This is a genomic window from Brevibacterium sediminis (assembly GCF_013623905.1).
In the GTDB taxonomy this organism is placed as follows: domain Bacteria; phylum Actinomycetota; class Actinomycetes; order Actinomycetales; family Brevibacteriaceae; genus Brevibacterium; species Brevibacterium sediminis.
Window position 1 is genome coordinate 56021 of the sequence record NZ_JABKDD010000009.1, and the last position, 55836, is coordinate 111856.

General features: G+C 64.1%; 56 protein-coding genes, 4 tRNA genes, 1 pseudogene and 1 other annotated feature (1 of these 62 running past the window's edge). Of the genes and pseudogenes, 23 read left to right on the top strand and 38 right to left on the bottom strand.

Annotated features, from left to right (window positions below):
• The first annotated feature begins 47 nt into the window (after nt 1-47).
• Nucleotides 48-848, top strand: coding sequence for an MBL fold metallo-hydrolase (locus HK108_RS12775; protein WP_181271784.1), 801 nt, complete (start codon nt 48-50; stop codon nt 846-848).
• 64 nt (nt 849-912) lie between these two features.
• On the opposite strand, the gene HK108_RS12780 is transcribed toward HK108_RS12775, so the two are convergent.
• The 17 genes from HK108_RS12780 to HK108_RS12860 form a co-directional block, all read right to left on the bottom strand.
• Nucleotides 913-2130: a hypothetical protein gene (locus HK108_RS12780; protein ID WP_181271785.1), complete on the bottom strand. Its 1218-nt coding sequence runs from the start codon at nt 2128-2130 to the stop codon at nt 913-915.
• Nucleotides 2127-2936, bottom strand: a complete 810-nt coding sequence (locus tag HK108_RS12785) for a hypothetical protein (protein ID WP_181271786.1) — start codon at nt 2934-2936, stop codon at nt 2127-2129. The genes HK108_RS12780 and HK108_RS12785 overlap by 4 nt, the downstream gene beginning before the upstream one ends.
• Nucleotides 2936-4162, bottom strand: a complete 1227-nt coding sequence (locus tag HK108_RS12790) for a hypothetical protein (protein WP_181271829.1) — start codon at nt 4160-4162, stop codon at nt 2936-2938. The genes HK108_RS12785 and HK108_RS12790 overlap by 1 nt, the downstream gene beginning before the upstream one ends.
• Before the next feature lie 222 nt (nt 4163-4384).
• Nucleotides 4385-4771, bottom strand: coding sequence for a 50S ribosomal protein L7/L12 (gene rplL, locus HK108_RS12795; protein ID WP_101546927.1), 387 nt, complete (start codon nt 4769-4771; stop codon nt 4385-4387).
• Nucleotides 4772-4830: 59 nt separating this feature from the next.
• Nucleotides 4831-5364, bottom strand: coding sequence for a 50S ribosomal protein L10 (gene rplJ, locus HK108_RS12800; protein WP_062244493.1), 534 nt, complete (start codon nt 5362-5364; stop codon nt 4831-4833).
• A 355-nt stretch (nt 5365-5719) separates the two neighbouring features.
• On the bottom strand, nt 5720-6739 hold the full coding sequence (gene adhP, locus HK108_RS12805; protein ID WP_139468571.1) for an alcohol dehydrogenase AdhP: 1020 nt from the start codon (nt 6737-6739) through the stop codon (nt 5720-5722).
• Nucleotides 6740-6867: 128 nt separating this feature from the next.
• Nucleotides 6868-8391, bottom strand: coding sequence for an acetaldehyde dehydrogenase ExaC (gene exaC / locus HK108_RS12810; RefSeq protein ID WP_181271787.1), 1524 nt, complete (start codon nt 8389-8391; stop codon nt 6868-6870).
• Nucleotides 8392-8536: 145 nt separating this feature from the next.
• The gene (locus HK108_RS12815; RefSeq protein ID WP_181271788.1) at nt 8537-9814 is read right to left on the bottom strand and encodes a helix-turn-helix domain-containing protein; all 1278 of its coding nucleotides are present in this window, start codon (nt 9812-9814) and stop codon (nt 8537-8539) included.
• A gap of 228 nt (nt 9815-10042) precedes the next feature.
• On the bottom strand, nt 10043-10738 hold the full coding sequence (gene rplA, locus HK108_RS12820; protein WP_101555448.1) for a 50S ribosomal protein L1: 696 nt from the start codon (nt 10736-10738) through the stop codon (nt 10043-10045).
• Nucleotides 10739-10802: 64 nt separating this feature from the next.
• Nucleotides 10803-11240 carry a 50S ribosomal protein L11 gene (gene rplK / locus HK108_RS12825; RefSeq protein ID WP_025776636.1) on the bottom strand — a complete coding sequence of 146 codons (438 nt, stop codon included), beginning with the start codon at nt 11238-11240 and terminating at the stop codon, nt 10803-10805.
• A 425-nt stretch (nt 11241-11665) separates the two neighbouring features.
• Entirely contained in the window at nt 11666-12532 is an 867-nt protein-coding gene (gene nusG, locus HK108_RS12830; RefSeq protein ID WP_139468574.1) for a transcription termination/antitermination protein NusG, read from the bottom strand.
• An 82-nt stretch (nt 12533-12614) separates the two neighbouring features.
• Nucleotides 12615-12893: a preprotein translocase subunit SecE gene (secE, locus tag HK108_RS12835; protein ID WP_101547325.1), complete on the bottom strand. Its 279-nt coding sequence runs from the start codon at nt 12891-12893 to the stop codon at nt 12615-12617.
• 95 nt (nt 12894-12988) lie between these two features.
• Nucleotides 12989-13061, bottom strand: a tRNA-Trp gene (locus HK108_RS12840).
• Between the two features lie 122 nt (nt 13062-13183).
• Complete coding sequence (locus HK108_RS12845; RefSeq protein ID WP_229664128.1) at nt 13184-14833, bottom strand: metallophosphoesterase family protein; 1650 nt, start codon at nt 14831-14833, stop codon at nt 13184-13186.
• A gap of 10 nt (nt 14834-14843) precedes the next feature.
• Nucleotides 14844-15953, bottom strand: a complete 1110-nt coding sequence (locus HK108_RS12850) for a UDP-N-acetylmuramate dehydrogenase (protein ID WP_181271789.1) — start codon at nt 15951-15953, stop codon at nt 14844-14846.
• On the bottom strand, nt 15950-16393 hold the full coding sequence (locus tag HK108_RS12855) for a MaoC/PaaZ C-terminal domain-containing protein (RefSeq protein WP_172173636.1): 444 nt from the start codon (nt 16391-16393) through the stop codon (nt 15950-15952). The genes HK108_RS12850 and HK108_RS12855 overlap by 4 nt, the downstream gene beginning before the upstream one ends.
• A complete protein-coding gene (locus HK108_RS12860; RefSeq protein WP_181271790.1) occupies nt 16390-16839 on the bottom strand; it encodes an FAS1-like dehydratase domain-containing protein in 450 nt (149 codons plus the stop codon). The genes HK108_RS12855 and HK108_RS12860 overlap by 4 nt, the downstream gene beginning before the upstream one ends.
• A 184-nt stretch (nt 16840-17023) precedes the next feature.
• Here HK108_RS12860 and HK108_RS12865 point away from each other — a divergent pair, with 184 nt between their 5' ends.
• The 3 genes from HK108_RS12865 (at nt 17024) to HK108_RS12875 (ending at nt 20956) form a co-directional block, all read left to right on the top strand.
• Nucleotides 17024-18748 (top strand): biotin carboxylase, encoded by a 1725-nt coding sequence (locus HK108_RS12865; RefSeq protein ID WP_229664129.1) that lies wholly within the window; start codon nt 17024-17026, stop codon nt 18746-18748.
• A 151-nt stretch (nt 18749-18899) separates the two neighbouring features.
• Nucleotides 18900-20156 carry a serine hydrolase domain-containing protein gene (locus HK108_RS12870; protein ID WP_229664130.1) on the top strand — a complete coding sequence of 419 codons (1257 nt, stop codon included), beginning with the start codon at nt 18900-18902 and terminating at the stop codon, nt 20154-20156.
• 203 nt (nt 20157-20359) lie between these two features.
• Nucleotides 20360-20956: a hypothetical protein gene (locus HK108_RS12875; RefSeq protein ID WP_181271791.1), complete on the top strand. Its 597-nt coding sequence runs from the start codon at nt 20360-20362 to the stop codon at nt 20954-20956.
• Nucleotides 20957-20980: 24 nt separating this feature from the next.
• Here the strand turns inward: HK108_RS12875 and HK108_RS12880 are convergent, their stop codons facing one another.
• From HK108_RS12880 to HK108_RS12910, 7 genes are all read right to left on the bottom strand, one after another.
• Entirely contained in the window at nt 20981-21436 is a 456-nt protein-coding gene (locus tag HK108_RS12880) for a twin-arginine translocase TatA/TatE family subunit (RefSeq protein ID WP_181271792.1), read from the bottom strand.
• The gene (tatC, locus tag HK108_RS12885) at nt 21424-22248 is read right to left on the bottom strand and encodes a twin-arginine translocase subunit TatC (protein ID WP_229664131.1); all 825 of its coding nucleotides are present in this window, start codon (nt 22246-22248) and stop codon (nt 21424-21426) included. Before tatC ends, HK108_RS12880 begins: the two co-directional genes overlap by 13 nt.
• Nucleotides 22245-22418 carry a twin-arginine translocase TatA/TatE family subunit gene (locus HK108_RS12890; RefSeq protein WP_139468580.1) on the bottom strand — a complete coding sequence of 58 codons (174 nt, stop codon included), beginning with the start codon at nt 22416-22418 and terminating at the stop codon, nt 22245-22247. The genes tatC and HK108_RS12890 overlap by 4 nt, the downstream gene beginning before the upstream one ends.
• A gap of 24 nt (nt 22419-22442) precedes the next feature.
• On the bottom strand, nt 22443-23390 hold the full coding sequence (locus HK108_RS12895) for an intradiol ring-cleavage dioxygenase (RefSeq protein ID WP_181271793.1): 948 nt from the start codon (nt 23388-23390) through the stop codon (nt 22443-22445).
• A gap of 94 nt (nt 23391-23484) precedes the next feature.
• Nucleotides 23485-24444: a squalene cyclase gene (locus HK108_RS12900; protein ID WP_181271794.1), complete on the bottom strand. Its 960-nt coding sequence runs from the start codon at nt 24442-24444 to the stop codon at nt 23485-23487.
• A 116-nt stretch (nt 24445-24560) separates the two neighbouring features.
• Complete coding sequence (locus HK108_RS12905; protein WP_181271795.1) at nt 24561-25751, bottom strand: M20 metallopeptidase family protein; 1191 nt, start codon at nt 25749-25751, stop codon at nt 24561-24563.
• A 351-nt stretch (nt 25752-26102) separates the two neighbouring features.
• Nucleotides 26103-26285 (bottom strand): hypothetical protein, encoded by a 183-nt coding sequence (locus tag HK108_RS12910; protein WP_181271796.1) that lies wholly within the window; start codon nt 26283-26285, stop codon nt 26103-26105.
• A 273-nt stretch (nt 26286-26558) separates the two neighbouring features.
• Between HK108_RS12910 and HK108_RS12915 the strand changes: the two genes are divergently transcribed.
• Nucleotides 26559-27674 carry an FUSC family protein gene (locus tag HK108_RS12915; RefSeq protein ID WP_181271797.1) on the top strand — a complete coding sequence of 372 codons (1116 nt, stop codon included), beginning with the start codon at nt 26559-26561 and terminating at the stop codon, nt 27672-27674.
• A 119-nt stretch (nt 27675-27793) separates the two neighbouring features.
• Nucleotides 27794-28063: a GNAT family protein gene (locus HK108_RS12920; protein ID WP_181271798.1), complete on the top strand. Its 270-nt coding sequence runs from the start codon at nt 27794-27796 to the stop codon at nt 28061-28063.
• Here the strand turns inward: HK108_RS12920 and HK108_RS12925 are convergent.
• The gene (locus HK108_RS12925; protein WP_181271799.1) at nt 28029-28334 is read right to left on the bottom strand and encodes a hypothetical protein; all 306 of its coding nucleotides are present in this window, start codon (nt 28332-28334) and stop codon (nt 28029-28031) included. The genes HK108_RS12920 and HK108_RS12925 overlap by 35 nt on opposite strands.
• Nucleotides 28335-28857: 523 nt before the next feature.
• On the opposite strand from HK108_RS12925, the gene HK108_RS12930 reads away from it, so the two are divergent.
• The 5 genes and pseudogenes from HK108_RS12930 (at nt 28858) to HK108_RS12950 (ending at nt 31511) form a co-directional block, all read left to right on the top strand.
• Nucleotides 28858-29346, top strand: a complete 489-nt coding sequence (locus tag HK108_RS12930) for an FBP domain-containing protein (RefSeq protein ID WP_139907991.1) — start codon at nt 28858-28860, stop codon at nt 29344-29346.
• Between the two features lie 222 nt (nt 29347-29568).
• Nucleotides 29569-29784 (top strand): annotated as a pseudogene (locus HK108_RS19205) (transposase); the annotation flags it as partial.
• Nucleotides 29785-29834: 50 nt separating this feature from the next.
• Nucleotides 29835-29965, top strand: a sequence feature (AL1L pseudoknot).
• Nucleotides 29873-30604 (top strand): IS3 family transposase, encoded by a 732-nt coding sequence (locus tag HK108_RS12940; protein ID WP_229664132.1) that lies wholly within the window; start codon nt 29873-29875, stop codon nt 30602-30604. Its footprint overlaps the feature before it by 93 nt.
• Nucleotides 30589-30795, top strand: a complete 207-nt coding sequence (locus HK108_RS12945; RefSeq protein WP_167194571.1) for an integrase core domain-containing protein — start codon at nt 30589-30591, stop codon at nt 30793-30795. Before HK108_RS12940 ends, HK108_RS12945 begins: the two co-directional genes overlap by 16 nt.
• Nucleotides 30796-30875: 80 nt before the next feature.
• On the top strand, nt 30876-31511 hold the full coding sequence (locus HK108_RS12950) for a tyrosine-type recombinase/integrase (RefSeq protein ID WP_181271801.1): 636 nt from the start codon (nt 30876-30878) through the stop codon (nt 31509-31511).
• A gap of 74 nt (nt 31512-31585) precedes the next feature.
• On the opposite strand, the gene HK108_RS12955 is transcribed toward HK108_RS12950, so the two are convergent.
• The 3 genes from HK108_RS12955 to HK108_RS12965 form a co-directional block, all read right to left on the bottom strand.
• Nucleotides 31586-31659 (bottom strand) — tRNA-Met (locus HK108_RS12955).
• Nucleotides 31660-31686: 27 nt separating this feature from the next.
• Nucleotides 31687-31759 (bottom strand) — tRNA-Thr (locus HK108_RS12960).
• Nucleotides 31760-31893: 134 nt separating this feature from the next.
• Nucleotides 31894-32694 carry a glycerophosphodiester phosphodiesterase gene (locus HK108_RS12965; protein WP_181271802.1) on the bottom strand — a complete coding sequence of 267 codons (801 nt, stop codon included), beginning with the start codon at nt 32692-32694 and terminating at the stop codon, nt 31894-31896.
• A gap of 149 nt (nt 32695-32843) precedes the next feature.
• Between HK108_RS12965 and HK108_RS12970 the strand changes: the two genes are divergently transcribed.
• The 3 genes from HK108_RS12970 to HK108_RS12980 all read left to right on the top strand — a co-directional run bounded on the left by HK108_RS12970 (nt 32844) and on the right by HK108_RS12980 (nt 36828).
• Nucleotides 32844-34022: a hypothetical protein gene (locus HK108_RS12970; RefSeq protein ID WP_181271803.1), complete on the top strand. Its 1179-nt coding sequence runs from the start codon at nt 32844-32846 to the stop codon at nt 34020-34022.
• Nucleotides 34023-34093: 71 nt separating this feature from the next.
• Complete coding sequence (locus HK108_RS12975; RefSeq protein ID WP_181271804.1) at nt 34094-35308, top strand: M20 metallopeptidase family protein; 1215 nt, start codon at nt 34094-34096, stop codon at nt 35306-35308.
• A gap of 140 nt (nt 35309-35448) precedes the next feature.
• Nucleotides 35449-36828: an acyltransferase family protein gene (locus HK108_RS12980; protein WP_181271805.1), complete on the top strand. Its 1380-nt coding sequence runs from the start codon at nt 35449-35451 to the stop codon at nt 36826-36828.
• On the opposite strand, the gene HK108_RS12985 is transcribed toward HK108_RS12980, so the two are convergent.
• Together HK108_RS12985 and HK108_RS12990 are read right to left on the bottom strand one after the other, a co-directional pair.
• Nucleotides 36743-37273, bottom strand: coding sequence for a DnaJ family domain-containing protein (locus tag HK108_RS12985; protein ID WP_172173657.1), 531 nt, complete (start codon nt 37271-37273; stop codon nt 36743-36745). The genes HK108_RS12980 and HK108_RS12985 overlap by 86 nt on opposite strands.
• A gap of 135 nt (nt 37274-37408) precedes the next feature.
• Nucleotides 37409-37490, bottom strand: a tRNA-Tyr gene (locus HK108_RS12990).
• A gap of 160 nt (nt 37491-37650) precedes the next feature.
• Here HK108_RS12990 and HK108_RS12995 point away from each other — a divergent pair.
• Nucleotides 37651-38142 carry a YajQ family cyclic di-GMP-binding protein gene (locus HK108_RS12995; protein WP_167194552.1) on the top strand — a complete coding sequence of 164 codons (492 nt, stop codon included), beginning with the start codon at nt 37651-37653 and terminating at the stop codon, nt 38140-38142.
• Nucleotides 38143-38237: 95 nt separating this feature from the next.
• Here HK108_RS12995 and HK108_RS13000 read toward each other — a convergent pair whose 3' ends face one another.
• Entirely contained in the window at nt 38238-39164 is a 927-nt protein-coding gene (locus HK108_RS13000; RefSeq protein WP_139907277.1) for a GTP pyrophosphokinase, read from the bottom strand.
• 231 nt (nt 39165-39395) lie between these two features.
• Nucleotides 39396-40814, bottom strand: coding sequence for an FAD-dependent oxidoreductase (locus HK108_RS13005; protein WP_139468591.1), 1419 nt, complete (start codon nt 40812-40814; stop codon nt 39396-39398).
• A 179-nt stretch (nt 40815-40993) separates the two neighbouring features.
• Between HK108_RS13005 and rarD the strand changes: the two genes are divergently transcribed.
• From rarD to HK108_RS13025, 4 genes are all read left to right on the top strand, one after another.
• A complete protein-coding gene (gene rarD / locus HK108_RS13010) occupies nt 40994-41905 on the top strand; it encodes an EamA family transporter RarD (RefSeq protein ID WP_181271806.1) in 912 nt (303 codons plus the stop codon).
• Nucleotides 41906-42093: 188 nt separating this feature from the next.
• Entirely contained in the window at nt 42094-42495 is a 402-nt protein-coding gene (locus HK108_RS13015) for a GntR family transcriptional regulator (protein WP_172174274.1), read from the top strand.
• A gap of 3 nt (nt 42496-42498) precedes the next feature.
• A complete protein-coding gene (locus HK108_RS13020; protein WP_181271807.1) occupies nt 42499-43416 on the top strand; it encodes an ABC transporter ATP-binding protein in 918 nt (305 codons plus the stop codon).
• Nucleotides 43413-44156, top strand: a complete 744-nt coding sequence (locus HK108_RS13025) for a hypothetical protein (RefSeq protein WP_181271808.1) — start codon at nt 43413-43415, stop codon at nt 44154-44156. The genes HK108_RS13020 and HK108_RS13025 overlap by 4 nt, the downstream gene beginning before the upstream one ends.
• A 41-nt stretch (nt 44157-44197) precedes the next feature.
• Here the strand turns inward: HK108_RS13025 and HK108_RS13030 are convergent, their stop codons facing one another.
• The 4 genes from HK108_RS13030 to HK108_RS13045 all read right to left on the bottom strand — a co-directional run bounded on the left by HK108_RS13030 (nt 44198) and on the right by HK108_RS13045 (nt 48472).
• On the bottom strand, nt 44198-45265 hold the full coding sequence (locus HK108_RS13030; RefSeq protein ID WP_181271809.1) for a permease: 1068 nt from the start codon (nt 45263-45265) through the stop codon (nt 44198-44200).
• Nucleotides 45266-45334: 69 nt separating this feature from the next.
• A complete protein-coding gene (locus HK108_RS13035) occupies nt 45335-46345 on the bottom strand; it encodes a polyprenyl synthetase family protein (RefSeq protein WP_181271834.1) in 1011 nt (336 codons plus the stop codon).
• A 94-nt stretch (nt 46346-46439) separates the two neighbouring features.
• The gene (locus HK108_RS13040) at nt 46440-47741 is read right to left on the bottom strand and encodes a geranylgeranyl reductase family protein (protein ID WP_181271810.1); all 1302 of its coding nucleotides are present in this window, start codon (nt 47739-47741) and stop codon (nt 46440-46442) included.
• A gap of 2 nt (nt 47742-47743) precedes the next feature.
• Nucleotides 47744-48472 carry a demethylmenaquinone methyltransferase gene (locus HK108_RS13045; RefSeq protein ID WP_139468597.1) on the bottom strand — a complete coding sequence of 243 codons (729 nt, stop codon included), beginning with the start codon at nt 48470-48472 and terminating at the stop codon, nt 47744-47746.
• 82 nt (nt 48473-48554) lie between these two features.
• On the opposite strand from HK108_RS13045, the gene HK108_RS13050 reads away from it, so the two are divergent.
• Nucleotides 48555-49925, top strand: a complete 1371-nt coding sequence (locus HK108_RS13050) for an isochorismate synthase (protein WP_181271811.1) — start codon at nt 48555-48557, stop codon at nt 49923-49925.
• Between the two features lie 57 nt (nt 49926-49982).
• Here the strand turns inward: HK108_RS13050 and menD are convergent, their stop codons facing one another.
• The gene (gene menD / locus HK108_RS13055) at nt 49983-51755 is read right to left on the bottom strand and encodes a 2-succinyl-5-enolpyruvyl-6-hydroxy-3-cyclohexene-1-carboxylic-acid synthase (RefSeq protein WP_219922385.1); all 1773 of its coding nucleotides are present in this window, start codon (nt 51753-51755) and stop codon (nt 49983-49985) included.
• A gap of 59 nt (nt 51756-51814) precedes the next feature.
• Here menD and HK108_RS13060 point away from each other — a divergent pair, with 59 nt between their 5' ends.
• A complete protein-coding gene (locus HK108_RS13060; RefSeq protein WP_229664133.1) occupies nt 51815-53386 on the top strand; it encodes an alpha/beta hydrolase in 1572 nt (523 codons plus the stop codon).
• 15 nt (nt 53387-53401) lie between these two features.
• Nucleotides 53402-54112, top strand: coding sequence for a hypothetical protein (locus tag HK108_RS13065; protein ID WP_181271812.1), 711 nt, complete (start codon nt 53402-53404; stop codon nt 54110-54112).
• A 52-nt stretch (nt 54113-54164) separates the two neighbouring features.
• Here the strand turns inward: HK108_RS13065 and HK108_RS13070 are convergent, their stop codons facing one another.
• Complete coding sequence (locus tag HK108_RS13070) at nt 54165-55325, bottom strand: o-succinylbenzoate synthase (protein ID WP_181271813.1); 1161 nt, start codon at nt 55323-55325, stop codon at nt 54165-54167.
• A gap of 112 nt (nt 55326-55437) precedes the next feature.
• Between HK108_RS13070 and HK108_RS13075 the strand changes: the two genes are divergently transcribed.
• Nucleotides 55438-55836: the start of a 1,4-dihydroxy-2-naphthoyl-CoA synthase gene (locus tag HK108_RS13075; protein ID WP_062861280.1), read on the top strand. The gene runs 522 nt beyond the window's last position; 399 of the gene's 921 nt are visible here — the first part of the coding sequence; it begins with the start codon at nt 55438-55440; its stop codon lies off the right edge, out of view.

Consider the following 55836-nt stretch of genomic DNA (forward strand, 5'->3'; position numbering starts at 1 on the left):
CGCATCGTCGCGCTGACAGCCGGTGGGAGACATTCTAGACTGCGACCATGACACGAGTGAGTATCCTCAGCTTCGATCCGGCCGCAGTCAACTGCGGAATCATCGTCGGCACCGATCGCTCTCTGCTCGTCGACGCGGGCCCCGGCCCCGCGGCCGCCGCACATCTGGTGGAGCGGGCGGGCCGCCTCGGCGAGGAGATCGGAGGCAGCCATCCCCGCGCGATCGAGCTCGCGATCACCCATGATCATTGGGATCACTTCTTCGGCGCCGCCGCAGCCGTCTCAGCCGGGGTCACCGCCGTGTACGCATCGTCATCGTTCGCCGCCGATCAAGAGGCCACGGCCTGGATCGCTCTCGACGGAGTCGCGGTCGGTGACTTCCCGGCTGAATATCGGTCGAGCCTACCCACGGATCCCGGTGAGCTCATCGTCGACGTCTCGCCCGTCGATTCGACACCCGGTGATGTGTGGCACCTCGACCTCGGTGGCTGTCCGGTCGAGTTCCATGTGCTCGGAGGACATTCGACGGCCGACCTCGTCGTCCGACTGCCCGAGCTCGGCATCGTCTTCACCGGCGACCTCGTCGAAGAGGCGGATGCACCTCAGGCCGGGGCCGATGCTTCCTTGAGCGAATGGGCATCGAGCCTGCACACCCTGCTGGCGTTTCCTGAGGCGAGGACCTTCGTTCCCGGTCACGGGACCCCGGTCGACCGTGATTTCGTTTCCCGTCAGCTCGCCGATATCGAGGGGATGAGGGTCGATCAGGGAGACGCCGAGGTGGCTCTGCCCGCCCGCTCCATGCCGGGTGACCATGATCGGACGATTCCCCGGGAGCACCGCCTGGTCTGATTCCGGACCCGCCTGAGCAACGGTCGGACGTGCACTGACTGAGTGGACTCAGCCGGCCGGTTCCCTAGGAGCCGTGCCGGTGCAGGGCGGTGACGAGATCGCCGCCGATCGCTCCGAACAGCGTCTGTGCCCAAACGCTGCGGCCCTCGACGTAGGGTCGGTCGCCGTCGAAGATCCACTGCAGTTCGCGGCCGGAGTGCAGATCGGACAGGCAGCTGCTGCAGACGGGGACGCGAACGCTCTTTCCCGCCAAGTGTCCCTTGCGCTCGGTGCTCACCAGCTGATTCGATCGCGCCTCTCCGTGGAGAGGGTTGACCGTGCACAGACTCTGCGGGAGTCCCCGCGTCTTTGCTGACTTCGTCGAGCCAGCAGAACGGGCAGAATCGGATTTTCCGGTCCTCGCCCCGCGCTTGGTCGATCTGTGCAGCTTCACCTCGGCGATCTCGCGTCCGGCCTGACGCAGCAGCACCATGGCCCCGGCGAGGTCGATGCGTTCGGCCTCGGTGTCGTCGACGATGGATCTGGCCATCTGGTAGGCGTCGAGCGCTCTTTCCACTCCCTCGGCATCTGTGGTGCTGAGGTCCTGGGTCTGCAGCTGCGTGATCTCGTCGGCCAGCTCTGTCGTGTCCTCGTTCAGTCCTTCTCGCAGGGTCTTCCGCTGCAGGTCATCGACTCGGTCGAGCAGTCGTGCCGGCAATTCGAAGCGGCGGCGGGTGCGGGCGGCTTTCGCCCGCTCTCGCCGTGACCTGGCGAACCAGATGACGGCGATGACCAGCGCCAGCACCAGAACCGCTCCCCCGAGGAACAGAGTGGCTGTCGAGTTCGAACCGTCGACCGTCTGCACCTCGCTGCCCGAGGCCTCCTGTCCGGTTTCGTACTCGGGTGCCTCCTGCGGATCGGCGTAGAGGTCGAGGAGCATGTTCAGCTTCGTCTGCGACGGAGTGCTGTGGCTCCATTTTTCGCGCCCGACGGACATCTGCTCCATCACCTGCATCTGCAGATCGTGCTGGTCCTCGAAGGTGTAGTCGACGGCGAGGTCGGTGTTCGTATCGATCATGATGAACGCACCCTCATCGCCGTTGAAGACCTTGACCTGCTCGAGCAGATCCCTATCGGCACCCTCGCCTCCGGTGATGATGACGTAGACATCGAAGTCGAGGCTGTCGATCTTCGTCTCCGCCTTCTGCAGCAGCGTTTCGTTGATCTCCCCCTTCGCGGCATTCGTCACGTAGACGGGATCGGTGTTGAGCGCCTCGGCGATCGACTGGGCCTGTTGGGTCACTGCTTCGCTGTCCGTTTCTTCAGTGCGCGGCGGATGAAGTATGTTCCGACGCCGATTCCCGCGCCGACGAGGATGCCGAAGACGGCTCCGGCCACAGCGCCGCCGGTGCTGTACGACAGCGTGTGCGGGTCCTTCGTCGTGTCCTCGGAGGTCACCTCCGGGTTCCCGTCGTCATCATGACGGTGCGAGTAGCGCGATTCGACGTCCTCGGTCTCGGCAGCACTGATCTTACGCACTCCCGCGAGCGCGGCATCGGAGTCGCTGTCGTCTAAGCCCCCCGACAGAGTCAGCAGCGAAGGTCGGATGAGGCCCTTCTCCGCCAGTCCCATGCGCCCGGTGGCATCGACCGTGAGCACTGCAGCCTCGGGGTCATCCATCTCGGTGACGATCCGAGCCGCCAACAGATCGAGGTCTCCATCGGCGTCGTCAAGATCCGAGACGTTGAGGAACGCCACATAGATCGGGCTGTCGGCCTCGGCGATCTCCGCGCGGATGGAGTCGACATCGCCCTCGTCGATCTCGAACTCCGGGTAGCCGTCGAAGTAGACGGGATCTGCTGCGAAGGACGTCGCGATCGCCTGGTAGCGGTCTGTTGCGTAGTTCGGATCATGGGCGCCTTCGATGCGGTCGTCGTAGATCGAGTCGACGACGATCGCGTCACTGTCGGCTGCGGTGATCCTCTCGGCCTTCGCCTGATCGAACAGATATGTGCTCAGCAGAGTGGCGCCGATCGACACTGCAGCGACCGCGACGACGGCGATGAGCCAGTCGAGAGGGGTCTTCGAACGCACGCTTCCGGCGGCCATCATCGGCTCCTTCCGACAGCGGCGGAGCGCTGAGGGCTCATTTCATCCAGCACCGCCTCGTCGAGAGGTTGGAAGCTGCCGAAACCAGAGAGTGCGTAGGCGTCATCGCGTTGGAAGTACGGAACTGCACGGGTGGAGCCGGGACGTTTGGGCACCATCAGTCGTTCCGGGTCGTGGCCGGTCGCCAGCTCCTGACGACAGTCGGCGCACAGCCCTACGGTGAGGCTGCGGCCCGACTGTTTGAGCACATGGTCCTCAATGTCCTTGCGATGATGCGGGAAGAGGAAGCAGAAGCGCGGTTCGTCTTCGACTCGGCTGGAGCGCCTGCGCAGCTGTCGGCGCAGCCAACGGTCGAGGGCGACGAGGACGAACACGCCGTTGCGGTGGGCGAAGTCGACCGATTCTGCCCAATCCGGGTGGGCCGCAGTCAGAGCCGCCAGCGCATCCTGGATTCGTCTGCCTCGGTCATGCAGGGCCCACGTGTCGTCATCGGGATGGTCGGGTTCGGGGATCGGGGCGGCCGCCTCGGTGACGGCCTTCTTCAGCTTGTGCGACGTGACCAGTTCGGGTTTCGTGGTCAGCTCAGACCGCCAGGAATAGCGATGACGGCGATGCAGCAGCCACAGGGTCGCACCGAGGGCTGCGACCGCCGTGGCGCCGAAGACGAGCGTGTCTGGGTCGGAGTTGTCGAGGCCGAAGCGTTCGATGTAGTCCTCATCGCGGTCACCGACATCGCGGGTGTCGAAATCCGGTGCCTGGGGAGGTTCGGTGCCCTTGGCGGCGGCGACGAGGACCTGCAGATAGTAGGGCACGGCGAGTTCGACAGAGATGAAGTCGTCGCTGCTGGACTTCATGAGTTCCGGGGCACCTGTGGGGACGACGGGTCCGTTGTCGGTGACGAGGTAGGCGAACGAGCGGGCGGAGGTCTCGCCTTCACTGAAGAGGACGAGGGTCTGCTTCTCCCCCGATTCCTGATGCATGTCGAAGGCGAAGTCGGAGGTGAACTTCGCCCAATCGCCGTAGCCCATGGTCAGGAGTCCGGGGACGATCGCGAGGTAGTGGGTGAGGCCGGTGTCCTCGGTCTGCTGTGAGGCTTGCCGAATGGCCTTGATCTGATTCTCGGTCAGTCCGGGCCTGATGATCTCGTCGATGTAGAGGGGATGCTGCGCCCAAGTTCCGCGGATGCGTTCGCGCAGCTGCTGTTGTGCGCGGGCGTAGCTCGTCATCTCAGTCACCAGTCAAGAATAGTTCAGCTTCTGCCCGGCCCCTGTCGATCGGTGTTCCGAATCGGTCACATCGACATGGGACGGGCGAACATCCTCGGCGAATGAGGGCATTCCTAGGGCATTCCTGTTGGAGTGGGCATCCCCGGTGGGGATGCAGAGAACCCCCACGGCGGACCGTGGGGGTTCGAAGCCTATGCAGCAGTCAGGCTACTGCGCAGAAGATCACTTGAGGGTGACGGTGGCGCCGGCAGCCTCGAGGGTCTCCTTGGCCTTCTCGGCGTCTTCCTTCGAAGCGCCTTCGAGGACGGCCTTGGGAGCTCCGTCGACGAGATCCTTGGCTTCCTTGAGTCCGAGGGAGGTGAGTCCACGGACTTCCTTGATGACGGGAACCTTCTTCTCGCCGGCCGATTCGAGGATGACGTCGAATTCGGTCTGCTCTTCAGCAGCGGCTTCGCCGGCTCCGCCAGCGGCAGGAGCAGCGGCGACGGCGGCCGGAGCGGCAGCCTCGACGTCGAACTCTTCTTCGAACTTCTTGACGAACTCGGACAGTTCGATGAGGGTGAGCTCCTTGAAAGCCTCGAGGAGCTCGTCGGTGGTGAGCTTAGCCATGGTGGCTAGTCCTTCCTGTTTTGGTCACGATCAGCGACCGGTTCGGTTTGTGGTGATGCTCAGGCGTCGGAGGCAGGAGCGTCGTCCTGCTTCTCGCGGAGGGCATCGACAGTGCGCACGGCCTTGACCAGCGGAGCGGTGAAGAGGTAAGCCGCCTGGTGGAGGCTTGCCTTCATGGCACCGGCTGCCTTTGCAAGCAGCACTTCGCGGGATTCGAGGTCGGCGAGCTGGTTGACCTGTTCGGGGCTGAGCGCGGCTCCATCGAAGTAGCCGCCCTTCACCACGAGCTTGTCGTTCGCCTTGGCAAAGTTACGCAGAGCCTTGGCAGCCTCAGGTGGTTCGCCGTTGACGAACGCGATCGCGGTGGGCCCATTGAGGTGCTCATCGAGACCGGTGACTCCGGCTTCCTTGGCTGCAATCTTGGTCAGCGTGTTCTTTACCACGGCGTAGCTGACGTTCTCACCGAGAGAGACGCGCAGTTCTTTCATCTGCGCGACGGTGAGACCGCGGTACTCGGTCAGCAACACAGCGTCGGAGTTCTCAAACTGCTGTTTGATCTCCTCGACTGCGGCTGCCTTGTCTGGCCTCGCCATGGTGTTCCTTTCATAAGTCGTCCGGTCTGTCCCGACAACAGAAAAAGCGCTCCACGCAGGAAGGCGTGAAACGCTTGGCCGTCGATTCCAGAAGAATCCGACGGAAGGATTTCGGCTCACCTGCGCGGGTCACTCACTAGGAGTCTTCGTCTGCGGGCACCGGGATTCGATGGCGAATTCCGATGATTCCACAGAGACCGACGGTCTTGGGTGGTTCAAGTCTAACGAAGTCCGTCCCGGCAAGTCCAATCCGATCGCCGAGACCCCTCCCACACTACCTGACGGCGGCGCAGCAACCTGGCGCGAGGTTGCTGCGCCGCCGTCAGGTAGTTCTGGGCGCGGGTGTGCAGGTTCGTCAGTATTCGATGACGACACGGCCGTCGATCTTGCCGTGTTCCATCTCGTCGAAGATCGCGTTGATGTCCTCGAGAGGTCGCTTCGTGAACGTCGGGTGGATCTTGCCGGCGGCATAGAATTCCAACGCCTCGACCATGTCCTGTCGGGTGCCGACGATCGAACCTCGGATCGTCAGGCCCTTGAGCACGATGTCGAAGATCGGTGCCGGGAAGTCACCGGGCGGCAGTCCGTTGAAGACGATGGTGCCGCCTCGGCGAGTCATTCCGATCGCCTGACCGAACGCCGCGGGGTGGACGGCGGTGACGAGGACTCCGTGTGAGCCGCCGATCTTGTCCTGGATGATCTCGGCCGGATCCTCGGCGAAGGCGTTGACAGTGATTTCGGCACCGTGCTTCTTCGCCAGCGCCAGCTTGTCGTCGGCGACATCGACGGCGACGACGCGCATGCCCATAGCGACGGCGTACTGGACGGCGATGTGTCCGAGTCCGCCGATTCCGGAGATGACGACCCATTGGCCCGGCTGAACCTCGGTGCGTTTGAGTCCTTTGTACACGGTGACGCCGGCGCAGAGGACCGGGGCGATCTCATAGGGATCAGCACCGTCGGGGATGATGGCGGCGAACTTCGTGTCGACGAGCATGTACTCGCCGAAGGAGCCGTCGACGCCGTAGCCGCCGTTGACCTGGGATTCGCAGAGGGTCTCCCATCCCTGACGGCAGTGCTCACAGGTCCCGCATGCGGTCCACAGCCAAGCGTTGCCGACCATCTGTCCGACCTCGACATCGGTGACGCCCTCGCCGACCTTTTCGACGATGCCGACTCCTTCGTGTCCCGGGATGAGCGGCACCTTCGGTTTGACCGGCCAATCACCATGGGCGGCGTGGAGATCGGTGTGACAGACGCCGGAGGCGACGAGCTTGACCAACGCCTGCCCCGGGCCGGGGTCGGGAATCGCATTGTCCCCGACGACGAGTTCCTGGCCGAAACCCTCGACTACTGCAGCTTTCATTGCGGACATCATTCTCTCCTTTGTGATGATGGTTCACGAAGCGATGCGGGGTTTGAATTTGAGGTGGAAGAACTACCCGACGGCGGCCCAGCTACCTGGCGCGAGGTTGCTGCGCCGCCGTCGGGTAGCAACTCGGGTCAGAAGAAGCCTTGGGCGTTCTCCGAGTAGCTGACCAGCAGGTTCTTCGTCTGCTGGTAGTGGTCGAGCATCATCTTGTGGTTCTCGCGTCCGATGCCCGAAGCCTTGTACCCACCGAAGGCCGCATGGGCCGGGTAGGCGTGGTAGTTGTTCACCCACACACGCCCGGCCTGGATCTCACGACCGGCCCGGTAGGCGGTGTTGCCGTCGCGCGACCAGACTCCGGCACCGAGGCCGTAGAGCGTGTCATTGGCCGTGGCCAACGCGTCGCCGTAGTCGGAGAACGTCGCGACCGAGACGACGGGCCCGAAGATCTCCTCCTGGAAGATGCGCATCTTGTTCGTGCCTTTGAAGATCGTCGGCTGCACGTAGAAACCGCCGGCCAGATCCCCGTCGAGCTCGGCCCTGCCGCCACCGGTGAGCACCTCGGCGCCTTCCTGACGGCCGATGTCGAGGTAGGACATGATCTTCTCGAACTGGTCGTTCGAGGCCTGGGCGCCCATCATCGTGTCCGTGTCGAGGGGGTTGCCCTGGACGATCTTCTTCGTCCTGGCCACGACCTTCTCGAGGAAGGGATCGGCGATCGATTCCTGGATGAGCGCACGCGACGGGCAGGTGCAGACCTCACCCTGGTTGAGGGCGAACATCGTGAAGCCCTCCTGGGCCTTGTCCGCGTACGAGTCGTCCTTGGCCAAAACATCCTCGAAGAAGATGTTCGGCGACTTTCCGCCGAGTTCAAGGGTGACCGGGATGATGTTCTGCGAGGCGTACTGCATGATCAGGCGACCGGTCGTCGTCTCCCCGGTGAACGCGATCTTCGAGATCCGCTTGTTCGACGCCAGCGGCTTGCCGGCTTCGAGACCGAAGCCGTTGACGACGTTGAGCACGCCCTCGGGCAGCAGGTCGGCGATGAGTTCGACGAGGACGAGGATCGACGCCGGAGTCTGCTCGGCGGGCTTGAGCACGATCGCATTGCCCGCGGCCAGCGCCGGAGCGATCTTCCACACGCCCATGAGGATCGGGAAGTTCCAGGGAATGATCTGACCGACCACGCCGAGCGGCTCGTGGAAGTGATACGCCACCGTGTCCTCGTCGATCTGCGAGAGTCCGCCCTCCTGCGCCCTGATCGCTCCGGCGAAGTAGCGGAAGTGGTCGACTGCCAGCGGCAGGTCGGCGTTGAGGGGTTCGCGGATCGCCTTGCCGTTGTCCCAGGTCTCGGCGACGGCGAGCGTCTCGAGGTTCTCCTCGATGCGATCGGCGATCCGATTGAGGATGTTGGCCCGTTCGGCCACCGCCGTTTTGCCCCATGCCGGAGCCGCCTTGTGCGCGGCGTCGAGAGCGAGTTCGATATCCTCGGCGGTGCTGGCCGGGACCTCCGTGAAGGTCTTGCCGGTGACCGGACTGGGATTCTCGAAATAGTTGCCCTTGACCGGCGGCACCCACTGACCGCCGATGAAGTTCTCGTAGCGGGACTTGAACGTGACGAGCGACCCGTTCTGACCAGGCTGTGCGTAGACAGTCATTGCAACTCCTTTGATGCGTCTGATTCCACCGGATTGTCTCCGTGTGACGACGACGCTACCGAGCGCAACGTTGCATGTGGGTTGCATCATATCGCCGAGGCGGTCGAACCGTCCCGCACGCCGAACCGCGATGGGTTCGCCGAGTTCAGAGACCCAACGCCTCCAGACGCACGACCGCGGCGTTGCGTTCGGCAGCCTCGGGCGGGGCCAGACGCAGCACGGTCATAAGGACTTCGACGTCGTCACGGAAGTCCGGGAGATCTGCAAACCGCCACAGCTGCTGCCAGGTTCCGTCCTGCAGTAGGGTCTCGCGCATGAGTGCGTTGACTTCCGCTCCGATCTCCCGCACTCCCGGAGCATCGGAGTCCGGCAGGACGGTTCCGATGAACTGTTCGAGGGCCGAATCCGCGTCACCGTTGGCCAGTGCCTGAACGGTTCGCTCAAGATCCGAATCGACGTCCCCGCGAAGTCGATAGGGGCGCGCGTCGATGCGCAGATCGCCGAGGCTGTCGATCGTTCTGCGCAGACGATTGATCTCCGCCCGGACCGTGACTTCGCTGCCGCCGACCGTCCACAGCCGCTCCACCAGCCCGGCTCCGCTGATGCCGTCGGGATACCGGTGCAGCAGAAGCAGGATCTCGGCGTGCCTGCGGGTCAGCGGAATCCGGGTGCCGTTCGGGCCTTCCAGGGCGGGGCTGGGACCGAGCACGGTGAGTCTGGTTCCGGCCGCCTCGGTGTCGGTGTGCATCTGCTGCGGGGTGAAGAGCTGGGACAGCTGGGCACCTGCGGCTTTGGCTGTCGAGGACAGCAGCGGCAGCACGATGGAGGACACGGCGTCGTCTCCCCCAGTGACATCGATGATGCCGATGACCTGCCCGGTCAGAGGGTGGGTGACGGGGACCGCGCTGCAGCTCCAGGAATGGACGTCGGGGGCGAAATGCTCGGCGCGGCTGACCTGCACCGGACGGCCCGAGTGCAGGGCCAGCGCCGGGGCGGAAGTGCCCATGACCTCTTCGGACCAGTCCGAGCCGGAGACGAATCCCATGGCTTCGGCGCGGTTCCGGACGCCTCGCTCCCCCTCGACCCAGAGCAATCGCCCCTGTTCGTCGCCGAGGGCGGCGAGCAGACCGGCATCCTTGGCGGGTTCGATGAGGTGGGATCGCAGCAGCGGCATGATCGCGTGGAAAGGATGGCGCCGGCGCACCTCGGCGAGGCGATCGGCTTCGAACGGGACTTGGACCTCCACGCTGTCGGGGTCGCGCAACCGGGCAAGAGACCGGTCCCAGGATTCCAACACCGAGGCGCGCACACCAGGCCCCGACGATGGTGCAGGGAGGAGAGGATCCGGTGGCCCGGCCAGACGCTCATGTGCGCGGCGAACGGCACGCTGATAGGTGTCTTCGAGCAGCAGCGTCGAATCCATGGCGGACGGTCCACCTCCATCGGCGGGTGTCGGAAGAGAGCCTCAACTGCTCATAATCTAATCGCGAACCCGTCCGTGGACAAGAGCCCGTCCACTCCCCGAACTACCTGACGGCGGCCCAGCAACCTCGCGCGAGGTTGCTGGGCCGCCGTCAGGTAGTAATTGGGAAAGAGAGAGGGCGGGAAGCGAACGAATCGCTTCCCGCCCTCTGCCGGTGCATCGATCAGATCAGATGCGCAGACCCGAGTGGTCGACCGGAACGGCTGGGCCGTTCGAGGTCGTGATCGTGGCCTTGCTGATGTAGCGGCCCTTCGAGGAGGACGGCTTCAGACGCAGGATCTCTTCGATCGCAGCATCGAAGTTCTCCTGCAGAGCTTCCTCGGAGAAGGAGACCTTTCCGATGATGAAGTGCAGGTTCGAGTGCTTGTCGACGCGGAATTCGATCTTTCCGCCCTTGATGTCGTTGACGGCCTTGGCGACATCCATGGTCACGGTGCCGGTCTTCGGGTTCGGCATCAGGCCACGGGGACCCAGCACCTTACCGAGACGACCGACCTTGCCCATCATGTCGGGGGTCGCAACAGCGGCATCGAAGTCGGTGAACCCTCCGGCCACCTTCTCCAGCAGGTCATCGGAGCCGACGTAGTCAGCACCTGCTTCACGGGCAGCTTCTGCACGGTCGCCGGCAGCGAACACCAGGACCCGAGCGGTCTTACCGGTACCATGCGGAAGGTTGACGGTGCCGCGCACCATCTGATCCGCCTTGCGGGGGTCAACACCCAGGCGGAGAGCGACCTCGACCGTGGCGTCGTACTTCGCCACGTTGGTCTCTTTGGCCAGGGCGATCGCCTGAGCCGGTTCGTAGTTCACATCTGCGGCGATCTTCTCAGCCGCGGCCTGATAGGCCTTCGAACGCTTTGCCATCTGCTTTACTCCTTGCAGTCGTGGTGTGGGCTGCGTGGGCCCTGCCACTGTGTGGGGTGAGGTCTCAGACCTCGATGTCGGTGGTGATGCCCATGGAACGCGCGGTTCCGGCGACGATGCGGTCGGCCTGATCCAGGGTGTTGGCGTTCAGGTCGGGCATCTTCGTGGTGGCGATCTCGCGCACCTGGTCGGCGCTCAGGTGAGCGACCTTGACGGTGTGCGGAGTAGCCGAACCCGACTTCACTCCGGCGGCCTTCTTGATCAGCTCGGCTGCCGGCGGGGTCTTGAGCACGAAGTCGAACGAACGATCTTCGTACACGGTGATCTCGACGGGAACGATGTTTCCGCGCTGGGATTCTGTGGCGGCGTTGTAGGCCTTGCAGAATTCCATGATGTTGACGCCGTGCTGGGCAAGCGCCGGACCGATCGGAGGAGCCGGGTTAGCGGCACCTGCCTGAATCTGGAGCTTGACGAGGCCGGCTACCTTTTTCTTGGGAGGCATGTACGGTCCTTAATCTTGAGGTTTCGATGTGCCAGACATATACAGCACATTGTTCGACAGCGGCCTTCCGATAAGGGCCGCAATCAAACCACACCAGTATTCCATGCGCGCCCGCCTGCGGGCAAATGCTCGTGAGGGGCATCACCCGATCATTCCCTCGCCGAGGCGGGACAGCGTCGCCGGCTGATGTGACCGCCTCGGTGCGACCGCCTCGGCGCCGTCGTTCAAGCGCGGGCCCGGATATCGCCCCGTAGACGGTTCGACAACTGCGCTCAGCCTTGATCGACACAATCCCTTCCCCAACGACACAATCCCCTCGCCGAGGCGGCCGAGCCAGTGAACGCGGGAACGCCGAAGGGGCCCGGAGAATTCCGGGCCCCTTCGGTCACGATCGCGTCGAGGCGATCAGTGAAACTATGCGGCGATCAGAGCTTCGAGACCTGGTCGAAGCCGAGTTCGACGGGAACATCGCGTTCGAAGATCGACAGCAGCACGGTGAGCTTCTGCGATTCCGGACGGATTTCCTGGATCGTCGCGGGGTGGCCCTCGAAGGAGCCCTCCTTGACGAGCACGGACTCGCCGACCTCGAACTCCACCTCGGTGATGGGCGCGGACTTCGCAGCGGCTTCGGCGGCGGGGCCTTCGGCAGCGGCGGCTTCGGCCTGACGCTCTTCGAAGATCGGGGCGAGCATCGAGAAGACCTCGTCGATCGACAGCGGAGTCGGGTCGTATGCGTTGCCCACGAATCCGGTGACACCCGGAGTGTGGCGCACGGCGCCCCACGACTCGTCGGTCAGTTCCATGCGCACGAGCACGTAGCCGGGGATGCGCACACGACGGACCTGCTTGCGCTGTCCGTTCTTGATCTCGACGACGTCTTCCATCGGCACCTGCGACTCGAAGATGAACTCTTCGAGGTTGAGGCTGACGGTGCGGTTCTCGAGGTTCTGCTTCACGCGGTTCTCGTAGCCTGCATAGGAGTGGATGACGTACCAGTCACCCTCCTGCATGCGCAGCTCGGCCTTGAATTCTTCGGCCGGGTCGACCTCGTCGGCGGCGGCGACGTCTTCGGCAGCATCGTCCTGCTCGCCGTCGGCTTCGTCAGCGGAATCGGCTTCGTCAGCGGAGTCGGCAGCTTCTGCGGAGTCAGCGTCAGCGGACTCGACGGGGGCGGTCGCCTCGGCGTCGATGGCCGCCTCTTCGGTTTCGGGCACCACAGCGGCACCCGACTCCTCGGGAGTGACGTCCTGGGTCTCAGGGGTCTCCTGCTCAGGTGAGTTGGTATCCGACACCGATCAATTCCTCGCTTCGCGTTTTGTGATTCCCGGTAGGGAGTGAAGTTTGAGCTTGGGGTGGTTCACGGCTGAGGCCGTATCACCACAGGGGCCACAGCGGAGTTCCGCCGAACACCCAGCCGACGAGCTTGCCGAAGACCAGGTCGAGGCCCGTGACGAGAAGCATCATGAACAGAATGAAGCCCAGCACGACGAGCGTGTAGTTGAGCAGCTGCTTCCGGGTCGGAGTGACGACCTTCTTGAGCTCTGCCACCACTTCGCGGAAGAACTGCAGGATTCGTCCGAAGAATCCGAGCTTCTTTGGACCGGAGGCACTGTTGGGTGCGCTGCCAGTCTGCTTTGCCGGTGTGTCGCTCACACATCCTCACTCGGTCGGTTTCGTTTGGCTTCACAATTGTTCGTGCCGGTCGAGGACGGCGCCTGGCCGATGAGACTTCGGCAGAGTCAACTGCGCAGGGGTGACAGGACTCGAACCTGCAACCTACGGTTTTGGAGACCGTTGCGCTACCAATTGCGCCACACCCCTCTGATCGGACTTGAGCGATCGTGTCGATCCCTGTGGTGTCCGACCACGAGAAACGAGCATACCGTGCTCGACCGTTATTCGTCGAACCGAGTGCCGAAGCAATGTCTCGAACGTGTCGACGCTCACTCACCCACCGACTCATCGACAGGCGGCTGGCCCACGAGGGGCCTGGGTTCGGGGAATCTCACCCAGGGGTCGATCTGCACCTGTCTGTCGGGTGTGACGGTGATGATCTGCACGTCGATGGGGCGCTTCGTCCCATTGTCGACGCGGATGATGCTCAGTTCCGCGTTCATCTTCAGCGGTCCCGGTGTCAGGGCGTTCGCCAGTGCGCCCCCGGTCGTCGAGCTGACGTAGCGGGTTCCCGAACCGAAGTTCTCCGGTCCGACCCGTCGGTGCCAGTGTCCGCTGAGAGCGTAGTCGGCGCAGCCCGAGCGCAGGCTCGGTCCGCCGACGGCGGGATCGTGGATGAGCATGATGTCGAAATCGGCCCGGCAGGCTTCGTCTCGCAGCCGCTGCGCGTACTGGTCGGCGGTGAGGTCGGTCTCCAGCTGCGGACCGGACCCGAACACGGTCCGGCGCGGGTCGGCGGCACCGAAGAAGGTCACCCCTGCCATCTCTGCGCTGGAGTCCTCGAGCACGTTCCACCCGCGCGCCCTCGCGTGCCTCGTCGTTTCCATGGAATCGTGGTTGCCTTTGACGATCATGCGCGGCAGCTTCTCCGGCAGTTCGTCGTCGACGACGTCGAGGCAGTAGTTCTCGGCCGAGGTGCCCGTCATGGAGATGTCTCCGCCGTCGATATAGGCATCGGCCCGACTCATCTCCGCCACCGCACCGACGACGCGGGCCATTCCGATATTGCAGTGGATGTCGGAGCCGTAGACGAACGTGGACACACCCTTCTTCCCTTCGCCCTCACCGCCGTCGGCAGCGGGTGCGCCGACGCCGGCAGGCGGGACGAGTCCCCGATCGGTCCAGTTCCCGGTGATCGGGCGGTCGTTCCATTTTGTCCGCAGGGCTGCGAGAACCTCGTCGTAGAAGGCGTCGTTGTCATCGGCGAAGTCCTGCACTGCACCGAATGCGGTGTCGATGATTCCGCCGAGGCGGCCCGTGACCTGGGATCCGGCCAGCGGCGTGCCCTCGAACGCCGGATCGGCCGCGATCGGCTTCGGACGGTTGAGCACGACGGTGCCCAGTCCGGTGAGGACGAGCACGAGCACCAGTCCGATGCCGAGGAGTTCCTTGCCGACGAAGGCGCGGATGATGGTGTCGACCCGGGCGGGCCCGAGGAAGAGGGCCAGTCCAACGAGTCCCCCGGTGACGATGCACACGGCCAGCGCCCATCGGGTGAGGATCTCCTGGCTGAGTCCGTCGATGACCTGGTCGATCTGCGCCTGCGGGGCCGAGAACAGCGAGGCATAGGAGGCGATGTCGCCGCCGAGGGCGTCGATGGTTCCCCCACCGGGGTCCGCCACTTCCGCGGGATCGGCCGCAGGTCGTTCGTCATCGCCGGAATCACCGGACACGGGGATCTCACCGATATCGACGTGCAGTCCCAGGCCGAGAGGGATGACATCCTCGGTGGGGACGAGCAGTCTGCCCAGGGGGCCGAAGTCGACGGTGAGTCGGGAATCCGCGGTGATCCGGTACTGCGCCTCATGGGGGCCGAAGGTGAGATCGGCGCGCGAGGTGAACAGCGCCCAGGGCAGGGTCACAAGCGCAACCGCAGCCAGGGTGATGACGAGTGCGGTGGTTCTCCGACGTGATGACACGGCCACCAGTCTAAGGACGTTTCCCGTCGTCGATGGAGCAGCCGATGAAGGTCGGTTCGGGTTCGAGGGTGATGCCGAAGGCGTCCTCGACGCCGGCGACGACGGTCGACGCGAGATCGATCACATCGGCTGTGCTCGCGTGTCCCCGATTCGTCAGCGCCAGGGTGTGCTTGGTCGACAGCGACGCCAGTCCCGCACCGAGGCTGAAGCCCTTGGAGAACCCCGCATGCTCGATCAGCCAGGCCGCTGAGGTCTTCGTCTTCCCTTCGATCTTCGCTCCGCTGAGCGGGTCGGTCACCGGGTAGCGAGGAGCTTCGGCGGGCAGGATCTCGGCGTTCTCGACGATGGGGTTGGTGAAGAAGGATCCCGCCGACCAGGAGTCGTGGTCGGCGGCATCGAGGACCATGCCCTTCGATCGGCGCAGCGCGATGACGTTCTCGCGCACTCGTACGGCCGGGACGCGGCTGCCGATCTCGACGTCGAGGGTCGATGCGAGCTGGGCGTAGCGCACGGGCAGCGACTCGTCGCTGCGCTGGAGGTCGAAGGTCACCGAGAGCACGACGTACTGCGGGGTTCCGGCTGCGATCTGGGCGCGCTTGAGCGCCGAGGTGCGGTAGCCGAATTCGAGTTCGACTGCAGTGAGGTGGCGGATCTGACCGGACACCCGGTCGAAGACCTCGACGGAGGAGATGAGCTCGCCGACCTCCGTGCCGTAGGCGCCGACGTTCTGGATCGGGGTCGCACCGACCGACCCGGGGATCCCGGACAGTGCTTCGAGCCCGGACAGCCCCAGGTCGAGGGTGTGGGCGACGAAGGCGTCCCAGTCCTCCCCCGCCTCGGCGGTGACCCGGGTGTCGGTCGTCGTGGTCTGGGTCGTCTCCACTCCGGTGGTTCGGACCACGCAGACGGCACCGTCGAATCCGGCATCGGCGATGAGCAGATTCGATCCGCCGCCGATGAACAAGACGCGGGACCGTTCCTGACCGTTGAGTTCGAGCGGGTGGGCGGCGCAGAAATCGAGCAGTTCGTCTCGGGTGTTCGCAACCGTGACCTGCGGGGCCGGGCCGCCGAGACGGAAGGTGGTGAAGCCGGAGAGTTCCTGCGGGTGGGCTTCGGTCACGCCGAGATCCGAACCTGCGTGCGGCTGAGGACATCGGCCTCGCCGGACTTCACGGAGATGTCGATGCGGGCCGTGCCGACGGCAGGGTCGACGGCACCGACGGTGGCGGTGAGCTTGAGCGAGGTCGTCGGGGTCGTCGGTGATCCGGTATCGGCGTCGGGGACGACGACGGGGGCGGAGAAGCGGGTCCGGTAGTCGACGATCGCACCGGGGTCGCCGAGCCATTCGGCGACCGGAGCGATGACCGCCGCCATCGAGAGCATCCCGTGGGCGATGACATCGTCGAGGCCGACCTCGCGGGCGAAGCGTTCGTTCCAGTGGATCGGATTGTGATCGCCCGAGGCTGCGGCATAGTCGACGAGGGAGGCGCGCGACAGTGGGATCTCGGATTCCACGACGGTGTCTCCGATGGTCAGTGTGGAGAAGTCGATGGCGCTCATTCTCCGTCTCCTCTCACGACGATGGTCGAGGTCACGGTGACGACAGGCTGCTCCGCGACATCGGTGATCTCGGTGCGGGTGGTGATCATGGCGTTGCTGCCGGCGGCCCGGACTCCGTCGACGTGAGTGACGGCGGACAGGGAGTCACCTGCGACGATGGGACGGGTGAACGAGAACTGTTCGGAGCCGTGGACGACCTTCGAGAAGTCGATGCCCGATTCCGGGTCGGAGATATAGGAGGCTTCCGATTTCTGCGCGATGATCACGGCGAAGGTGGTCGGGGCGACGACGTCGCGGTAGCCCAGCGCGGTGGCCGCCTCGGCGTCGAAATGGTAATCGGCCTTCGCTCCGGTGGCGAGCGCGAAATCCGCGATCGCCTCCCTGGAGACCTCATAGGGCTGAGGCAGGGAGAACGTGGCCCCCTGCTTCTCCGTATTCACCGGCATATGCGCTCTCTCTTCCACTGGGGTCGGTATCGACACCAGCCTAAAGCACGGCCTCAGGATGAGGCTCACCGGCGAAGAATTGATCGCGCGTTCGTATCCGGTTCACACAATTCCTGCACCATCGGGCTCATGGCTTCGAAACTGGTATATGTTGTCCACATCACATTTGGTAAGGAGTAGTGCGATGACGAACGAATCCCCCAGCGCTGACCCGAAGAGTCCCGAGGCACAGACGGTGACGCCCGGCGCACGAGTCAAAGACGCAGTCGCGGTCCCCTCACCGCACACACCTGGCCCCGGCGCCCCCGCTGCACCTGCACCAGCAGCCGGCGGTTCTGATCCGGCACCGGCACCCGCCGACGTCGACCCGCCGCAGGTCGAAGTGGCGGTGGCCACCGACGCCGCCTACGCCGGCAAAGAAGCCGACAGAGTTCAGCTGCGTCGACCGCTGCGCAACGTCTCCGAGGTCCGGCACTTCTTCCGCACGAATCAGACCCCGATCTTCTTCGTCGGAGCCACTCCGTTCAACCTGCTCGGTCTCGACCGGTGGGTGCGCAACTTCTCGTACATCACCTACTACGACGGCTGGGACGGCGGTCACCCGCGCGTCTTCTCCCCGCGCTACAAGCCCTATGTCGAGTTCGAATCGGGCGAGGCGATCAACAACTGGCTGCTGCTGAACGCCGAGGTGCGTGCCCATATGACGCGCAACGTCCCCCACGGTGAGCGGGTCAAGGTCGCGATGGTCTTCTTCGACGAGGAGACCGAGCGGATCTGCCGAGAGCTCGGCTACGACCTCATCCTGCCGTCGGCAGCCCTGCGCAATCAGCTCGATTCGAAGATCGAGACGACGAAGCTCGGCAATGAAGCCGGTGCGTTCTCCGTCCCGAACGTGCTGACCACTGCCGACACCTATGAAGAGCTCAATGAGCGGGCCGCCGAGGCGGGGCTGGGCACGGATCTCGTCGTGCAGACCCCCTACGGTGATTCCGGGAAGACGACGTTCTTCATCTCCGATGTCTCGGGCTGGGAGGCGCACAAGGACGACATCATCGGCGAGCAGCTGAAGGTGATGAAGCGGATCAACAACACTCCGGTCGCCGTCGAGGCGGTCATCACCTCCAGCGGTGTCGTCGTCGGTCCGTATCTGACCGAGCTGGCCGGCTTCGCCGAGCTCACCCCGTACAAGGGCGGCTGGTGCGGCAACGAGATGAAACCCGATGTCCTCAACGCAGAGCAGCGGGCGCAGACCCGTGAGCTCGTGCGCAAGATGGGCGAAGGCCTGCGCAAACGCGGCTATCGCGGATTCTTCGAAGTCGATGTCCTCGTCGATCTCGATAACGACGACTGCTACCTCGGTGAGCTCAATCCGCGCATCTCCGGGGCCTCGGCGATCACGAACGTCACGGCAGGCGCCTATGCCGATGTGCCCCTGTTCCTGTTCCACCTGCTCGAATATCTCGACGTCGAATTCGATCTCGATGTCACCGAGATCAATGAGCGGTGGGAGGAACTCTCCGGCGCCGACGAGTGGAGCCAGATGATCATCAAGGAGACGGCTCCGATCACCGAGTACATCACGCATTCCCCGCTGACCGGTCAGTACTATCTCGACCAGTACGGGACGCTGACGTACAAACGTGCGGCACTCGACTGGCACCCCCTGCAGAACGGCAGCGAGGTGTTCTTCCTGCGTATCTTCGGGGCCGGGGACTACCGGTGGAAGGGCGCGGACCTCGGAGTCCTGGTGACGAAGAATCCGCTGCAGACGAACGTCGGCGGACCCGATGCGCTGAGCATCCGGGCCAAGCACTTCATCGATTCGATCAGGGCGATGTACGCCGGAGTTCCGGTCGTCGCCGACGATCCGTCGCCGGCCCTCGGCGGACCCGGAGCCAAAGGCGACTGAGCCCGGCGCCGCTCCCTTGGACGCGAAGGGCAGATATACGCGAAGCGCGGAGCCGCCTCGGTGATAATCTCAACACGACCCGAGGCGGCTCTCAGCTGCCGTCCGCGGAGCCGTTCCGCGGACAGACCGATGCGAGAATCAGAGGTGAAGAGTGATCGAACCGTCACCGGACCAGCCCGCGGCCACTCCCCCGGCGGACCAGCCCGTGGCCCCATCGGCTCCCGTCGATCCGGCGGCCGGAATCGACCGGGACAACTGGCAGGATCCCGACAATGTGCGAAGGTCGTTCCAGAACGTCGCACGGGTCCTTCCCACGACGCCGATCTCCCGCGGCACCGGTCCTGTGGCCGAGCTGCCCGCCGATCCACAGGATCTCGGCGAGGTCGAGGTTCCCGCGACGGAGTACTCGGAGGCCCGCAGCGTCCGCAGCGTCATCGAATCCACCGACACGGATGCCTGGATGCTCATGCACAACGGGACCGTGCTCACCGAGGAGTACTTCGGGGAGATGACCGCGTCGACCGAGCATCTGCTCATGTCGGTGTCCAAATCGCTCGTCGGCACCGTCGCCGGTGTCCTCGCCGGTTCGGGTGACCTCGACCCGAACCGCCTCGTCACCGATTACGTGCCCGAACTCGCCAAGTCCGGCTACGCCGGTGCCACAGTGCGCCATGTCCTCGATATGCGTTCGGGCATCCGCTTCTCCGAGGACTATCTCGACCCGAAGTCCGAGGTCCGGCAGATCGAAGAGTCGATCGGCTGGTCCGAGGCGAAGCGGGAGAACCCGGGCATCGGCATGTACGAGTTCCTCACCACCCTGGAGGCGAAGTCCGAGCACGGCGGGGTCTTCGAATACCGGTCGTGCGAGACCGATGTGCTCGGATGGGTGTGCGAGAAGATCGCCGGCGAGCGCATGCAGTCGCTCATGTCGCGGGTGCTGTGGTCTCGGATCGGCGCCGAACAGGACGCGATCATCGCCACCGACCAGTACGGGGTCAGCATGTTCGATGGCGGAATCAATACGACTCTGCGTGATCTCGCCCGATTCGGCTACGTCTACACCAACCGCGGGCAGTCGCTGACCGGACAGCAGGTGGCGCCGACGACGTGGATCGGCGATACGCTGACCACCTCCGAGGATGTGCGTCAGGCGTTTGCCGATGGGCCCGGGGACAATCGGATGCCGGGCGGGGCGTATCACAACCAGTTCTGGTTCCCGTTCCCCGATTCTCATGCGTTCCTCGCCCTCGGCATCCACGGGCAGATGATCTATATGAACCCGGGTGCCAATGTCCTCGGCGTCAAGCTCTCGAGCTGGGGGCTGCCGCAGGACGCTACGAAGCTGTTCCCGACGATCCGCGCATTCGAGGCTCTCGCGAAGGCCGTCAACTCCCCCGCCGCGGAATAGCCGGAGCCGGTCGCCGTGGAGCGGGCCGGATCCGGCTCCCTCCCGCCACCGGACCCGGGGCCATCTCCCGGTGCGGATGTGCCCGAATCGCCACAGGTGTCGCCGGATCCGCACACCGACCCCGGGTTCGCGGCAACCGGCCGTGGCAGAATCGTGGTGTATCGACAACGCTTGTGATCGCCTGAGTGCGAAGGAGAAACACGATGACCCCGATTCGCCGGTCCACCTGGATGCCCCGCCTGCTGACGGCCACCGCTGGAACCGTTCTCGCCTTGTCCCTGACCGCCTGCGGAGGCTCCGGAGGGGACAAGCCCGCCGAGGATCAGAAGTCCGAGGCCTCGCAGACCGAAGAAGGCGGATTCGGCGGAGGTGCTGTCGAATCGAAAGAGGCCGAGGCCCCGGGATCCGAGCCCGCCGAGGCGGAGCCGACCGACACGAAATCGACCGATCCGTTCGCCGATGCCGCGAAGACGACGAACTGGGCCAGCGACGACGGGATGAAGATCGACAAGAAGGGCAACGGCATCGTGCCCGCTTCGTCGATCGAGGCCGACCTCATCGACCTGTTCGAGAACAAGCTCGATTGGAAGGTCAAAGAAGCCAAGTGCGATTCCGATATGGAGCTCCGCGAGTGGTACGGCTTCAAATCGTGCCAGGTCACCGTCAAGGACAAGGACGCGTACAAAGGCAGGAAGAAGTACTTCGGCACGGTGAAGATCGTCGATCACAAGGATCAGATGATCAAGTACGAACTCATGTTCCCCGGCATCGACAAGGAAGACTTCGACTTCAAGGACTGATCACCGAGACGGCCCCGCCCCTGGTCATCGATCGGTTCCTGAGGTTGCGACTGCACGCTCATCATCGCCCGTACGACCTTCGTCCGTGCGGGCGACGAATCGTCTCCGCGGATGTCCGGACGAACCGGTGATGACAACGCTGCCGGCCGCCTCGGCGGGTGATCGGCTCTCCCCGTCCAAGGCACGATCGGAACGCTCAGCCGAACCCGGGGCAGCAGTCTCCGAGCTCCGAGCGCTGCCCGGCTCATCCAGGGCCTCTCGGATGATTCGGCGCGGATCGTACTGTCGCGGATCAAGCGTTCTCCAGTCCTCGGTGCCCATCGATTCGGCGGCCCGAGTCCGCGCCGTGTCGATCTGGGCACGGAGCAGGCGGGCGAACTCGCCGAGCTTCTGCGCGTAGTGCGGCAGCCGCTGTGGGCCGATGACGAGGGCAGCGAAGATGCCGACGATGATCAGTTTCTCGAAACTCAGGCCGAACATGTCCGAGTCCTTTCCGTTGGCGTGATCCGCACTCGACCGGACCGTTCCTCCTCCACGTGCGGATCACCGGCCATCCGGTCGTAGCCTCGGGCCCGGTCGTGGATGCACGCGATGACGAGCGCAGCGAGGAACAGCAGCGCCATCGGGGCCGCGACGAAGAACATGGAGAGCACGTCGGCGGCCGGGGTGACCAGTGCGGCGAAGACCACGATGGCCACGATGGAGACCCGCCAGGCCTTCGCTATTGATCGGGCAGAGAGCAGGCCGATGACGTTGAGGACGACGAGGAAGACCGGGAGGACGAAGGCGACGCCGGTGGCGATGACGATCTTGAACACGAAGTCGAAATAGTAGGACGCCTGCAGGATGGTGCTGTCCTCGCTCGCGGCGAACGAAGTGAGCACTTCGACCATCCGGGGGAAGACGTAGAGGCCGGTGAGACAGCCGGCGACGAAGAGGGGCACTGCGGCACCGAGGAAGCCGAACGTCACCTTCTTCTCCTTCGCCGTCAGCCCCGGGGTGAGGAATCCGAAGATCTCCCCCAGCCATACCGGGCTGGAGAGGACGATCCCGGAATACACGGCGATGCGCAGCTGAAGGTCGAAGGCGCCGGTGACGCTGTCGTAGTTGAGCGAAGCGCTGCGGGACTCGGCGAGCTCGGTGATCGGGGCCCGGAGGACGTCCATCACGAAAACGGAGGTGAGATATCCGATGACCGTGCCGATGAGCAGCGCCACCGCCGCGCGCACCGCCCGTGTCCGCGCCTCCCGCAGGTGCGCGGACAGCGGCATCTTCTCCGCGGCGGTGCTCATGAGTGGGGTTCCGTCTCATCACCCGCCCGTGAGTCGGATGATTCGTCCTTGAGGATGCGCACAGACTGCCCGAGGCTCTTGGCGAGTGCAGGCAGCTTGGCTGCGCCGAAGACGAGGATGATGATGGCGAGGATGACGAGGGCGTGCCAGCCCGTGAGGTTGTGCAGCATGATGGTGGGCCTTTCTCGGAGTTGTCAGGGCTTTTCGGGGGCGCCGTCGGGTGGAGCTTGTCCTTCACCGCCGCCTCCCGGGGCTGTGCCGCCGGTCGGTTCGGTGTCGGTGTCGACGGGAACATCGAGCGTGGCGGTGTATCCGGAGTCCGTGTCGCCGCTGATCGTGGCGAGCTGGTGCTCTCCTCCGTCGTCACCGAAGACGTTGTCGTCGTCGAGGGAGATGGCAGAGAGGTTCTTCGCCGATCCGTCGTAGGTCTCGAGGGCGAAGACTGCGTTGCAGGCGTCTTCGGGCAGGGCCATCTGCGAGGTGGCGATGGCGTTCTCGGCATCGGTGATCGAATCGACGTCCGGGTAGACCTCGAAGTGGATGTGGGTCCAACGACCGGAGTAGCAGCCGGGGAAGACGGAGGTGAAGGTGACTTCTCCTGCTGAGTCGGCGACCTGGACGCCGCGCAGCCAGGTCGCGTCTTCGACGCCGTCGGAGTACATCGAGTAACGGCCCTGAGCGTCGCAGTGCCAGGCGTAGACGGCTGCGCCTTCGAATGGAGCATTGTCACCGGCCATATCGGTGACCTTGAGGGTGAATGTCAGGGGCACACCGTCGACGGTGTCGGTCCCGTCGATGTTCGAGCGGAGGTCCGAACGCACGATTCCGGAGTCTTCGAGGATGTCCGGTCCGTTCGATCCGTCCGCCGGATACGGACCGGCCGTTTCGTCGGGGATCTCGGTGACCGATCCGCTGCCGCTCGAACTCGATTTCGTCGATCCCGCGGCCCCGGAGGTGCAAGCGGCCAGGGCCATGGTGCCGACACCGGCGCCGACGAGCCCGAGAACTCCTCGTCGGCTGAAGAGGGTGCGGATGTCGAAGGAGGCGCCTTGGTCGACGACCTCCTCGTCGGGACGGTCGAGGAGCCTGCCTTCATAGGCGGGTCCGTTGGGGGTCTGGTCCGGTTCGGGTACGCGAGCCATGAGCTGTCCTTCCTTCGATGATGTGTGATGACACCATCGTGGTGACCGGCTCTGGCGTGGGACTGTGGCGTTTCTGGGCCGCGGCTGTGGATGCTCAGTCGGTTTGTGTTCCGTCCCACCAGTCGAGGACTCGCTGGGCTTGCAGGGTCACCCATTTCGAGGGTTCGCCGACCGGAGCGTCGACGTGGAACCAGACGTCGCCGTCAAGGCGGTGGTCCTGAGTCCAGGTGCCGTCGTCGGAGCGTCTGGCTCGGATCATCCCGACCGCTTCTTCCATCCGCGGGTCCGGGCCGGTTCCGTCCGCGCTCGTCGCTTCGCGGAAGTAGTCGAGTGCGGGCAGGATTCCGTAGAACCAGCGTCGGGGGTGGAAGAGAGCGAGGGCACGGCCATCGAAAGGATCACCGGTGCTGCGCGTGCGGAACAGGTCCCGCGACAGCAGGTACTCCTCTCCCCTGGCTCGGGCCTCCTGCACACGCGCGGCGTCGCCCGTAGCCAGCTGATAATCGAGCAGCGCGACGAGGGCGTTGAGGGTGGAGTGGAACGACGAGACCTTCGAGCCTTCGACCCATTCGCAGTTCCATCCGCAGTCGGGCTGCTGGTGGCCCAGGAACCAGTCGACGATGCCGTCGACATCGGCGCCGAGCCACAGGCCGTTCGACAGCGTCCAGGAATTGATGCAGACGTCGACTTCCCCGCCCCAGTACGGCAGATTCTCGTATTCCCAGCGTGCGGATTCGAGTTTCTCTGCCGTTCCCTCCAACGCCGAGGCGGTCAGTCCCCACTGGCGCAGGTCCTTCAGAGCCCACGTCGTCGCAGTCCACGGCTGTGATCCGTCGTCATCGAATGCGAAGTCGGAGGGGAAGAAGGCCCCGCCTGCCCATTGTCCGTCCGGGTCTTGCTGGGCCAGCAGCTCTGCGCCGAAGCCTTCGTGTTCCACGCGTGCGCGGGTCTCCTGCCAGGTCGTCTCCTCTGCTCCGAGCAGGTCGCGTTCGACCTGCCAGCGCAGGGCCGGGTCCGAGTCGAGGAGCCAGTCGGACAGTTCTGTGCTGATCATCGTTGATCTCCCAATTCGGTCGAACAGTCACTTCGAGAGTAGGCGCCGAATCGCGCGAAGACCATACCCCTGTCCGTCGAAGTGGGATTCACCAGCTGTCGTCGGCCTTGCGGTGCTCATCCGCGCAGTGACCGCTCCCAGGCCAGGGTTGCAAGCGCCGCAGCCTGGTCGGGCAGGTGCGCATCGTCGAACTGAACTTCTGGCGAGTGATTCGTCGCCGCCGAGGCCGGATCGATGCCTTCGGGCGTCACGAAGAAGAACATGAAAGCACCGGGCACCTGCTCGAGCACGAAGGAGAAGTCCTCGGAACCCATGAGCGGGTCCGGCACCTGCACGGCCAGCTCGGCCCCGAAACGATCGGCCAGAACTCTCAGGGCGAAGTCGGCTTCGCCGCAGTCGTTGACCGTGACGGGATACTGCTCGGTCCACACCACCTCGGCCGTGCATCCGTGTGCGGCCGCAATCGACTCCGCCAACTGTGTGGCGCGCTCGGGGAACCTACGCGTCGACTCGTGGGAGAGCGTGCGCACAGAAGCTCCGAGCTTCGCCGAGGCGGGGATGACATTGACGGCCTCCCCCGCTTCCAACTGCGTCACCTGGGCGACGATGGGGTCGAAGACGCTGAATGATCCGGTGACCATCGATTGCAGCGCCTGTCCGAGTTCGAGAATCGGACGCACCGGGTCGACCGCATCTTCCGGTCGCGAGCTGTGACCTCCGCTGCCGTGCATCGTCACGTGCAGAGTATTCGCTCCGGCCATGATCGTGCCCGGTCTGGTGACGAAGGTTCCCGGCACCCCCGGTGCCACATGGATCGCGTAAGCCGCATCGGGCTTCTGGCCGATGGTGTCGAACATTCCTTCTTCGAGCATGATCTTCGCACCGCCCATCCCCTCCTCGCCGGGCTGGAACATGAAGGCCACCGTGCCCTTCAGCTCGGACTGATGAGCGGACAGCAGCTTCGCGGCTCCGACGAGTCCGGAAACGTGGAGATCATGCCCGCAGGCATGCATGTTCCCATTCGTCGACGCGAAGTCGAGTCCGGTCGCCTCGTCGACGGGCAGAGCGTCCATGTCCCCGCGCAGGAGCACCGTCGGGCCGGGGTGCGCTCCGCGCAGGACGGCGATGATCGAGCTGAGCTCCTGACCGAGCGTGATCTCAAGCGGCAGACCTTCCAGGGCGTCGAGGATCCGACGTTGGGTCTTCGGCAGATCGAGTCCTATTTCGGGGTCCCGGTGCAGGTCGCGGCGCAGTTCGCGCAGATCATCGGCAAGTGCGTGGGCTTCGCTGGTGAAATCGAGAGTCATTGTGTGCTTCACTCGGCAAGACTGGCACGGCCGGAATGAGTCGCGCAATACCGTCTCGAGGAGTTCGCGAATACAGAAACTTTCCCATCGGATTCGTCATCCTGATGAGGGAGTTGATCGGTAGCGGGAGGGGGACTCGATCCCCCGACCTCACGATTCCAATCTGGTCGAAACCAGAGCGGACATGAAAGACCATGAAAGCATATGAAATGACCGCTTGACCAGGAACGATGCACGAGAAAAGCACGAGTCCCCCGACAATGCGAGTCTCGCCGACTTCCACCCAAAGCGCATCGTAAACGCATCTTCCTCCTCATCAGCAGGCACTTCCGAACCTATCGTCGCAACCGTCTAATCCTGCACCATGAACTCGTCCCGCCATGCCTGAATGCGCTCCTCGAGCTCGTCGAGCCCCGGCCCACCGGGCGTGTAGGCGAGTTCAGCTGCTTCCCGCGCTGTGCCCTCTTGGATGCGGAAGAACGCCTCCGCGAGTGGCTTTGCTGCCCGCTTGATTGCTTCTTCGTAGGTGGTCATGTTTGCCTCCTTCGGCGCTCGTGAATAGAGTCCAAGGACGCCTCTGGGTCTCGGCTAGGAGTGCGCTCGGACAGTCGTGCTCGTGAACAGGGTCTACCGTCACCCCTTCATTGCCGAGAACATCGTTGCCTGAGACGCTAGGACGCTCAGCCGACCGAATTCAGTCCTGAGTCGTCAAGAGCAAAACGACTTCGACCAGGGCAAATGCTAGTCTCAAACCGAGCTTTGCTTACCGTGTAATCATGACAGCGACGGACCTGCAACGGAGCGACCTTGCCAACTCCAACGAAGAAGATCACTGAACTACTCCAACGCCCAGAAGTCACGACCGATCTCCTCCAGATCGTCAAATCTGTCGTCGCGGCAACGGCAGCATGGTGGCTGTCAAACGCAATACTCGACTCGGCGATGCCTTTCCTCGCGCCATGGACTGCACTGCTCACCGTCCACGCGACGGTCTACCGATCACTTTCGCGAGGCGCCCAGTCAACAGTGGCCTCTGCAATCGGCGTGGGCTTGTCCTTCCTGATTGGCAACTACCTCGGAGTCAGCCTGTGGACGTTCGCCCTGGCGCTCTTTGTTGGTCTTCTCGGAGCCAGGGTGACATGGATCCGAGACGAGGGGATCGCCATCGCCACCACCGCGATTTTCATCCTCGGAAGCGGATTCGACAGTCAGCAGCCCCTCCTTCTAGAACGAATCATTGAGATCGCGCTGGGCGTCGCTGTCGGGCTCGCCGTCAACTTGATCATCATTCCCCCGATCCGGGACCGGCAGGCCTCTCGCTACGTCGACAGTATCAATCGGCGCATGGGCGACGTCCTGACCAGCATGTCCGACGAGTTCAGCGACTCCTGGGACACAGACCGCGCCGATGAGTGGTTCCGCGAGACCGAGTCCATGAGCGACGAGCTCAACACAGCATGGCAGTCCGTTCGCTTCGCAAGGGAAAGCAGGCGAGCAAACCCGAGAGGCGATTTGAGGAAGTCGCTTAATCCTCGGGTTCGCAACCAAGCACAGTCTCAGGCGGAGGAAACGAGCTACGAGAATATCCTGCAGCGGGTCGATGAAGGGATCTCGCATCTGAGGAATCTGACGCGCACGCTCCGCGACGCGACGTACGCCGAGGGCGAGTGGGATGACAGCTTTCGCCGCGAGTGGGGAAACATTGTCAAAGATGCCGGGCGCTCGATCAGCGATCCCGATTCTGACGTTGAACCCGTGCATGAACGCCTCGACTCACTGGCGAGAGCCCTCTCCGATGACCAGCATCTCCCGACCGCTTCGTGGCCCCTCTACGGGGCGTTGATCACGAGCATGCGTCATATTGCTGTTGTCGTCGATGACGTTGCCTCTGCCAGAGAAGCTCGAGAGCCGAACAAGGGTTGAAGATGTGCCTGTTGCGAAGATCGTCGGAAGACTCTAAACCCCTCTTGCAGCAGTCTGACCAGCAGTTTAGAGTCTTTTTCATTCAGTGCTTTGACAATTCCACAGAAGGAGTGTGTCTCGTGTACACCATGCTCAACAACCAGGAACAGTCGAAATTCGACCTGTACCTGCCCGGGAAACTCGTTGCATCGCTGCATTACAAGATCGACGACGAAGTCAACGAAGTCATGTTCGTCTACTGCGAGGCGATCGAGGACACCGACAAGGACGCTCACTGCCAGGAGATTATGAAACGAGCTCTGGAAGATGCTCGCGGCCGGTGGCTAAAGGTGAACGTGACATGCCCAATCGCGCTCAAGTATATGGAGCAGAACGCAACTGAGAACTGACAGGCTTCCCCTCCCACCACACATCATCCGGCGGCAACCACGCCCCGATCGCCTGGACTCGTCGATCTTTGATCTCAACGAATATCGCACCATCGAAACCGAGTCGCGTCGCGGTGCCGTCGAGCCATACTTCACCGTCGCGCTCGAACATGACATGAGCACGCACCGGCACGGGCGGACGGCTCTGGAAGGAACCGCGGGCGCCGGCGTCGTTGCGGATCTTCTGCCAGTACCGCCAGGTAGCTGTGCCGTAGTCCTCATATTCGATCATGTGTTCTATTATGCATCCGCCATACTCCACCCACAGCCAAATGCCGAACCGGACACGAGCGCACGCGACCCGAGCTAGCACCGACTTCCCACCGAAAGCATCGACGCCAGCAGTACGCAACAGAACCATGTTGAACCAGTGACGCGGACTTGGATATAGTCAAACTCGGAGACTATCGCCGAACCACCTGAAATCTCAGGAAGAAAGGAATGGTGGCCCTCGTGGCCTGCTTCTAGTCCTGCTGCCCTAGAATCACCCGAACTCCGCATTCACAGCCGGTCGGGTGATAGGTGACCTGTGCCTAAACACAGTCGACCTAGCCTCTACCCATTCCCTGTTGCCGTAGCTGATAGCCAAGCTAACCATCCTCAGTTAGCCACTCGCGTTCACCGGTCATGCTTGGTGCGAACAAAGCCCGCCAGCACCCCCAAAGAGCTGCCCGCAAGAATGCGCGAAGGCTAAACTGCACCGGCTTCACGGCTATTCAACTTCAGGCAACTACTGAAATCAGAGAAAGCCAGTCATGCAGCAACTCAATGCCACCCAGATTAAGAAGTCCTTTATCAACACCTCTCGCCGCGAAGTGGAAAAGATCACACTGCCACCCAATCTCGCTGAGATCGAGTGGGCCGAGCTCGACTACTTTGGTTGGGCTGATGCGAAAATTCCTCAACGGGCCTATATAGTCGTCCCCGTAGACGACGTCCCACGCGGACTGATGCTCAGGGCAGTGCCCATGGCGAAGTCCCAAGCGATGTGCAGTTGGTGCGAGGACTTGCACGAGACCACCGGCGTACGGATGTTCACAGCGAAGAAGGCCGGGCCTTCGGGACGAAACGGCAATTCGCTCGGGACGCTCATACACGGCAATTTCGAGTGCTCCGAGATCGTCAGGAATCCTCCACGCGCAGTCGAAGGTCACAATGACTTCGAAGCCCATGTGTCAATGCGCGTCGACAAACTGAACGAGCGTGCCACCAGCTTCGTCAAGAGAGTGCTAGGCGAAAAGTAGCCCCCACTCGGGCCCGTCAAACCACGGCGATCCCACCATGAAACAACGTAGGCCCCCGCCGTAACCACGGTGGGGGCCTACATTGCATCCGCTACCCTATTGCCATGCCCTCAACGATGAGCCCAGCATGAGCACCTGTGCCGCAGTGTGGTGTGACCGGGATGAGTCGCCCCGGGGATAATAGAGGCAGGGAGATTGGAAGAGGGAGATTCTCTCTTGCCATTGAAATATACCGACGAACTCAAGGCTCGCGCCGTCGAACTCGTCATTCATGCTCAGGCCGATCCGGAGACGGCGGACGGGGCAATCACCCGTGTCGCCGGCGAGCTCGGTCTGAGCAAAGAGACCCTGCGAGTCTGGGTCCGTAAGCACAAAGACTCCGGCAAGGCCACACCGACTGAGTCAGTCGATTTGGAAGCGGAGAACCGTCGGCTGCGGGCGGAGTTGGCTGAAGCGAAGCGGGCCAACGAGATCTTGAAGAGAGCGTCGGCTTATCTCCCGCGGCGGAGCTCGACCGCCCATCGAAGTGATTGTCCTCTTCATCGACGACAATCGTCACGAGTTCGGAGTCGAGCCAATCGTACGCGCCCTGTCCGGGAATGCGGCACGGATTGCTGTGAGCTCGTATTACGCGTTCAAGAAACGCGAACCATCGGCCAGGGCCAGCCGAGACCAGGCGCTGATGGTCGTCATCCAGGATGTCTATGAGGCGAACTACTCGTGTTACGGGGTGCGGAAGATGTGGAAGGCGATCAACCGCGAGTACGCCGATCAGTTCGGCCCGGTGGCCCGCTGCACGGTGGAGCGGTTGATGCGCCAGTTAGGCATCGACGGTATTCGACGCTGGAGGAAGCGCCCGAAGACGGCTTCGGCTAGGGCTGAGGAGTGTCCGGATGATCTTGTCGAGCGTGAGTTCGCAGCACCGGCACCCAATTGTCTATGGGTCGCGGACATCACCTATGTTCCGACGACTGCTGGGTGGGTATACACGACGTTCATCCTCGATGTCTTCCACAGGGAGATCGTCGGCTGGCAGGTGACGAACCACATGCGGGAGTCCCTGGCCAGGGACGCTCTGACGATGGCTCTCGCTGCGAAATATCGGGCCGGTGAAGACGTTTCCGGGCTGGTGCACCACTCGGATCGCGGAGCGCAATTCCGATCGATTCGCTATGGCGAGACCCTGGCGGAATCCGAGGTCGTGGCGTCGGTGGGGTCGCGTGGGATTCGTACGACAACGCCATGGCCGAGGCGCTGAACTCGGTCTACAAGGCCGAACTCATCGACCGGAAGGGGTGGTCGGGGTTGATCGAGGTGATGGCGGAGACGTCGAAGTGGGTGGCTTGGTACAACCAGTCCAGGTTGCATTCAGCGATTAACTACCGACCGCCCGTCGAGGTCCATTCCGAATGGATCAACCAGTCCGGGACAGAACCCGCGGCTGCTTAGGAAACCAAGAATAGGAGCCTCTACGAAACCCGGGGCTTGACATCTCCCCAATTAAGCCGAAGGCGGGGCAGGTGCGAGCCATGACTCAAGCTGAGGTGGTAGCGCTGCGCAATGCGGCCCGACAGTGGGAGGCGACCCCACATAAGTCATTCAGGCCGTACCGGCGCGACATCCTCGACAGTATCGACGTCATGCTCGGCACCGGCGTTTGCACCGGCGAACTGCTCGGCATTCGATGGCAGGACATCGACCTCGACGCGGAAGTGCCGACAGTGTCAGTCATGGGCACCGTAACACAGGCGAATGGCCAAGGCGTGGTTTGGAAACCGGCGCCGAAGTCGGAGACCTCGAAACGGACCCTCTACCTCCCGTCGATTGCGGCGGAGGCGTTGCGGAGGAAGGCCGCGGAGCGCGAGTTCCTTCCCGAATCGGAGGCAGTGTTCGCGTCCGAGGTGGGGACGTGGCGGAACCCGTCGGCGTACCGTGTTCACTTCCGGCAAGTGCGGAAGATCGCGGAACTAGATTGGGTGACGCCGAAGACGATCCGCAAGACCGTCGCGACGACGATATACAGTTCGGACGGCCTCGACAATGCGTCTCAGCAGCTCGGGCATTCGGAGGTGGGAGTGACTGCGAAGCACTATGTGCAGAAGCTCAGTATTGGGCCGCAGGGCGTGGTTGGGGTGCTCGACGAATGGTTTCAAAGCGCATCGTAACCGCATAGATGTCGGGAATCGGGCAGAAAAATAGCCCCTCACCGGGACTCAATCCCTGGTGAGGGGCTTATCGGTAGCGGGAGGGGGACTCGATCCCCCGACCTCACGATTATGAGTCGTGCGCTCTAACCAGCTGAGCTACCCCGCCCCAGCACCGCATTCTAGGCGGCACGAGAGCCCCGAAAGGGAATCGAACCCTTGACCTTCTCCTTACCATGGAGATGCTCTGCCGACTGAGCTATCGGGGCAACAGGTAAGAATTTACACGGGTTCGCTCGCTCTGGGCAAATCGGATTTCAGTGACGTCACTCACACGCCCTGGAATCGGAGGCGAAAACGTCCACCGATCCCTACCCCGCATCGGTGCCATTAGCGAAAGCATCTATTTCACCGGGTCGAATCGCCCGGCCAGGAATCCCTGCAGTCGACCCGGATGGTTCGTGATGATCCCATCGACCTCGGCACCGAGGAGTTCCCGCCATTCGTTCATCTCATCGGCAGTCCAGACGAAAACGCCGAGGTCGTTGTCCATGATCTCTGTGACGACCGATTTGCGCATCGAGAATCCCTTGTACGAAGGATTGATCGCCACCGCCCCGAGTTCGCGAGCGACCTCGATGTCCTCGGGCTTGGGAACCATGCGCAGAAGGAAGCGAGCGACCATCGGCAGCAAGTCCCGACAGGTCTCCAGCGTCTCGATGTTGAACGACTGGACGATCATCCGGTCGGCAATCCCGGTTTCGACCACCAGTTCGGAGATCCTCGCCACCGCACCCGATGACCACTCCCCTTTGAGCTCAAGGAGGAGTTCCCCGCCTCGGTGCTGGATATCCCTCATCACGGCCGACAGGGTCGGGATGCGCACTCCGTTGAATCCGGGGCCCATCCACGAACCGGCGTCGACGAACGACAGCTCTTCGGCGGTGAGATTGACGACGGGACCTCTGCGATTCGTGGTTCGGTCCAGATCCGGATCGTGGAGGATCACGGGAACACCGTCGGCGCTGGTCGAGGTGTCGACCTCGATGAAGTCGACCCCCAGGGCGCGCGCCGCGTCGACCGCGGCGAGGCTGTTCTCGGGCACAACAGCCGAATAGCCGCGGTGCGCGATCACCAGTGGGCGACTTCCGGATCCGGGGCGCTCGACGATGCCCCGTTCGTGGAGGAACTGCAGAAAACTCATGGCTTCAGCCTATGCCCTGAGCCCTCATTCCACTGCCTGCACGACGTCAGAAGTCCCAACTATCGGAAACTCCGGTCGAATCCCCCACAGACCGATTCTGAACGGATAGGTTGTGGGAAGCATCACACTCCCAACTCGAAGGGCACACCATGGAAGCTATCTACGCTGCCGCTATCGTCCTCGCCTTCATCGCGCTCGGTGAGCTGGTCTCGATCTGGTCGAAGGCGCGTGTCCCCAGCCTTCTGGTTGCGATGCTCGGGATCTTCATCTTCGCCAAGATCGGCGTAGTCCCAGAAACCGTCATCGATGACTCCCTGCTGCTTCAGGCCTACTCGTTCCTCGTCGCGCCGCTGCTCTTCCATATGGGGTCACTCATCCCCCTGCGTGTGATGCTCAAGCAATGGCGTTCGGTCATCATCGCAGTCTCGGGCATGCTCGTGGCGGTGCTGCTCATCCTGGCTGTCGTGGCCCCGCTCTTCGGTTTCGAGACCTTCGTGGCCGGTTCCGGCCCCTTGGCCGGCGGCATCGTCGCCACCAGCTTGACGACGGAAGGGCTGACGGCGCACGGTGCCGCCTCGTCGATCATCGTTCTTCCCGCGCTTGTTCTGATGCTCCAGTCACTGCCCTCGATGCCGTTGACGAACTACTTTCTGCGTCGTTATGCAAAGAAGCTGCGCGACAGCGGAGAACTTCAGGAACTCGCTCGCGCCCACAAGGAAGAGGAAGAGGAAGAGGAGGCAGCCAAGAAGAAGAAACTCGTCAACCTTCCCGACTTCCTCGTCGACAATCAGCTGTTCATGCTCTTCCTCATTCTCGTCGGCGGATCGGCAGCGACACTTCTGGCGGTCCCCACCCATATTCCGTCGTCGATCCTCGCCCTGATCCTCGGCATTCTCGCCACTGCGGTGGGATTGTCCCCCGATAAGGCCATGGAACGGTCGAACTCATTCGGCATCGCCATGGCCGGCGTCATCGCCATCGTCATGGCCCCGCTTGTGACCGCCTCGGTGCAGGACGTCATCAACGCATTCGTCCCCACCATCACGATCCTCATCGTCGGCGGCGCCGGCATCGTCCTCGGCGGATTCGTCGCCACAAAGCTTCTGCGCTGGAAGTCTGGACTGGGAGTGTCAGTGGCACTGACGGCGATGTACGGCTTCCCTGCCGACTATCTGCTCACCAACGAGGTAGCACGCTCCATTGCCCGTGACGACGACGAAAAGGAAGCGCTGCTCAATGTCATGCTCCCGCCGATGCTCGTCGGCGGATTCACCTCGGTCAGCGCCGGGTCCGTCGTCATTGCCAGTGTCCTCGTCAGTATGCTCTGACCCCGACCGGCCCCAATCCCCGCCAGTTCCAGGCCCTCGGCACACCCCGGGCTCTCATACGAAAGGACCCCATGCACGATCTCATCGCACAAGGACAGACCCTGCTCCCTGAGCTCCAGAACTTGCGGCGTTCCCTCCACGCGGACCCGGAGATCGGTCTCGACCTGCCCCGCACGCAGGCGGTGGTCCTGGCCGCCCTGTCCGGCCTCGACCTCGAGGTGACCACGGGTGAGGGCGCCACCTCGGTGATCGCCGTTCTGCGCGGAACCCATCCGAACAGACCGGCCGACGCTCCAGCGGTGCTGCTGCGCGGAGACATGGACGCCCTTCCAGTGACAGAGGAGACGGATGAGCCCTTCGCCTCGACGAACGGATGCATGCACGCCTGCGGTCACGATCTGCACACAGCCGGACTCGTCGGAGCCGCTCGGCTCCTTCACGCTCTGCGCGACCGGCTTGTCGGGGACATCGTCTTCATGTTCCAGCCCGGGGAAGAGGGCTGGAACGGAGCGTCGGTGATGATCGACGAAGGCGTGCTCGACGCAGCCGGGACGCGGGTGATTGCTGCATTCGGGGCGCATGTGCTCCCCGGTCCGCGCGGCGTGGTCGCCACCCGGCCGGGCACCCTCCAGGCGGGTTCGAACACACTGCGGGTGACGATCCACGGACGCGGCGGTCACGGTTCCCAACCGCAGACCGCCGTCGATCCGGTGCCGGCGCTGGCCGAACTAGTCACGGCCCTGCAGAATATGGTCAGCCGCCGCATCGACGCCTTCGACCCCATCGCGCTGTCCGTGACCCAGTTGAGCGCCTCGGACGCGATCAACGTCATCCCCGCCTCGGCCACCTTGGGTGCGACTGTGCGCACACTGTCGGACTCATCACTCGACATCGTCCGCACCCGCTCGAAGCAGCTTGCCGACGGCATCGCCGCTGCCCATGGATGCAGCGCCGAAGTGGACTTCGATGTCCAGTACCCGGTCACGGTCAACGACGATGACGAGACCGCATGGGCGATGGAAGAACTCCGTTTCCTCCTCGGCGAGGATCGGGTGAAGCTCCTCGAACAGCCGATCATGCCGAGTGAGGACTTCTCCTTTGTCCTGGCCGCGGTGCCGGGCACGTATCTCATGCTCGGCGCCGAGCGCACGGACGTTCCAGCAGAGCGCCAGGGCAACAACCACTCCCCCTTCGTCATCTTCGACGATTCGGTTCTCGGCGATCAGGCGGCGCTTCTTGCTCACCTCGCGATCGAACGACTGGCGAAGGCGATGCGAATGTCATAGCCGTGCGGGGGAAGCACGACGCTGTGCGGCTGCCGGCGAACAACACGCTTGCAGGCCCGCACTCCACCGCCGCAGCGATGCAACTGATCTGACACATCGTCGTCACCCGCCAAGGCGCGAACCCACCTACCGTAGACGCTGTGTCCGCTTCGATCCCCCGCCACCGTGATCTCACCCTCGACCTCGCCCGCGTCGTCTGTGTGCTCGTCGTCGTGTTCGTCCACCTCCTGCTCGTCGGGGTCGGCCGCAACCCGGACGGCTCGCCTTTCATCATCAACCCGGTCTCGGGCGAGCGCTGGTTCGCCCCGGCCACCTGGATCGCCGAGATCATGCCGATGTTCTTCGTCGTCGGTGGATTCGCGGCCAAGGTCGGCTGGGAATCTGCACAACGTCGCGGCGAATCGGCTTCGACCTTCGTCCGCACCCGCTTGCGACGCCTCGCGCTTCCGGCGCTGCCGCTATTCATCGTCCTCACCGCCGCTCTCACCGCCGTCCTAGTCCTCGGCGTCGACCCGGACTTGGCCGATGCCATCGCCGTCCCCGTCGGTTCCGTCCTGTGGTTCCTCGCCGCGTACGCTCTCGCCCAGGCCTTGGCACCCTGGATGATTCGCTGGCACGAACGCAATCCGTGGCTGGCCCTCGTCGTCCTCTTCGCCGGAGCGTTCTTCGTCGACGTCGTCCGCCTCGTCGTCGGCATCCAAAGCCTCGGACTCGATCGGATCCCAGCCGACGGCTACGGCATCGGCGACGAACTCTTCGGACTGCCCAACGTTGGCTTCGTCTGGCTCTTCGCCCAGCAGATCGGCTTCTGCCTGCGCGACGGCTGGTTCTCCCGTCTCCGCTGGTGGAACCTCGTCATGATCGTCGCCGGATTCGCCTGCCTGGGACTGCTCGTCGTCCTCGGTGAGTACTCGGCGTCCATGCTCACGAACCAATGGCCGCCGACCCTGCCGCTGGCCGTCCTCGCCGTCATCCAAGCCGCCCTGCTGACCCTGCTCCACCGACCGCTGACAGCGATCATGGACCGTCGCTTCGCCCAGGCCATCGTGTTCTTCCTCGGCAGCCGACTCATGTCCGTCTACCTATGGCACGTGCCGGCGATCGTCCTGCTCACCGGAGTCCAGCTGCTGTGGCTGCCGATGCCCGATCCCGGCACCGGAGCCTGGTGGCTGACCCGTCCGGTCTTCGTCATCGCCGTCCTGCTCGTCGTGTGGGCGATCTCGACGATCACGAAACGTTGGGAGAGCCCGCGCCCGGTTCTCTCCCCGAGGTGGCCCTCCGATGCCGTCACCGTCACCGCCGTTGCTCTCTTCGTCGTCCAATCCCTGGCGATCTCGAGCTACGGACTCGACCTGCCACTGGCCATCCTCGGCCTGGTGTGCACCACGATCGCAGTCAACCTCACTGAAGACAGCGCCACCGCTCGTTCCCGCATCAGCGACGGAAACGATGCCACCATCGCCGAGGTGAACCCACCGATTCCGGAGCGGCGGGCTGGTCCCCCGGTTCCGCCTCGGTGACGGTGTCGTTCTTCTTCGCATTCCGACGCCGCCGCCATGCGGTTATCTCCTTCTCCACATCGCGGGGCGGAGTGAACACGGGCGGGCCGTCGCGCAGATCCATCACGGCCTCGCGCACCCGGGCGTTGAAGCCGGCGAGGTAGTCGCGGACCTCGGACTCGGTGGAGAAAGCGTCGACCGTGTCTTCGAGGACGGCGTTCTCCTTGCGCAGCTGAAACGCCTCCGGAGCGACGCCGTTGATGCCTTCGGTATCCATCTTCTGCTTGATCCACCAATCAGGATCAGATGAGCTGTGCAACCCGGACAACGGCTTGCCCAGACCCGGCAGATCATCGAAATCACCACGCTTGATGGCTCGGTCGAGAGCGGATTCGACGACAGCGTTTCGGTCCTCGAGCGAATTCAGACGCCGAGGCGACTGCGTGTCATCCGTGTCATCGCTCATCGGTTCGCCCTCCTCGGCGGAGCATTTCCACCCTGTCCTCACACGGTAGGCGTCGGCCGGGCGCCGGGCAAGGGAAAGCGCGGAAAACGAGAAAAGCTCCGTGACCTCTCGGTCACGGAGCTTCTCCGTTCTGCGTGGCAGATATAGGATTCGAACCTATGAAGGCAATGCCGGCTGATTTACAGTCAGCTCCCTTTGGCCGCTCGGGCAATCTGCCGCAGGTGGCGCTCGATGAGCACCTGAAAAGAATACAAGGCTCGGACCCGAATCTCCAACTCTGTAGACGCAGATCACAGTTCGGGGCCTCGACTAGACTCGGGGGCAACAGCCACGCCCGTTTCCGACGGGCATCAACGATCGCAGACAAAGGAGCATTCATGGCCAGCGAATCCTCATTCGACATCGTCAGCAAGGTCGACCGCCAGGAAGCCGACAACGCACTCAACCAGGCCGCGAAGGAGATCAACTCCCGCTATGACTTCCGCGGCACCGATGCGTCGATCGCCTGGAGCGGCGAAGCCGTGCAGCTGAAAGCCAACAGCGAGGACCGGGTCAAGGCCATTCTCGACGTCTTCCAGTCGAAGCTGGTCAAGCGCGGAATCTCGCTGAAGTCCCTGGAAGACGGCGAACCGTACCCCTCCGGCAAGGAGTACCGCATCGATGCGTCCCTCAAGGAGGGCATCGACAAGGACAATGCGAAGAAGATCTCGAAGATCATCCGCGACGAGGGCCCCAAGGGCGTCAAAGCCCAGATCCAGGGCGACGAGCTGCGCGTGAGCTCGAAGAAGCGTGACGACCTGCAGGAAGTCATCGCTCTGCTCAAGGGACAGGACCTCGACGTCGACCTGCAGTTCACGAACTACCGCTGATCGCCAGCGCACCACGCCGGCCCGGTCCGCACTGCTGAGTGCGGACCGGGCCGGTATCGTATTCGCCCGTAACGCTGTGACCCGAAAGAGGCCGGTCAGTGTTCGGGGAGCTCGAGCGGGATGTAGTACAGACCTTTCGAGTCCTCTTCAACGCTGGCCCGGAGGCGATCGTCGAGGTGGATGAAATCGTTGACCTTGATGGTGCCCTTCTGGCCGCTGAGGCGACGGATGGCGAAGGCTGGGATGAGCCCCTGCCGTCCCGAACCGTCGACGGCGAGCGCGTATTTCGGGCCGGTCGCGCGGACCCGGACGTCGATGCCCGTGTCCTGTTCCCGCAGTTCGTCGAGTTCGACGACGGGTTCCGGGTTCGTCAGCGCGGTGAGCTCGACGGCCAGGGTATCGGCCATGTCATCGACGGTCGCGAGCATGTTCGCCATGGCACGGGCGAATTCGCCGTGCAGCTTGCTCGGCTTCATCGCCGCGCCGGGTTTGTACATGTCCTCGTGTGTCAGTTCGCTCCAGGCGTCCTGGAGCCGGGTCTTGACCTGGATCTCGGCGAAGACAGGAGGCCCCTGGTCGGAAGGAATGCGCAGTATGACGTGGCAGGCGCGGTACCCGCTGGCCTTCGGCGGGTCCGTATAGTCTTTCCACTCGATGAGTTCGAAGGCGCCCAACTGATCGGGGTCGCGCAGCGCGGCGAACATCATCGACTGATCGCGCGGTGATTTGCACAGCACCTTGACGCCGACGATGTCGCGGATCTGGTCTTCGACATCCTCGGTGGAGGTGATCGTCAGATCCGGATCGTCGTCGGTCTTCTCCGTCAGCTTCGCCAGGGTCCGTGCCGCGTCCTTAATCCGATGGCCATCGACGTCGAGGCGGGAGATGTCCTTGTCCTTGAGCAGGCCCTTCTGCTGTTCGGTCAGCCAGTGTTTGATCCGCACCGCCGCCGTCTGCCAGGCGTTGAGCCGTTCGACATAGGCACGTTCGACGATCGTCTTGAGCTGCGATTCGTTTCTCACGCGGTCTCCCCTGCCGGCCTTCGGTGCAATGGTTCACGCTCGCTGGTGCGATCTGCTGCACGCGGGCATGACTTGGTGTGCGCTGGCGTGATCTGGACGTCTCCGACTCTACGCGGTGGAAGCATCAGACACCGGCAACGACTCGTCTCCCCGTTGCAACGAGGCGAGAAGTCACTGCCGGTGCCAGATGACCCCAGGAGTGGAGGAAATGTCGCGAAATGCTCCGCAGGCTCAGCTGCCTGCGGACGGCTGGCCGACGGATTCGGCGGTGACGTGTCCACGCGCCTCGGCGAGCATGGCTTCACGGGTGGCGAGCTTGATGCGCTCACGGCCCTCGACCTCGCCGGCCGCCTTCTCAGCGGCCTCGACGCGGTGGTAGCCCTCCCAATCGGCGAAGTCGACGCCCTTGGATTCGAGGAGCTCGATGATGGCCGATTCGTCCGGGTACACCGGCTCGGTGAGCACACCGGCGGCACGGTCGTCGAGGATGTGGCCGATGGTCTCGAGCGCATCGCCCTTTGTGTGGCCGATGAGTCCGACGGGTCCGCGCTTGATCCACCCGGTGGTGTACACGCCCTGAACGACATCGGCTTCGGCGGCCGTGGTCTGATCATCGGAGTCGACGACGCGACCCTCGTGGTTCGGGATCACACGCTTGCGATCGTCGAAGGGCAGCTGCGGCAGCTGAGTGCCCGCATAACCGACGGCACGGTAGACGGCATCGAGCTCCCAATCGTGGAAGCTGCCGGTGCCGTTGACTCCGCCGGAGCCGTCGAGTTCCATGCGTTCGGTGCGCAGCCCCGTCACCTTGTCCTCGCCGAGGATGGCGACCGGTGAGTGCAGGAAGTGCAGGTGGAGACGCCGCTTCGCTCCGGTGGGTTCGCGCATGGTGAAGTCCGTGAGCGTCTTCGCGACCTGCTTGGTCTGGTTGCTCGACTCGATCGCCTGCATCGACCCTTCGTCGAACTCGAAGTCCTCCGGGTAGACGATGAGGTCGACGTCCTTGACGGCGCCGAGTTCGCGCAGCTCCAGCGGCGTGAACTTCGCCTGAGCCGGTCCGCGACGGCCGAAGATGTGGACATCGGTGACCTTCGAGGACTTCAGCCCCTCGTACACGTGATCGGGGATCTCCGTGGTGTGCATATCGTCGGCCTGCTTCGCCAGCACGCGGGCGACGTCGAGGGCGACATTGCCGTTGCCGATGACGGCGACGCGTTCGGCGTCCAACGGCCAGGACTGCGGGACGTCGGGATGCGAGTCGTACCAGTTGACGAAGTCCGCGGCGCCGTAGGATCCGGGCAGATCGATGCCGGGCAGATCGAGGGCGGCGTCGACGAAGCAACCGGTGGAGAAGATCACCGCATCATAGCGGTCGGTGAGCTCTTCGAGGTGGAGGTCGACTCCGTACTCGACATTGGAGAACAGGCGGATGTCGCCTCGGTCGAGGACCTTGATCAGGGCGTTGATGATGCCCTTGATCCGCGGGTGGTCGGGAGCGACGCCGTAGCGGACGAGCCCGAAGGGAGTCGGCAGACGATCGAAGAGATCGATGCTCAGATCGAAATCACGTTCCGCCTTTGTCATGAGATCGGCCGCGTAGATCCCAGCAGGACCGGCGCCGACGATGGCCACCCGGAAGGGACGAGTCATTCTCACACCTCTCTATTCAGTCCCATCGAGTCTATCGTCAATGTAGGTCATCCTTACAATGACGTGACGAAACTCGCATCACCGCCGCCCGGTCGGCAGACTGCACTCCTCACCGCCCTGCCATCTCACCGGCGATCCCGCCGGCTCCCCCGAACCCAGCCCTCGCTAGACTGAAGCCTGTGAGCCAGAACCCTGCCCCCGATGAGAGCGCAATTCGCCGTGCCGGCCTGATCTACGGATTCTCCGCCTACCTGCTGTGGGGTGTGATGCCGCTGCTCTTCGCCGCCGCTGCCCCCACCGGCGCCCTCGAACTCGTCTCCCATCGCGTCATCTGGTCGCTGGGCTTCTGCGCCATCCTCCTCGTCTTCACCGGCGGGTTCCTGCGCACTTGGCAGATTCTGCGCTCGCCGCGGCTCATCGGCCTGCTGCTTCTGGCATCGGTGCTCATCGCCATCAACTGGACGACGTTCATCTACGGGGTCGAAACCAACCAGCTCGTCGAGATCTCACTCGGCTACTACCTCAACCCGCTCATCTCCATCGGCCTGGGCGTGATCTTCCTCGGTGAGAAGCTGCGCCCGCTGCAGTGGACTGCCGTGGGCTTCGGTCTGCTCGCGGTCATCATCGTCGGCATCGGCCTCGGCCGAGTCCCCTACCTCGCGTTCACCGTCGCCCTGTCCTTCGGCCTCTACGGGCTGGTGAAGAACAAGGTCGGCAGCCGAGTCGGCGCGCTCGAAGGCATGGCCGTCGAAAGTCTCGTCCTCGCTGTTCCCTCGGCGATCTACCTCATCGCCCTCGGCTCGCTGGGACTGCAGACGTTCACCGACTTCGGCGGCTGGCACATCTTCGTCATCATCATCACCGGGCCCGCCACCGCGATCCCGCTCATCCTCTTCAGCGCCGCCGCCCGCCGCATCCCGCTGTCCTGGGTGGGCATGCTCCAGTACCTCACTCCGACCATCCAATTCACCCTCGGCGTCACGGTGCTCGGCGAGATGATGTCGACGACCCGCTGGATCGGGTTCTTCGTCATCTGGATCGCCGTGATCCTGCTGTGCACGGACATGATCCGCCACAGCCGGCGCCGCTGACCCCCGACATCTCTCTATTGCTACCTGACGGCGGCTCAGCAACCTCGCGCGAGGTTGCTGAGCCGCCGTCAGGTAGTAATTGGGGCGGGTTCCAGGATTACCCGATCGAATCGTCTCCGGCCCTTGACACCACCATTGGCACCATGGTTCATTAGTTAAGCAACTAACCAACCTACATGGAGGCGAATGTGATCGACGACGCCAAACCCCTGTTCACTCAGATCGCCGAGAAGGTCGAGGACTCGATCCTCAACGGCACCCTGCCCGAGCTCTCCCGAGCACCATCGACGAACGAGCTCGCGACCTTCTACTCCATCAATCCGGCTACCGCCGCCAAAGGCATCAACCGACTCGTCGACAAAGGTGTGCTGGAGAAGCGCCGCGGCATCGGAATGTTCGTCACCGAGGGGGCCCGCGCTCTGCTCATCAACGAACACCGAACCACCTTCTCCGAGAACTTCATCAGCCCCCTGCTGAACGAGGCCAATCGCCTCGGGCTGGGGTCGAAGGACGTGATCGCGCTCATCGAAGAGCGCTCCCGAGAACTCCACCTGACCACCGCACTCGATCCGACCGCAGCGAAGGGATGACCCATGAACTCCGTCGTCGAGGTCCGCCGCCTCACCAAGACGTATAAGACCACCACCGCCCTCGACGATGTCAGCCTGAGCATCGACGAGGATTCGATCTACGGCCTGCTCGGACGCAACGGCGCTGGCAAGACCACCCTCATGTCCATCCTCACGGCCCAGAACTTCGCGACCAGCGGCGACGTCGAGGTCTTCGGGGAGGACCCGTACGAGAACGCCCGCGTACTCAATCGCATGTGCTTCGTCCGTGAGAGCCAGAAGTATCCGGACGACTCGAATGCCCGGCATGCTCTGACCAACGCCCGCCTGTTCTTCCCCCACTGGGATCAGGACTTCGCCGACCAACTCGTCTCGGACTTCGATCTGCCGCTGAAGACGCCGATCAAGAAGCTCTCCCGCGGTCAGCAGTCGGCCGTCGGAGTCATCATCGGCCTCGCCTCCCGGGCCGAGATCACGTTCTTCGATGAGCCCTACCTCGGCTTCGACGCCGTTGCCCGGCAGACTTTCTACGACCGTCTCATCGCCGACTACGCCGAGCACCCGCGCACCATCGTGCTCTCGAGCCATCTCATCGACGAGGTCGCCGATCTCATCGAGAAGGTCATCGTCATCGACCACGGCCGGATCATCATGGATGAGACCACCGAGGAGGTCCGCAGTCGAGCGGTCAACGTCGTCGGGGATGCCGACGCGATCAACCGGCTCGTCGCCGGTCGCGAAGTCATCCACCGCGAATCGCTCGGCCGAGTCGCCTCGGTGACGATGCTCGGCCACCTCAGCAATGCCGACCGCGAACTCATCGACGACGCCAACCTCGACCTCACTCCCGTCTCCCTGCAGCAGCTCGTCGTCCGCAGCACTCAGACGGACCTCGCCGAGTCATCGGCAGCGGAGACCGACTCAAGGAGCCTGCAATCATGACCGCCGTCATCGACCACCCGCCCGGAGCCCGCACGTCGCGACCGAAGAACCGGATCCTCGGCGTCGTCCGTCTGCAGTTCACGAACACACAGACCTTCGTCTGGGTGCCCTTGCTCATTCTTGTCGCCGCGTGGCTCATCACGCTCATCATCCATTGGATCATCGCCTCCGCAGGCGTGGACTCCCAGATGTACAGCGGAGGTTCGCAAACGCCGCTGTGGTACTTCGCCGTCGTCGGTGCACAGGCGGTGAATCTCACGTTCTACTTCTCCCAGGCGATGAGCCTCACCCGACGGGAGTTCTGCCTCGGCTCCCTCACGGCGGCTGCGATCAGCGCCGCGGGCATCTCCGCAGTCTTCGTCGTCCTGGGACTCATCGAACAGGCCACCGACGGTTACGGCTTAGGCGGCTACTTCGCCTACCTGCCGTGGGTGTGGGAACACGGCCCACTCGGTGCCGGGTTCGTCTACTTCGTGCTCACAATGCTGTGCTTCGTCCTCGGCTTCTGGTTTGCGATCTTCTACAAACGCGCCGGCGCTCTCATCCTCACAATCTCCCTCACCGTCATCGCCTTGGCTCTGCTGGCCGGAGCCGCGTGGATCAACGTCAATCGGGCCTGGCCAGAAGTGTGGGCAGCGATCGTGGGTGCGCAGGCGATCGGCCTGGCCCTGTGGGCGCTGGGGCTGACCGCGGTCTTCGCCCTGGGCTCGTACCTCACCCTGCGCCGCCTGACGACATAGTCCGCTATCGCCCTCACCGAGGCGGCGCCGCGGTCGGCAGCTCAGCTGAGCAGGGCCAGCGCTCCCCCGGCCAGTACCGCGGCAACCGCCACGGCCGCACCCATCGCTGATGTCGTCTTCCACCCCATGGCCCGTCCGACCATGACCATCGACGGGATGCTCAGCGCCGGCAGGGCGATGAGCAGAGCACCCGTGACACCGGCCCCGACCCCAAGAGGAACGAGAGTGAGGATGATCGGGATCTCTCCGCCGGTGGGGATGACCAATAGGGTCGCCACAACCGCCACGATGAGGACGGCACCGGCACCCAATTGGGCTTCGAGCCCGAAGACACCGGTCAGCCACGGTGCGATGAGTCCGATGACGAAGACGAGCGCGAGGTGTTCGGGCACGAGGATGAGGGTGAACCTGGCCAAGGACCGCAGATAGCGCGTGGGCAGAGACAGCAGATTCGCCGAGGCGGGTGCGGGCTCGGGTGCCGCCTCGGCGGGGCCGTTCACCCACCGTCCGATGAGCGCGGCGGCACCGACCGCGACGAGGAGCGCGAAGACGATGCGCACCGCCATGTACTGCCACGGCAGGACGAGGGCCAAGAAGATGATGACCGCGGGGTTGAGCAGCGGATTGCCCACCCAATAGGCAAGAGCGGACGAACGGCGCACACCCGAGTCCCGCAGGCCTGCGGCCACCGGTGCCGCGCAGCAGGTGCACATCATCGACGGCATCGACAAGGCGGCACCCACGAGGGATTGACCTGTGTGGCTGCGGCGGTTGAGCAGCCTCAGCAGCCAGTCACGCGGCACCAGTGCGTCGATTGCCGCCGCGACGAGCAGTGCCACCAGCAGCGCTTTCCACACGGCGGTGAAGTACACGAGCGTGAAGTCCCACGCGCCCGACAGCGATACCGTGTCCCCGGCGGCGTCGAACAGCGGGGTACCGTCCCACAGGGACGTCCGGCTCATCGTCCACGCCTTGTCCCAGTACGGCAGCCATTTCGACCAGCTCAGGCCGACGACGAGCAGCACCGCGAGTACGCCGAGTCCGATCCAGTCGGCGGCGCCGAGCCTCTGCGGAGTCCGAACCGGTGCCGAAGCCGAGGTATGCGTCATCGCGGTATGTCCTTTGTGCCTGTGCCGAAACGGCTGAGAGACAGTAGAGAAACGGTGAGGGGTGGGAGCTCAGGAGGTGCGGGCGACGACGGAGTCGGCGAAGGCGAACAGCGATTCCTTGATCTGGCCCTCCGGCAGCGGCGCCAGAGCCGCCTTGGCCTCTTCGGCCCAGCGCGCAGCCTCTGCTCGGGCCTTCTCCGTCACCGGATGCGCTGCCAGCGCCGCACGGGCGATCTCCAAAGCGTCATCGGAGGTCAGATCCGCGTCGAGGAGGCCGACCACCTCGGCGGCGGCGGCATCCCCGTCGGCGGCAGCAGCCCGAACGTAGAGCACGGGCAGGGTGGGAACGCGTTCGCGCAGATCCGTGCCCGGGGTCTTTCCCGACTCAGAGGATGTGGTGGTGAGGTCGATGATGTCATCGGCGAGCTGGAAGGCCACACCGACGCGTTCGCCGAAGACCCGGACGGGTTCGGCCAGGGCAGAATCGGCTCCGGAGAACATGACGCCGAAGCGGGCCGAGGTGGCGATGAGCGATCCGGTCTTGTCGGCGAGCACTTGGATGTAGTGCTCGATCTCGTCGGCGCCTTCGGGCGGGCCGGCGAATTCGTTGAGCTGACCGAGGACGAGGCGCTCGAACGTCTCGGCCTGGATGCGCACGGCTTCGGGACCGAGCTTCGCGGTGACGCCGGAGGCCTTGGAGAACAGCAGATCGCCAGTGAGGATCGCCACCGAATTGCCCCACACCTCATGGGCGGCCTTCGCACCGCGGCGGACGGGAGCATCGTCCATGACGTCGTCGTGGTACAGCGATGCGAGGTGGATGAGTTCGACGGCGACGGCCGCATCGATGATGTCGTCGTTCTCCGCATCGCCGAGGCGGGCGGTGAGCAGCACGAGGTTCGGGCGGGCGCGTTTTCCGCCGGCGGCCAGCAGGTGCTTCGATGTCTCGTCCGGCAGTCTCCGCGTCTGTTCGGTGACCTCGTAGAGACGGGCCTCCACGGTTTCCAACTGAGTCGAGAGCTCTGCCGCGAGCTGGGCGTCGTCACCGGTGAAGGTGGCCGGAGAGGCTGGGTGGCTCATGTCCTCGTCATTCGTCGTAGTCGGTGTCGGCATGGTGTTGTCGCAGCCCTTGCGCTCAGAGTTCTTCACTGTGGTCTCACCGTGGTCCTTGCGCTCAGACATTGCTGGTGGCCGGGACGATTCGGGTCAGGGCCGAGATGATCCTGTCGATGAGATCGGCCTCGGAGACCTTCGGGTCGCGGTAGAGGTTCGCCAACAATTTGACGACGAACTCCATCACAACGTCAACTCCCATACCGTACTTGATTCCGAACTGCATGAGCGCAGGATGGCCGATGATCGAGGCGAAAACGCGTCCCAGGGTGAAGTAGCCGCCCAGCGATTCTCCGAGCAGAGCCGGGTACTCCTCCAACCGACGACGCATCACGGACTGCGGGTAGCGCGAATAGGTGGAGATCACCTCGGCGGCGATGCGTGCGGATTCCAGGGCGTAGTCGATGCCTTCGCCGTTGAACGGGTTGACCATTCCTCCGGAGTCGCCGACGAGCAGCAGTCCACGGTGGAAGTGCGGTGTGCGGTTGAAGGCCATCGGCAGGGCCGCGGACTTGATCGGACCCAGGGAGGTGGTTTCGTCGATGCCCCACTCGTGGCCCATGTCGGCGATCCACTGGTTCATCATTCCGCGCAGATCCACGGATTTGAACTGGGGCGAGGAGTCGAGCAGTCCGGCACCGATATTCACCGTGCCGTCGCCGAGGGGGAAGATCCACCCGTATCCGGGCAGGGTCTCGGATTCCCCGGCCGCGTTCGTCGACCGCATCTCCACCCAGGATTCGATGTAGTCATCGGCATGCCGTGGCGTCGTGTGATAGGCGCGAGCGGCGATTCCCATCGGACGGTCGTCGCGCTTCTCCAACCCCATCGACACGGCCAGGCGGGAGGAGACTCCGTCGGCGGCGATGACGATCGGTGCCCGGAAATGGGCTCCGGGGCCCACTCGGCGACCTCGGTGGTCTGTCCCGGAGGCGTGGACTCCGCGGATCCACCCGTCGTCGCCCACGTCCGGAGACATTGCGCGAACCTGTTCGAAGAGCCGGGCCCCGCTGCGCTGGGCATGACGAGCGAAGGCTTCGTCCATACTCATCCGTGGGCGGGTCACCCCATAGTTCGGGGTGCCGTCGATCTCGGGCCAGTCGAGTTCGAGCCGGTGACCACCGCCGATGAGGCGCAGCCCTCTGTTGCGGTGCCAGCCCTCGGATTCCGGCAGGTCCATTCCGAGATAGCCGGCCTCCTTCACCGCGCGCGGGGTCAGAGCGTCGCCGCAGATCTTGTCGCGCGGGAATCCGGACTTCTCCAGGATGATGACCTCGTGCCCGGCCTGGGCGAGGTAGGCGCCGATCGCCGAGCCGGCCGGGCCGGCACCGACGACGACGACTTCGGCATCGAACTCATTCATCGTCAAGGCTGGGCCGGCTCCGTGGCGCCTGCCGCCTCGGTGGGTTTGAGGGCATGGTGGACTGCGACGATTCCGCCGGTGAGGTTGCGGTATTTCACCTGGTCGAAGCCGGCGTCGAGGATCTGATGGGCGAAGGCGTCCTGGTTCGGCCAGGCACGGATCGACTCGGCCAGGTAGACGTAGGCTTCGGGGTTCGACGACACGGCACGGGCCAGCGGCGGCAGGGCTCTCATCAGGTACTCCTTGTACACGAGGCTGAAGGCATCGAGCGTCGGAGTGGAGAATTCGCAGATCACGAGACGTCCGCCGGGCTTGAGCACGCGCAGCATCTCGGTGAGCGCCAGATCGACATCGTGGACGTTGCGGATGCCGAAGGAGATCGTGACGACGTCGAAGCTCGAATCGGCGAAAGGCAGGTCCATCGCATCGGCGTAGATGAAGTCGATCTGCGGGTGCCGACGGCGTCCCTCGGCGAGCATTCCCGTGGAGATGTCCCCGGCCACCACCTCGGCGCCGTGGTGGGTGAACGTCATCGAGGAGGTGCCGGTGCCGGCAGCCAGGTCGAGCACGCGCTCACCGGGCCCGGCGGCCACGGAATGGGCCACGGTGCGCCTCCAGGCACGGGCGAAGCCCAAGGAGAGGACGTCATTCGTGAGGTCGTAGCGGGAGGCGACATCGTCGAACATCGACGCGACGTCTGCGGGCTGTTTGTCCAGCTTGGCACGGTTCATGACCATATTCTCTCAACACCTGAACCGGGAGGGCGAATCCGGATCCCTGGTACTCGCGATCCTCAACTAGAATCGAGGCGACATGACTACGACTTTCGGCACTTCCGACATCCTCTCCGCCCCTCCGCGCCTGCATGTGCGGTCCCGTTTCGTCGACGATGTCGATCCGGGGCCCGGCTTCCCCTTCGAATCGGGACTGCCCACGACCGTGGAGCAGACGCTCGAACTGCTGCCCACCGACGGCTTCTCCTGCTGGGTCCGTGACACCTCCGGCCTCATCGGGTTCGGCCGCACTCTGCGCATACGGGCCCGCGGCCCCGAGAGGTTCACCGAACTCTCGGATGCGTGGAAGGCCATCACCGAGGCGGCTGAGATCGAGGATGAGGTCGATCTGCTCGGTTCCGGACTCATGTGCTTTGCCACGGTCGCCTATTCGGGGGAATCCGCGGTCGATTCGATCATCCATGTCCCCGAATTCGTCCTCGGCCGCCGCGGCGGCCGCGTGTGGCTGACCTCGATCTCGACGGCCGAGGTACCTCCCCTGCCGCCGATCCTCCATGCCGAACCGCTGCAGCGCGTGCACTCGGCCCATGCCGAGGCCGGCGAGCTCGATCCCGACAAATGGTCCCGGCTCGTCGAGCAGGTCGCCGCCATGCTCACTCCGATCGACAATTCGGCGGAGGTCGACGCATTCTCGGATGATCCGACTCTGCGCAAGATCGTCCTCGCCCGCGACGAGGTCGTCAACACCGGAGAGGACATCGACGTGCGTGCGGTGCTCGGGGCACTCAACCGCAGCTACCCGAGCTGTTGGACCTTCGACATCGCCGGTCTCATCGGGTCGACCCCGGAGCTGCTCATCGGGGTCGAGAACAACAGAGTGACCTCACGAGTGCTGGCCGGAACCTACCGGGTGGAGAAGAACCCGATGGAGGAGATGCCGGCGGCTCGGAAGCTGCTGAGCGCGCACAAGGACAGCACCGAACATGCGTTCGCCATCGCCTCGCTGCAGCGCAGTCTGGGTTCGGTCGCCGAGGATGTCACCGTCGATGAGCGCCCCCACCTGCTGCCTTTGGCCAATGTCATCCATTCGGCCTCCGATGCGCAGGCGAACCTCTCCCCCGATTCCGGGCTCACCGCCCTCGACGTCGCCGCAGCGGTCCACCCCACTGCCGCCGTCGGCGGCTACCCGCAGGCGAGCGCCGTGGCCCGCGTCGATGAGCTCGAACCCCTCGACCGCGGCCGCTACTCCGGTCCCGTGGGATGGATGGACGGGCGCGGCAACGGCCAGTTCGGCATCGCCCTGCGCTGCGGCCAGCTCGAGGACCGCAACCGCATCCGACTGTATGCCGGTGCCGGGATCATGCCGGATTCGGATCCCGCCACCGAGGTGGCCGAGACGAACGCGAAGCTGGCCCCGATGCGCCGGGCGCTCGGTCTCGACCGAGACTGACTTCTCGCGCTCACCGCACCTCCCCTGCTTTCGGAAGACCGGTGACAGTTCCGTCGCCTAGTGCGGTGCCGTCACCTCGATGATGCGACGGGCACCGGCGTCTCGCTGTCCGTCGATGCGGCCGAGAGCCGCTTCGAATTCCTCAGCGCTGGTCACCTGTTCGTGATCCCATCCGTACCCTGCAGCGAGGTCGGCGAAACCGCGACCGTGGGGAACGGTGAAATATCGTTCCAAGAAACCTTCGAGGTGGGGCTGGGAATGTTCGAGCCCGGAGAAGATCGCTCCCCCGTCGTCGTTGAGCACGACGATCGTCACGTCACCGGCATCCTCGGCGCTCGGGGTGAGCAGTCCACCGATGTCGTGGAGCATGGCGATATCACCGATGAGCAGGACGACCGGCTCCCCCAGGCCCAGCGACAGTCCTGTCGCCGTCGAGATCAGTCCGTCGATTCCGGCGAGTCCGCGTGAGGCGTGGATGCGGGCGCGGATATCGGTGGCGTCGCTGAGGTAACGCACCGAGTTCGAGCTGGCAACGAAGAGAGTGATGTCCTGGGCGGCCAAATGCTCAGTGACCCTCCGCGCCGTCGCCTGGAAATCCTTCGCCGAGGCGGCACCCGGGTTCTCTCCCTTGTCCGGTTCCGGGGATCGTTCCGCAGACCGCTCTGTTCGTGCGGCTGCGACCAGCGACGTCCCGGCGTCGATCCAGGCACGCACCCAGGTCTGCTCCGAGGCGGCGGTGCCCTGCGTCTCGCCCGCAGCCGTCTCGTCGTCCGCGACGGTTCTCTCGTCGCGGACGGTCAGGTCGAATGCATCGACGGCGTCGGGAATGCGCTGCACGGTCACGGTTTCGTCGGCGAGCAAAGCGGCGACGGGCCTGGTCAGGGTCGGTTTTCCGTGGACGATGACGGTGCGGATCGACTCGCGCAGCTCGGAGTATTCGCTGAGCACGCGGGCATGGGCGGGCACGAGGGTCGACGCTTCGGCGGCTCCTGCGGCCGACGAGTTCGAATGATCGGCAGAGGTGCGGGCCAGCGGGCTCGAGGGTTCGGCCAGCACCGGAAGATGATGATCGGCGGCGAGCGCGCGCAGGGACTCGGCCGAATGCCCGCCTGCGTCTCCGACAACGATGACGGTTCCTTCGGTCACGGTGATACCGAGGTTCGGATGAGACTCCGACGCGGTTGTGGTCGTGGTCGAACGTTGCCCGGCGCCGTTCCCAACCTCTTCGACGATCTCGTTCTTCCACGTGTCCAGCTCGTTCGGGGTGGGAACCAAGGGGGTGTCGAACTGCACATTGATTTGGACGGGGCCGGCCGCCTCGGTGCCGGTGTCCCTGCGTGATCCCAATGCTGCGGCCACGGCGTCTGACATCGCTCGGTGGACCGCCTCCGCGGTCTCACCGGCGGATATATCGAACCGGGCGCGGACATCGCTGAGCACCTGCGACTGGTCATCGATGGTCTGGTTGGCTCCGGTGCCGCGCAGCCGAGCGGGACGATCGGCGGTAAGTGCTAGCAGCGGCAGGTGCCCGTACGAGGCCTCGAGGACGGCGGGATGGAGATTGGCCACGGCCGAGCCGGACGTCGTCACGACCGCCACGGCGGACTCACAGCCGCGCGCACGCAGACCGCGGGCCAGGCCGAGGGCGAGGAAGGCGGCATCACGCTCATCGACGCGCACGTGAGTGCGGATGAGCCCCGCCTCGGCGAGCGGAGCCAGAGCATAGACCAAGGGGGCGGACCGTGAACCGGGGGCGAAGACGACATCACTGACCCCGGCATGGACCAGGCTTCGGGCAATCTGCTGCGCCACCGCGCTCGAATTCGACATCACCTGTTATTCAACCACCTGACCACCTGTGGTTCACCTCCGCCCTCTAACCTCGAAAAATGCGCCGCTCGTTGATCATTGCGATGGGAGCACGAGCCATCCGCACTCTGACCGCGGCCCGCTCCCATCGCGGACGCTATCCCGCTCGCGACCAGACCACCTCCTTCCTCGGCCCCGAACCCCGCGGGAAGGACGCCCGGACCTGGCATATCCGGGACATACGGAAGCTCTCGCCGAGGCTGCGCGAATTCTTCCTCTACTCCCCCGCGCTCGGTCGCACCGTCGGCGTGCGTGTACTGTTGCCGGGGATTCCCGCCGAGGTCAGCCCCGTCATCCACCTCTTCCACGGAGGCGGCGATGATTTCCGGTCGTGGACGGATTTCGGATCCGCCGAGGAGCTCACCCTCGACTCCCCGTACCTCGTCGTCATGCCCGACGGCGGGGCAGGAACCTATTCGCGTTTGGCTGTCGGAAGCGAAGTCCACGACTGGCCGCGCTTCCACACCGAGGAGATCCCGGCGTTCCTCAAAGCAAATTTCTCCGTCGACTGGGCGCCTGCCAGCCAGTTGGCGGCGGGGCTGTCGATGGGCGGGTACGGGGCGATGAAGTACGCGGCCTGGCATCCCGACAGGTACGGATCGGCCGCCGCGTTCTCGTCTCCTCTGGATCCCCTGTCGACCGTGCCCGCCTTCGACATCATCGCGATGCGCGAAGGCGCGCGATCACTGAGCCTGTTCGGCGATCCCGCTCTCGACCGCAGCGAATGGCTGGCGAATTCCCCGTACGCTCTGGCCGAGAACCTCCGCGGCCTCGATCTGTGGTTCAGCGCCGGTTCCGGCAGCCTCGAGGGGGCGAAGGATCGCGACCTTCTGGAATCGATGATCAGCTCGCAGGGCGAGCGCTTCTCCGCCCGTCTCAATTCCCTCGGAATCCGCCATTCCTGGTTTCCGCGCACCAGCGGCCTGCACAACTGGACGAGCTGGGAACGGGAACTCGGGGCGTGGCTGAAGACCCTCGCCAAGCGGCGCAACTATGCGAGTTCGGATCGCCGTCGGACCGATCGCGTGGCCGACGGCGGACAGTTCACCTTCCTCACCGGCCATGCCCTCTTCGACATCCATGGGTGGCGGGTGGAGATCTCCCGTCGTCGCGCGCAGGTGGTGCGCTTCGACGCAGTCAGCGCCGCCGGATTCTCTCTGACCGGGACCGGCAGCTTCCGCGTGCGCACTCCAGGTCTCTTCGATCCCGGCCGCCGCTACGACATCAGCGTGTCCGGTCCCAGCGGGGACAATGCCTATCAGCAGAAAGCCGACAAGAAAGGGCGGCTGACATTCACCGGCCGCCTGGCCGCGGCCATGCACGATCCGATCATCCCCGGAAAACGCACCGCTCACTTCGCCACGCTGGGACAGGACGAGGTGACCACGGTGAGGATCGCCTCGGCGCGGGTTGACACGGCAGGCGACCGTCGCCACGGTGCGGCAGCGGACGACGGTGCGGCAGCGATCGATGGCGAAAGGTCCACAGCCGATGTTCCAGATCCGTCACAGACTGAAACCACGGACGATCCCACTGGCGTTTATATTGAGAGCGGTCGCGAATCGACGGCCGCTCAATCTTCAGAACGCTGACTCGAGAGGTCAACCATGAAACGCATACTCCCAGCCATCGCTCTTTTCGCCGGACTCTCCCTCGTCGGCTGCACGGGTGGAGGAGACAAGCCGGACCAGGCTGACAGCGGCGGTGACTCCTCGCAGGCGTCAGCCGAAGAGACCCCGCAGGCAAGCAAACTCGATGAGGCGAAACTCAAGGAGATCCTTGAGTCGACCAAGGCCGAGGGTCAGTCGTTCAAGGCCGTCGACGGTGCCGGCAATTCCTCCAGCGAGGCCGTCAAGGCCCTGGAGAGTTCTGAGTTCGAACCGGCCAAGTGCAAAGACATCACCATGAACCTCCTCAACGCCAACCTCGCCTCCAAAGGCACCACGGTCGCTGGAACCTCCACCGACAACATCCTCTCCGCGGCACTGTCGAGCTATGACGATCTGGACGGCGCACAGACTCAGATCGAGGGCGCCTCGAAGATCGCAGAAGAATGCAGCGAGGTGAAGATCAAGACCGCCGGCGTCGAGATGTCGATGAAGTACAAGACCTTCGACGCCAAAGTCGACGGGGCAGACGAGACCAATGGAATCGTCGCCTCCGTCGAGGCCGGCGGACAGACAGCAATGAACCTGCGCATGGTCTACGCCCTCGTCGGCAACAATGTCGTGGCCGTTTCCAATATCGCCGATGTCGAAGAGGCCACCGTGACGAAGACCGCCGGTGCCTTCGTCGACGCGGTGAAAAACGCAGGCTGAGCCGGTTCGCCCGCGAGTCGATTCAGGCGGTATCAGTTCAATCAGAATCGGCTCAGTCTCGCAGGGCGCTCCAGCAATCCTGGAGCCGGTCGGCCCACCACGCGAATCGTCCTGGATCCACCGCCAGCTGCTCCAGGCGGTCAGGGTCCGGGACGATTCGCGTGACCGGGATGGCGCCGTCGACCGGAGTCAGGGCCGCCTCCTCCGCGACGACATCGGCGGTGAAGAGGCGCCCGGTGCCCAGCCCGCAGGCCACCCGATCGCCGAGGATGTCCCGGCTGCGATCGGTGCGAGGCAGTCTGGCGGCGAGTTCAGCTCCGGCGGCCAGGCCGACGGATGACTCAAGAGCCGAGGACACGACAGCAGGCAGGCCCGAAGTTCCGATGACTTCGAGGGCGGCGCCGATCCCGCCCAGCGGCTGGACCTTGACGATGATGACCTCGGCCGCTCCGAGTTCGGCCACGCGCAGCGGGTCCTCGGCTTTGCGGATGGATTCGTCGGCGGCGATGACGATCGGCAGTCCTCGCCGGGCAAGCTCAGCGCGCAGTTCGGCCAGCTGCTCGACCTCGGGCACCGGCTGTTCGAAGTATTGGATATCGAACTCGGCAAATGTCTCACAGGCATCAAGGGCCTCGCTGAGCGTGTATCCGGCATTCGCGTCCAGGCGCAGCGTCGTCTCGGGGTAGAGCCTGCGGAATTCCCGTAGGCGTGTCAGATCCTCGTCAAGGGAGGCGAATCCGTACTCGGCGACCTTCGCCTTGACGGTGCCGACCCGGTCATAGCGCGACAGGATCGGTGCGACCTGATCAGGTGGACAGGCGGGCAGGGTGCCGTTGACGTCGACGGTCTCACCGCTCGTCCCCGCCTCAACCTGCACCGGAAAGGAACCGCGCACGGGAATGGTGGAGGGTGCCGCCTCGGCTAGGCCGGTCTTCTGCGGGATCAGCCCGGAGAATTCGAGGGAGGCACGCAGCCACCGGCTGGCCTCCTCGGTGCCGTATTCGACGAACGGGGAGAACTCCGCCCACCCGGAGGGGCCGGTGAAGAGCGCCACTTCCCGCTCCGTGATCCCCCGGAACCGGGTGACCATCGGCAGCCGCACCACATGCAGGTCCTCGATGACCTCCTCGAAGCGCTGCGGCAGAACAAGAGGTGCGGCAGCCGGAGCCTCTGAGTCCAGTGCGCCAGTGTGCGAACGTGCGAAATCGGCCATGAGCCCAGACTAACCTCCGCCGACCCTGCCACTCCTGTCTGCCGTTCGGAACCTCACCGTCCGCCGCCCGGCCCCGAACCTCACCTCAACGACCAAGCGCTAGGCTGGGGTCATGACGGTTTCTGAAATCTTCGACCCTTCTGCTTGGCGCGAAGTCTCCGGCTTCGACTTCACCGATATCACTTACCATCGGGCCATCGACCCCGCCACCGGCAACGACATCGGCTGTGTGCGCATCGCCTTCGACCGCCCCGAAGTCCGCAATGCCTTCCGTCCGCACACCGTCGACGAGCTCTACCGCGCCCTCGACCATGCCCGCCAGACCTCCGACGTCGGCGCCGTGCTGCTCACCGGCAACGGCCCGAGCGAGAAGGACGGCGGTTGGGCCTTCTGCTCCGGCGGCGACCAGCGCATCCGCGGCCGCTCCGGCTACCAGTACGCCTCCGGTGAGACCCGCGAAAGCGTCGATCCGGCTCGTGCCGGCCGCCTCCACATCCTCGAGGTCCAGCGC

What these genes read in the sequence shown, in the direction of transcription:
- HK108_RS12775 (WP_181271784.1), top strand. Translation starts at nt 48, where the DNA reads ATGACACGAGTGAGTATCCTCAGCTTCGATCCGGCCGCAGTCAACTGC.
- HK108_RS12785 (WP_181271786.1), bottom strand. Translation starts at nt 2,936, where the DNA reads ATGGCCGCCGGAAGCGTGCGTTCGAAGACCCCTCTCGACTGGCTCATC.
- HK108_RS12790 (WP_181271829.1), bottom strand. Translation starts at nt 4,162, where the DNA reads ATGACGAGCTACGCCCGCGCACAACAGCAGCTGCGCGAACGCATCCGC.
- rplL (WP_101546927.1), bottom strand. Translation starts at nt 4,771, where the DNA reads ATGGCTAAGCTCACCACCGACGAGCTCCTCGAGGCTTTCAAGGAGCTC.
- rplJ (WP_062244493.1), bottom strand. Translation starts at nt 5,364, where the DNA reads ATGGCGAGGCCAGACAAGGCAGCCGCAGTCGAGGAGATCAAACAGCAG.
- adhP (WP_139468571.1), bottom strand. Translation starts at nt 6,739, where the DNA reads ATGTCCGCAATGAAAGCTGCAGTAGTCGAGGGTTTCGGCCAGGAACTC.
- exaC (WP_181271787.1), bottom strand. Translation starts at nt 8,391, where the DNA reads ATGACTGTCTACGCACAGCCTGGTCAGAACGGGTCGCTCGTCACGTTC.
- HK108_RS12815 (WP_181271788.1), bottom strand. Translation starts at nt 9,814, where the DNA reads ATGGATTCGACGCTGCTGCTCGAAGACACCTATCAGCGTGCCGTTCGC.
- rplA (WP_101555448.1), bottom strand. Translation starts at nt 10,738, where the DNA reads ATGGCAAAGCGTTCGAAGGCCTATCAGGCCGCGGCTGAGAAGATCGCC.
- rplK (WP_025776636.1), bottom strand. Translation starts at nt 11,240, where the DNA reads ATGCCTCCCAAGAAAAAGGTAGCCGGCCTCGTCAAGCTCCAGATTCAG.
- HK108_RS12855 (WP_172173636.1), bottom strand. Translation starts at nt 16,393, where the DNA reads ATGAGCGCCATCGACTTCTCCACACTGACCATCGGAGACACCGTCGTG.
- HK108_RS12860 (WP_181271790.1), bottom strand. Translation starts at nt 16,839, where the DNA reads ATGCCGGTGAATACGGAGAAGCAGGGGGCCACGTTCTCCCTGCCTCAG.
- HK108_RS12865 (WP_229664129.1), top strand. Translation starts at nt 17,024, where the DNA reads ATGACGAACGAATCCCCCAGCGCTGACCCGAAGAGTCCCGAGGCACAG.
- HK108_RS12875 (WP_181271791.1), top strand. Translation starts at nt 20,360, where the DNA reads ATGACCCCGATTCGCCGGTCCACCTGGATGCCCCGCCTGCTGACGGCC.
- HK108_RS12880 (WP_181271792.1), bottom strand. Translation starts at nt 21,436, where the DNA reads ATGTTCGGCCTGAGTTTCGAGAAACTGATCATCGTCGGCATCTTCGCT.
- tatC (WP_229664131.1), bottom strand. Translation starts at nt 22,248, where the DNA reads ATGAGCACCGCCGCGGAGAAGATGCCGCTGTCCGCGCACCTGCGGGAG.
- HK108_RS12890 (WP_139468580.1), bottom strand. Translation starts at nt 22,418, where the DNA reads ATGCTGCACAACCTCACGGGCTGGCACGCCCTCGTCATCCTCGCCATC.
- HK108_RS12895 (WP_181271793.1), bottom strand. Translation starts at nt 23,390, where the DNA reads ATGGCTCGCGTACCCGAACCGGACCAGACCCCCAACGGACCCGCCTAT.
- HK108_RS12900 (WP_181271794.1), bottom strand. Translation starts at nt 24,444, where the DNA reads ATGATCAGCACAGAACTGTCCGACTGGCTCCTCGACTCGGACCCGGCC.
- HK108_RS12905 (WP_181271795.1), bottom strand. Translation starts at nt 25,751, where the DNA reads ATGACTCTCGATTTCACCAGCGAAGCCCACGCACTTGCCGATGATCTG.
- HK108_RS12910 (WP_181271796.1), bottom strand. Translation starts at nt 26,285, where the DNA reads ATGACCACCTACGAAGAAGCAATCAAGCGGGCAGCAAAGCCACTCGCG.
- HK108_RS12925 (WP_181271799.1), bottom strand. Translation starts at nt 28,334, where the DNA reads ATGATCGAATATGAGGACTACGGCACAGCTACCTGGCGGTACTGGCAG.
- HK108_RS12930 (WP_139907991.1), top strand. Translation starts at nt 28,858, where the DNA reads ATGCAGCAACTCAATGCCACCCAGATTAAGAAGTCCTTTATCAACACC.
- HK108_RS12945 (WP_167194571.1), top strand. Translation starts at nt 30,589, where the DNA reads ATGGCCGAGGCGCTGAACTCGGTCTACAAGGCCGAACTCATCGACCGG.
- HK108_RS12950 (WP_181271801.1), top strand. Translation starts at nt 30,876, where the DNA reads ATGACTCAAGCTGAGGTGGTAGCGCTGCGCAATGCGGCCCGACAGTGG.
- HK108_RS12965 (WP_181271802.1), bottom strand. Translation starts at nt 32,694, where the DNA reads ATGAGTTTTCTGCAGTTCCTCCACGAACGGGGCATCGTCGAGCGCCCC.
- HK108_RS12970 (WP_181271803.1), top strand. Translation starts at nt 32,844, where the DNA reads ATGGAAGCTATCTACGCTGCCGCTATCGTCCTCGCCTTCATCGCGCTC.
- HK108_RS12975 (WP_181271804.1), top strand. Translation starts at nt 34,094, where the DNA reads ATGCACGATCTCATCGCACAAGGACAGACCCTGCTCCCTGAGCTCCAG.
- HK108_RS12985 (WP_172173657.1), bottom strand. Translation starts at nt 37,273, where the DNA reads ATGAGCGATGACACGGATGACACGCAGTCGCCTCGGCGTCTGAATTCG.
- HK108_RS12995 (WP_167194552.1), top strand. Translation starts at nt 37,651, where the DNA reads ATGGCCAGCGAATCCTCATTCGACATCGTCAGCAAGGTCGACCGCCAG.
- HK108_RS13005 (WP_139468591.1), bottom strand. Translation starts at nt 40,814, where the DNA reads ATGACTCGTCCCTTCCGGGTGGCCATCGTCGGCGCCGGTCCTGCTGGG.
- HK108_RS13020 (WP_181271807.1), top strand. Translation starts at nt 42,499, where the DNA reads ATGAACTCCGTCGTCGAGGTCCGCCGCCTCACCAAGACGTATAAGACC.
- HK108_RS13025 (WP_181271808.1), top strand. Translation starts at nt 43,413, where the DNA reads ATGACCGCCGTCATCGACCACCCGCCCGGAGCCCGCACGTCGCGACCG.
- HK108_RS13030 (WP_181271809.1), bottom strand. Translation starts at nt 45,265, where the DNA reads ATGACGCATACCTCGGCTTCGGCACCGGTTCGGACTCCGCAGAGGCTC.
- HK108_RS13035 (WP_181271834.1), bottom strand. Translation starts at nt 46,345, where the DNA reads ATGAGCCACCCAGCCTCTCCGGCCACCTTCACCGGTGACGACGCCCAG.
- HK108_RS13040 (WP_181271810.1), bottom strand. Translation starts at nt 47,741, where the DNA reads ATGAATGAGTTCGATGCCGAAGTCGTCGTCGTCGGTGCCGGCCCGGCC.
- HK108_RS13045 (WP_139468597.1), bottom strand. Translation starts at nt 48,472, where the DNA reads ATGAACCGTGCCAAGCTGGACAAACAGCCCGCAGACGTCGCGTCGATG.
- HK108_RS13050 (WP_181271811.1), top strand. Translation starts at nt 48,555, where the DNA reads ATGACTACGACTTTCGGCACTTCCGACATCCTCTCCGCCCCTCCGCGC.
- menD (WP_219922385.1), bottom strand. Translation starts at nt 51,755, where the DNA reads ATGTCGAATTCGAGCGCGGTGGCGCAGCAGATTGCCCGAAGCCTGGTC.
- HK108_RS13060 (WP_229664133.1), top strand. Translation starts at nt 51,815, where the DNA reads ATGCGCCGCTCGTTGATCATTGCGATGGGAGCACGAGCCATCCGCACT.
- HK108_RS13065 (WP_181271812.1), top strand. Translation starts at nt 53,402, where the DNA reads ATGAAACGCATACTCCCAGCCATCGCTCTTTTCGCCGGACTCTCCCTC.
- HK108_RS13070 (WP_181271813.1), bottom strand. Translation starts at nt 55,325, where the DNA reads ATGGCCGATTTCGCACGTTCGCACACTGGCGCACTGGACTCAGAGGCT.